The organism is Vibrio orientalis CIP 102891 = ATCC 33934, assembly GCF_000176235.1.
Lineage (GTDB): Bacteria > Pseudomonadota > Gammaproteobacteria > Enterobacterales > Vibrionaceae > Vibrio > Vibrio orientalis.
This window is the reverse complement of the sequence record NZ_ACZV01000005.1, coordinates 1,384,116-1,441,786: the sequence shown is the minus strand read 5'-3', so window position 1 is coordinate 1,441,786 and position 57,671 is coordinate 1,384,116. Positions and strand designations below refer to the sequence as shown.

The window sequence follows — 57,671 nt, the reverse complement described above, 5'->3', positions numbered from 1 at the left end:
TTGGTGGTCAGCGTCGCACTGGAAACCGTCGAGTAAGCATAGTTGGTGGGCTTTGGGGCTTATTTTACCGCTATGGATGGCAGACCTTTCTTACGCAGTGTTAGTTGCCTTAAGCATTACTGGCATCATGGCATCAATGGAAAGTTTGTCTAAATTGAAAACGTTCCGTTGGAGTAAGCTACTTTGTTGGACGCTACCCACGGTTGGGTTCGCTGCATTAGTTGTATCACCAAGCATTGAGGTGCCGAATCCTGTTTTTGTTGTTTGGATTTGCTTGTTGGGTACGGCTTGGATGACCGACTATATTCTGAGAAGTGCTGAAGAAAACCAAGATGCATAATTGCGCCATATGTCACTGAGTTGTTATATAGATTTGGATAACTGGTTAATTTGTGGCAAGGTTGAGCTTAATTTATACAGGCTATCGTGTGCCCACTTTAGCTTCGTATCATAAGTAGCCTAGAAGAGCTACGCATATAAAGACAAAAGGGTTTTCTGTAAATGGCGTGCTTTTGGCGATGGCTTAGCTTTGCTCTAATACTGTTAATTTCATCTACTTTACATGCGCGAACGACTTACAAAGTCGCGATGGAAGAAGATGATGTGGTCACGAGAACATTATTCGACGCTGTCGCAGATAAACTGAATATCAACATACATTATGTTTACTATCCAAGTTTTAATGCCATTCTTAATGCAGTGAAAACAGGCGAAAGCGATTTTGCTGCTAACGTTACCTATACTGAAGCTCGTGCTCAGTCACTCTCCTTCTCTAGCCCGACAAATATTGAATATACTTACCTCTATAGTAACAACAACTCCACTCTTGATTCTGTTAAAACCATAGGAGTACCCAAAGGAACTATATATGGTGCATTAGTACGGGAGCATTATCCTAATATTCGTCAGGTGGAGTATAGAGGACACGAGCATGCCAAGACACTGCTTGAGTCGGGTGAAGTAGAAGGTGTGATTGACGCAATCAATCAGCTTAAGCCAATGTTGCTCGAGGGTTATGACGCTCAACTATTAAACCACCAGATTTCAATTAAACCTGTTTCTATTGTGACGGCGAACGGCAGCAATCAGGTTATGCTAGAGCGTATTGAATCGTTTGTGCGTAGTGCCAGTATTCAAAAGACGTTGAGAGAGTCAGTTAAATCTTATCAATTTGAGATACGCCAACAAGCGCTGAGAAGAGCAGTACTTGATAGTGGCATCGACCTTACTAAGGTTTTCCGGGTAAAACTTGATGGCATAGGCCAGTATTCTACTTATAACAGTGACGGGACGGTGACGGGTATTAGTGCGGACGTTGTCCAACAAGCGTGTACGATATTATTGCTTAAATGCGACATCGTAAGTAAGGCGGACGAAACTTGGGAGAGTATGTATCAAGACCTACTTGATAAGAAAATTGATATCTTAGCGCCATTGGTTGTTTCAGAGCAGCGTAAAGCCACGTTGGAGTTTAGTTCACCTTACTATTTCCCCGAAGTAGTGATGGTTAAGAGGGAAGGGTATAAGCCCAATGTGTATAGCAACGTCTCTGAGTTGATTGTTGAGCAGGTAGGTGTTGTTAAAGGCGATTTCTTTGCCACGCTTTTGTCACAATTATTACCGAATAAACCTCTGCGCTCTTATTCCCATATTGATGAGATCTTCACTGCACTGCTTGAAGGTGAAGTCGACTATATGGCGATAAGTCGAGCAAACTTTAATAAAACCCTACGCGAGTCGAATTCGTTGTTGCCTTTAGAGGAAGATATAGCGATCGGCGGATTTTACCAATCGGCAATCGCAGTGGGATTTGCAAAAAATGAAACGGGTAAGAGAGTTGCGGCTCTATTTAGTCGAGCAATAAAGATGATCGATACACGTAAGATCATCGAAACGTATGACTATCGGCCCAACTGGAAAGCAACATTGCAAGCGGAAAAAGCGTTCGCCAGTAATACCCAAATCTTATTTGGTTTAATGTTGAGTTTTTTAGTCCTTATTGCGTTCTATCTCCATAGTCAGTCAAATACCGACCCGCTTACTCGCTTGAAGAATAGACGCTCACTTCATCGGCGCTACCGCAACGGCCTATACCCAAGTGAAACACTGGTCTATTTAGATATGAACAACTTTAAGCAGATTAATGACAGCTATGGGCATGATATCGGTGACCAAGTGTTAGTGAGTGTTGCACGCCATATTGAACAACTTTGGGGCGGTCGCTGTTACAGAATTGGTGGCGATGAATTTATCTTGGTCGGGAAAATATCAGAGTCGCAGTTGATCAAACTTGCTCATCAGTTGAAAACCGTCGAATTTACTGCTCCGGCGCAACAAATCACTTTTCAAGTTTCATTAGCGGTTGGGTATTCAACGTCTAGGGGTAAAACCACTACATTGCAACGTGTGATAGGAGAGGCTGATAAGGCAATGTACCGTGATAAGCTAGCAGACAAAAACGCTGATTTAGAACAAAAGCAGTGCGACAATGTTGTCCATTACCTCAATTAATGGTCACTCACTAAGCAGTTGAATCGGAAAGATGCTTTTTATTGGTGGTTTCGCTTGAAATCAGCATAAGGATACTTGATAATCCTTACCACTCCTTAGCGATGCTAAGGAAACAGAATCTATGGAGGCCCTGGTCCTCCCGCAACAATAGCTCGTGAACTCGGTCAGGTCCGGAAGGAAGCAGCCGCAGCGAGTGACTTGTGTGCCGGGATGTGGCTGGGGCTTCCACCCATTTAAAACGCCGCTTTTATTAGCGGCGTTTTTCTATCTGCTCTAGAATAAGACTTGTAGCCTAAAGCGATACGAATCAGCGCCTTATTTCTGCCAGACGTTCAATTCCCTATACCTTTTCCGGAATAATTTCTTCGCTCAATGTATCAGTTTTTATGCATGTGAAGAAAAAAACACGACGCAGTGATTAACTTCACATTCCCTCAGTTTAGACAAAGATTAATGTGTTTTAGTGTTAGCTAGATCGCATAACTTTTGTTAATTTTCCGTACAATATCTAGCATAAGATGCTAATTAAAAGTGTCTTATTAGATTAAAAGGCACTTCAATCTACTGAAAATGTAATCTGCAAATATATCAACTAGGAATTTTCTGATTTACAGACTTTTTTACCAATATGTTGATGCTTTTGGCGAATTATACGATTTTTTGCTACATTTTTATGGCAAATTACTTCAATGATTGATAATGTGTGCCGCAATCTTTGTAAGGTTTTAGATTTTTGTGCTTATTTTTTGAGCTAAATAAATCTAAATCACTAGCCGTTCTGGTGTCTTGCAAAGAAGTCATGGATGCAAATGAAAAACTTGGAGTTTTACACATGTATAAGAACAAAATCACTCAAGCCCTTCTTCTAGGTGCTGGTCTAGCAGTGGCCGCTACTTCAACCGCAACTATCGCAGCAGAGGTTCCTGCAGGAACTGATCTAGCAGCAAAACAAGAACTCGTTCGTGGTAACGGTACTGAAGTTGCAACAATCGACCCGCACAAATCTCAAGGTGTTCCTGAATCTCACGTGATTCGCGACCTTCTTGAAGGCTTGGTGAACCAAGACGCGGAAGGTAACACTATCCCTGGTGTTGCAGAATCTTGGGAAACTACAGACAACAAAACATTCACTTTCCACCTACGTAAAGACGCAAAATGGTCTAACGGCGACCCAGTAACTGCTGGCGATTTCGTTTACTCTTTCCAGCGCGCTGTAGATCCAGCGACTGCTTCGCCATACGCTTGGTATATGGAATACACCAAGATGGTTAACGCGAAAGACATCGTAGCAGGCAAAAAAGACAAGTCTGAGCTAGGTGTTAAAGCAGTTGACGATCATACTTTGGTAGTTGAGCTAGACACAGCTGTACCATACTTCGTTATGATGATGGGCCACACAACAGTGAAAGCGGTTCACCAACCTACAGTTGAAAAATTCGGCGACCAGTGGACTAAACCAGAAAACTTCGTTGGTAACGGTGCATACGTAGTAGACAAATGGGTTGTGAACGAGCGTCTAGTTCTTAAACGCAACGAACAATACTGGGATAACGATAAGACTGTTCTTAACAAAGTAACGTTCCTACCTATCGAGAACCAGGTTGCTGAAATGAACCGCTTCCTAGCAGGCGAAATTGATTTCACTAACGAACTTCCAACAGAGCACTTCAAGCGCCTTAAAAAAGAGCACAACGAAGAAGTATCGGTTACTGGTAACCTATGTACTTACTACTACATCTTCAACACTAAGAAAGCGCCATTTGATGATGTACGTGTTCGTCAAGCGATCTCTTACGCGATCGACCGTAACATTGTTACAGACGCTATCCTAGCTCAAGGTCAAAAACCAGCTTACTTCCTAACTCCTGAGATCACAGCAGGCTTCAACCCAGAAATGCCAGCTTACGGTCAAATGAGCCAGAAAGAGCGTAACGCTAAAGCGGCTGAGCTACTAGCAGAAGCTGGCTTCGGTAAAGACAACCCACTTGAATTCAACCTTCTTTACAACACTTCTGAAAACCACAAGAAGATCGCTGTAGCACTAGGTTCAATGTGGAAGAAGACGCTAGGTCTAAAAGTTACGCTTGAAAACCAAGAGTGGAAAACTTACCTATCTTCTAAAGATTCAGGTGACTTCGAAGTTGCACGTGCCGGCTGGTGTGGTGACTACAATGAAGCTTCATCTTTCCTAACGCTGATGAAGAGTAACAACACAACTGGTGGTGTTCACTACGACAGCAAAGCTTACGATGAGATCATGGCTAAAGCTATCGCTGCAACTTCAGCTGAAGAGCGTCAAGCACTTTACCTAGAAGCTGAAAAGCTAATGGCTAAAGACATGCCAATCGCACCTATCTACCAGTACGTGAAATCACGTCTACTGTCTCCAAAAGTTGGCGGCTTCCCAGCTGACAACCCGGAAGAGAAGATCTACTCAAAAGATCTTTACATCATCAAGTAATTCTTGAACTGATAGAACTATAAAAATATGGGCCTGCATGTGATAAATCGCATGCAGAGCCTTTATTCAACCTCAATTCGCAGAAATTGGGTTGATACTTTTCATTATTTAATTGTCACAGACTGAAAGAGTGAGTTTATGCTTAAATTCATCGCTAAAAGGATATTTGAGGCGATCCCAACAATGTTGGTTTTGATCACCGTATCTTTCTTTCTCATGCGTTTCGCACCGGGTAACCCTTTCTCGAGCGAGCGTCCATTACCACCAGAAGTTATGGCTAACATCGAGGCTAAATATGGTCTAGATAAGCCAGTATTCGAACAGTACACAACTTACCTGACAAACGTAATTCAGGGTGATTTTGGTCCTTCATTTAAGTACCTTGATTACACAGTAAATGAGCTGATTTCTGTTGCACTTCCTGTATCGGCGAAAGTGGGCTTTATTGCCTTTATCTTTACGTTAATTATGGGGGTGACTGTCGGGACCATTGCCGCATTGAAGCAGAATACCTGGGTCGACTATACGATTATGTCTACCGCCATGCTTGGTGTCGTAATGCCATCTTTCGTATTAGCACCAGCTCTTATTTACTTATTCTCATTGCACTGGAATCTATTCCCAGCCGGCGGTTGGCATGACGGTGGATTTAAATATCTTGTACTTCCAGTTATTGGTATGTCATTACTTTACGTTGCTACTTTCGCTCGTATTACTCGTGGCTCAATGATTGAAACACTAAACAGTAACTTTATTCGTACTGCTCGTGCGAAAGGTTTGAGTTACCGTTACATCATTATCAAACATGCGCTTAAGCCAGCGCTACTTCCTGTTGTTTCTTACATGGGCCCCGCGTTCGTAGGTATCATCACAGGTTCTGTTGTTATCGAAACTATCTTTGGTCTACCGGGTATCGGTAAGCTATTCGTAAACGCAGCATTCAACCGTGACTACTCGCTAGTAATGGGTGTAACCATTCTAATTGGTTTCCTATTCATTTTATTCAACGCGATTGTAGATATTCTACTTGCAATGATTGACCCGAAAATTCGCTACTAACAGGGACGTTTGGTTATGTTAACGAAAAAAGAAAACCTAGAAGCGATTGAGAAATTCTCTGAGAACTTAGAGATTGAAGGTCGTAGTCTATGGCAAGACGCTCGTATCCGCTTTATGCGTAATAAAGCTGCGATGGTGAGCCTATTTATTCTATTCCTTATGACGCTGGCTGTGATTGTTCTTCCAATGATTGCTCCTTATGCGTTCGATGATACCGATTGGTATGCAATGCACGTTGGCCCAAATGCTGATCACTGGTTTGGTACCGATAGTTTAGGTCGTGACCTTTATGTTCGTACACTCATTGGTGGGCGAATCTCCCTAATGGTCGGTGTGATGGGCGCGTTCGTTGCGGTACTGATTGGTACACTTTACGGTGCAGCTTCTGGCTTTATCGGCGGTAAAGTTGACCGTATTATGATGCGTATTCTAGAGATCCTTTACGCGGTACCGTTCATGTTCCTAGTTATCGTACTAGTAACCTTCTTCGGTCGTAACATCATTCTTATCTTCGTTGCTATCGGTGCAATTGCTTGGCTTGATATGGCGCGTATCGTACGTGGTCAAACACTTAGCCTACGCAGCAAAGAGTTCATCGAAGCGGCACACGTTTGTGGTGTAAGTAACTGGAAGATCATTACTCGCCATATCGTTCCAAACGTATTGGGTATTGTTGCCGTTTACTCAACGCTTCTAATCCCGAGTATGATTCTAACTGAATCATTCCTTTCATTCCTTGGTCTTGGTGTTCAGGAACCAATGACAAGTTGGGGCGCTCTTCTACAAGAAGGTGCACAGACAATGGAAGTAGCAATCTGGCAGCTGGCATTCCCTGCAGCGTTCATGGTTGTGACTCTATTCTGCTTCAACTACGTTGGTGACGGCCTGCGCGATGCGCTGGATCCAAAAGACAGATAACTAGAAAGCAAACAATTACAAAATCTAGAATAAAGATTAAGGAAGCAATGATGAGCTTATTAGATGTCAAAGATCTGCGCGTCGAATTTACCACTCAAGATGGTATTGTTACCGCAGTAAATGATTTAAATTTTTCTCTGAATCAGGGCGAGACTCTAGGTATCGTAGGTGAATCTGGTTCAGGCAAATCGCAAACTGTATTCGCTATTATGGGACTACTGGCAAAGAACGGTATTATCTCTGGTAGCGCAAAATTTGAAGGCAATGAGATCCTCAACCTTCCAGAAAAGGCACTCAACAAAGTTCGTGCAGAACAGATCGCTATGATCTTCCAAGACCCAATGACGTCACTTAACCCATACATGAAGGTAAGTGATCAGTTGATGGAAGTACTGATGCTTCACAAAGGCATGGGCAAAGCGGAAGCATTCGAGGAGTCTGTGCGCATGCTTGAGGCGGTTAAAATCCCTGAAGCTCGTAAGCGTATTACTATGTACCCACACGAGTTCTCAGGCGGTATGCGTCAGCGTGTAATGATCGCGATGGCACTGCTGTGTCGTCCGAAGCTTCTGATTGCTGACGAACCAACAACCGCGCTTGATGTGACGGTTCAGGCTCAGATCATGGATCTTCTCAACGAGCTCAAGTCTGAGTTCAATACTGCGATCATCATGATTACGCATGACCTTGGTGTTGTTGCGGGTTCATGTGACAAAGTATTAGTAATGTATGCAGGTCGTACAATGGAGTACGGCACTGTAGATGAGATCTTCTACAACCCAAGTCACCCATACGCAGAAGGCCTACTTAAGGCGATTCCACGTTTGGATACAGAAGGTGAGATTCTACCGACAATTCCAGGTAACCCACCGAACTTACTGCGTCTACCACCAGGCTGCCCTTACCAAGAGCGCTGCCACCGTGTGATGGATCGTTGTAAGCAAGAAGCACCTATCTTGATGCCATTTGCCGATGGTCGTCAGCGTGCATGTTTTTCTGAATGGGAGGCTTGGAAAAAATGAGTGTAGATAAGAACCTAATCTTAGATGTAAAAGACCTTAAAGTTCACTTTAGCATTGCGTCGAAATCTGCTTGGCCATGGTCTAAGCCTGCTAACCTTAAAGCCGTTGATGGTGTTGATGTTCGTCTATACGAAGGTGAAACACTCGGCGTAGTAGGAGAGTCTGGCTGTGGTAAGTCAACGTTTGCTCGCGCGATCATTGGCTTAGTCGAAGCGACAGACGGCGATGTAATGTGGTTAGGACAAGACCTAACTAAGATGCAAGCGGTTCAGCGCCGTGAAACGCGCAAAGAAATTCAAATGATTTTCCAAGATCCTCTTGCGTCTCTAAACCCACGTATGACAGTGGGCGATATCATCGCTGAGCCTCTAGAGACATTTTACCCAGAGCTTTCAAAGCAAGAAGTCAAAGATCGCGTTAAGGAGATGATGGCAAAAGTAGGTCTACTGCCTAACGTTATCAACCGTTACCCACACGAGTTCTCTGGTGGTCAGTGTCAGCGTATTGGTATCGCACGTGCGCTTATACTTAAGCCTAAGATGATTATTGGTGATGAGCCAGTATCAGCACTTGATGTATCGATTCAGGCTCAGGTAGTTAACTTGCTTAAAGAACTACAAAAAGAGCTTGGTCTTTCGTTGGTGTTTATCGCACACGATCTGTCGGTAGTGAAGCACATTTCTGACCGCGTATTGGTAATGTACTTGGGGAATGCGGTTGAGCTAGGTGAAGCAGAAGCACTATTTGCAGACCCTAAACACCCGTATACACGAGCATTGATGTCTGCCGTTCCGATTCCAGATCCTAAACTTGAGCGAGAGAAAAAGATTGAGATGCTAGAAGGTGATCTACCATCACCAATTAGCCCTCCATCTGGCTGTGTATTCCGTACACGCTGTCCTCAAGCGACAGAGGCTTGTGCTCAGACGAAGCCGCGTATTGAGGGCAATGATGTCCACGCGGTATCTTGTCTGCATGTTAGTGTCTAATCACTAAACCTTAATTCAGCCTGTGACGGGCTTAAGCGCGGCATCTTTCGGGAGTCGCGCTTTTTTTATGCGAGTACAGGCATAGCACTTACCTTCAAAATATTCGAACAACAAAGCCAACCCTATCTACTCATCTTATTGTCTGAGTTTTTTATACTAAACTCATCAGGATAATGGTGTAGGAGATAACTATGGGTAAGCTAGTTGATGGTGTTTGGCACGACGTTTGGTACGACACTAAATCGAATGACGGTAAGTTTGTACGTGAAGATGCCGGGTTCCGTGATTGGATTAAAAATGAACCAGGGGCAAAGTTTGCGCCTGAATCAGGCCGTTACCATCTATACGTGTCACTTGCCTGTCCTTGGGCGCACCGAACATTAATCTTCCGCAAGCTCAAAGGATTGGAGTCTCACATCGGAGTCACAGTTGTATGCCCGGATATGATGGGTGAAGGGTGGCAGATGGGGTTACCAGAGCCACTATTTGGTCATATGCGTCTGCATCAGATTTACAATCAAGCAAAACCTAACTATACAGGGCGGGTAACGGTCCCCGTTTTATGGGATAAAAAGCTTAATACTATCGTGAGTAACGAATCGTCAGAGATCATTCGTATGTTTAACTATGAGTTTAATGAACTTACTGGCAATACCGATGATTATTACCCGCAAGCTGACCGCGAGATGATAGATGAATGGAACGCGTATATTTATCCGCATGTGAACAATGGCGTTTATCGTTGTGGTTTTGCGACGACGCAAGATGCGTATGAAGAGGCCTATCATCAATTGTTCGCATCACTTGATAGATTAGATGAACATCTAGCCAAGCATCGTTATCTAGCGGGTAAAACGATTTCTGAAGCGGATTGGCGTCTGTTTACCACATTGATTCGTTTTGATGCCGTGTACGTTGGTCACTTCAAATGTAATAAAAAACGCATTGCCGACTACAAGCATTTGAATGGTTATATGAAAGAGCTGTATCAAGTGCCGGGAGTGAGTGAAACTACGGACTTCTATCATATTAAACGCCACTACTATTTCAGCCATACGGGAATCAATCCGACCCAAGTGGTACCAGTAGGACCAGATCTCGATTTAGATTCTCCTCATGGGCGAGACAGCCTTTAGCCTTTTTATAGAGCCCAATAAAAGAAAACCCTCGCCGTGGCGAGGGTTTGTCATTTCAGAAAAGGGTTAAATTAGTTAACCACTTTCTCTTCTGCTTGAGCAGCTTGATCTGCCTGAATCGCTGTTAGAGCAACTGTGTACACGATATCGTCTACTAGTGCACCACGAGACAGGTCGTTTACAGGCTTACGCATACCCTGAAGCATTGGACCGATAGACACTAGGTCAGCTGAACGTTGTACCGCTTTGTAAGTCGTGTTACCTGTGTTTAGGTCAGGGAATACGAATACAGTCGCTTTACCTGCTACTGGAGAGTTTGGCGCTTTAGAAGCGGCAACGTTTTCCATGATAGCTGCGTCGTACTGTAGAGGACCGTCGATCACGAGATCAGGACGTTTCTCTTGAGCAAGTTTCGTTGCTTCACGTACTTTATCTACGTCTGCACCTTTACCAGATTCACCAGTAGAGTAAGAGATCATAGCAACGCGAGGTTCGATACCGAATGCTGCAGCAGAATCTGCAGATTGGATAGCGATTTCAGCTAGCTGTTCAGCTGTTGGATCTGGGTTGATCGCACAGTCACCGTAAACCAATACTTGGTCAGGCAATAGCATGAAGAATACAGAAGATACGATAGACGCATCAGGTGCAGTCTTGATGATCTGGAACGGAGGAACGATAGTGTTCGCCGTTGTGTGAACTGCACCAGAAACTAGGCCGTCAACTTCATCGTTCTCAAGCATCATTGTGCCTAGGAATACTGAATCTTGTAGCTTCTCACGAGCAACTACTTCAGTCATACCTTTCGCGCCACGTAGTTCAACTAGGCGAGCAACGTAGTTTTCACGCACTTCATCAGAGTTGATGATCGTTACGCCAGCACCTAGCTCAACACCTTGCTGCGCTGCAACACGTTTGATCTCTTCTGGGTTACCTAGAAGCACACATTCCGCGATACCACGCTCAGCACAGATAGCCGCAGCTTTAACTGTACGAGGTTCGTCACCTTCAGGAAGAACGATACGCTTGCCTGCTTTACGAGCGAACTCAGTTAGCTGGTAACGGAATGCTGGTGGGCTTAGGCGACGAGACTTCTGAGTACCCTCAGTCATAGACTCGATCCAGTTGCCATCGATGTTGCCAGCAACGTGCTCGTTGATGAACTCGATACGCTCTTTATCGTCTGCAGGTACTTCGATAGAGAAGCTCTGTAGGTTTAGAGACGTCTGCCAAGTGTTACCTTGCGCTTTGAAGATCGGTAGACCTGAGTCAAACGCTGGCTTACATAGACCTGCGATTTCCTCTGGGATGTCGTAACCGCCAGTTAGAAGTACAGCACCGATTTCAACACCGTTCATAGCAGCTAGTGCCGCCGCAACGATTACGTCTGGACGGTCTGCTGAAGTCACAAGTAGAGAGCCTGGTTTGAAGTGCTCAATCATGTTTGGCAGAGAACGTGCACAGAATGTGATGCTCTTAATACGACGCGTATTGATGTCACCAGCGTTGATGATATCAGCGCTTAGGTGCTCAGCCATGTCGATTGCACGCGTAGCGATTAGGTCGATGCTCCATGGCACACAACCTAGTACACGAATAGGAGAAGTGTTGAAGATTTCCATCACTTTCATTTCGTTTTGCTTCGCGCTATCTGCATCGTCAAAGATTTCAGATAGGTCAGGGCGAGTACGGCCAGCTTCGTCAACAGGTGCATTTAGCTTGTTGATGATCACGCCAGAGATGTTTTTGTTCTTAGTGCCGCCGAAGTTAGAACATGCTACTTCGATACGCTCTTTAAGCTGCGCAGGGTTATCTGTGCCAGGCGTTGCAACAAGTACAATCTCAGCACCAAGTGTTGCTGCAATTTCAGCGTTCACTTGGTTAGCGAATGGGTGTTTACGAGTAGGTACAAGACCTTCGATTAGCGTTACGTCAGCATCTTTGTTGATCTGGTTGTAACGCTCAACCACTGTTTCTAGCAGCTCATCCATCTTGTCGTTACCGATTAGGCTTTCAGCAACAGACATCGCAAGAGGTTGGCCGATCTTCACATCGCTGTTTGTACCAACGATAGTTGAAGTTAAATCAGGTTGATCGCCACCAGAGCGTGGCTGACAGATTGGCTTGTAAAAAGAAACTTTAACGCCTTTGCGCTCCATTGCGCGAAGAACACCCATGCTTACGCTAGTAAGACCAACACCAGCACTTGCAGGGATAAGCATAATAGTACGAGACATTCGTAGAGTACCTATAGCTATTGGATAAAAGCTTAACTGCGTATTCCTTATCAGTTGGAATAGGAGTTAAGCCCCTTAGTAAGAAAACCGGCTGACGTTAGGTCAGCCGGTCAAGTCAATTAAAGACCTGCTAGACGTGCAGTGTCTTCAGCGATAACTAGCTCTTCATTAGTAGAGATAACCATTGCTGGGATACGGCTGTTTGCTGTAGTGATTGTACCTTCGCCGCCGAAACGTGCTTTAAGGTTAGCTTCACCATCAACTTCGATACCGAAGATACCTAGGCGGTTTAGAACCATTTCGCGGATAGGACCAGAGTTTTCGCCGATACCACCAGTGAAAGTGATTGCGTCTAGACGACCTTCAAGAGTCGCTGTGTAACCTGCAACGTACTTAGCTAGACGGTGACAGAACACGTCCATTGCACGAGTTGCTTCTTCTTTCTCACCGTAGTTGTCTTCAACGAAACGACAATCAGAAGTCACTTCAGTTAGACCAGCAAGACCAGACTCTTTAGTTAGCATGTTGTTGATTTCTTCAACAGAGTAACCTAGAGCGTCATGTAGGTGGAAGATGATTGCAGGATCTAGGTCACCACAACGAGTACCCATTACAAGACCTTCAAGAGGAGTAAGACCCATAGAAGTATCTACAGATTGACCGTTCTTGATTGCACATACAGAAGCACCGTTACCTAGGTGACAGTTGATGATGTTTACTTCTTCAATTGGCTTGTCTAGTAGGTTAGCAACTTCACGAGTGATGAATAGGTGTGAAGTACCGTGCATGCCGTAACGACGGATACCGTGCTCTTTGTACAGGTTGTACGGTAGAGCGTATAGGTACGACTCAGAAGGCATTGTTTGGTGGAATGCAGTGTCAAAAACAGCAACGTTTTGTAGACCAGGGAAGTTTACTTTAGCCGCTTCGATACCAATTAGGTGAGCTGGGTTGTGTAGAGGCGCGAAAGTCGCAGCGTCTTGAATACCCTTAAGTACTTCATCTGTGATTAGTGCAGATTGAGTGAACTGCTCGCCACCGTGTACGATACGGTGACCGATAGCGCCAAGGTTAGCTTTAAGCTCAGGCTTAGAAGCAAGAATAGTTTCTACCATGAAAGATAGTGCTTCTACGTGAGCTGCGCCCGCGCCTAGTTGTGCTTCGTGCTTGCCGTCAAGTTTCCACTTCATACGAGCTTCTGGAAGACCTAGACACTCAGCAAGACCAGTTAGGTGCTCTGCACCTGTTTCTGCATCAACTACAGCGAATTTAAGAGAAGAACTACCGCAGTTTAAAACTAAAACTAGCTTAGACATTAATGACTACCTGTTAATTTTTCTGATCGAAATCAGTAAGGGTGAAAATTAATCTCAAGAATAGACGAAGCAGAAGAAGCTGCGTACTAATCTTGGTCAAAAAAACTTCGAATTCCGTATATAAGACAGTGGCGATCCAGATCACCACCCTTGCATCCGCTGCAGAAAGGTCTCAAGAGTTGCTTAAATTGTAAATAACAGCAACAATGAGATTGTGGGTCCGCAAAGGATAACGATAATAGGCAATGATAACAAAAAAAATTTGAAAGAATATTAACTTTCATCAATTTTTTCTTTGTTTAGTTGAATCTTTCAACTAAATTTTAGCCACTGGCCCTGATGTTGAAGTGAGAGAGCCCTATGAGCAATAAAGTCGGTCTAGTTCACAGCCTACGTGACGGACAAAAATACATGGATATTTGGCCAATGCGAAAAGAGCTGAATATGTTATTTCCTGAACAGCGTATTATCAAAGCTACGCGTTTTGGGGTAAAGGTTATGCCAGCGATCGCCGCTATAAGTGTGTTAACACAAATGGCGTTCAATAATTATCAGTCTATGCCTCAAGCTGTCATCATCGCACTTTTCGCTATCAGCATGCCGATTCAAGGAATGTGGTGGTTAGGAAATCGCGCTAACACTCAGCTACCACCGGCACTTGCAGGTTGGTATCGCGAAATCTATCAGAAAATCGCAGAAAGCGGCTTTGCTTTGGAGCCGATGAAATCGCGCCCACGCTATAAAGAGCTAGCAAAGATTCTTAACCGCGCGTTTCACCAACTTGATAAGAGTGCGTTAGAGCGTTGGTTTTAATCTCTTCATTCCTACTCCTTTGATTTATCGTCATTCCCTATAGCGCAGAAACAGCGCAGTAGGGAATGTCTACCAACTAATATTAGCCTTCAAGAGATCCTCAACTCTCTCGTCCCTCGCTCTCGAGGATGACAGAGAACCTGATCGTGTCCATTATCTCGGCCATTCCGTAGAGTGACAAAAGAGCGAGTGTATATATTGACTCTGTCATTCCATAGAACGACGACGTATGCCTGTCATTCCATAGAGTGACGAAGGAACGAGTAGGGAATCTCTCTAAATTCTCGATGCACTTTAAAAGATCTCCAGCTCAAACAAAAAAACGCCCACCGAAGTGAGCGCTTTCTCTTATATAAGACGATTCAACATTAGTTAAACATTGCAATTGCGTCTGCTGGTGAAACGTATTCAAGATCGAAGCTTTCAGCAACTTCTTTACACGTTACTTTACCGTGGATAACGTTTAGGCCTTCTAGGAAGCCGTTATCTGCTAGTAGAGCTTCGCGGTAACCTTTGTTCGCTAGCTTAACAATGTAAGGAAGTGTTGCATTGTTTAGAGCGAATGTAGAAGTACGAGCAACTGCACCTGGCATGTTTGCAACACAGTAGTGCACTACCTCGTCAACAATATACGTTGGGTCAGCGTGAGTCGTTGCATGCGATGTTTCAAAACAACCGCCTTGGTCGATTGCAACGTCAACAACAGCTGCGCCAGGCTTCATCTTAGCGATGTGCTCTTTTGTTACTAGCTTAGGCGCTGCAGCACCTGGGATTAGTACCGCACCAATCACTAGGTCAGCTTCTAGAACATGCTTCTCAATAGCGTCTTCAGTAGAATAAACCACTTTTGCACGACCTTGGAACTCTTCGTCTAGACGACGTAGTGTATCGACATTGCGATCAAGGATAGTAACGTCTGCGCGAAGGCCAACAGCCATACGAGCTGCGTTAGCACCAACTACACCGCCGCCGACAACGACAACTTTCGCTGGCTCAACGCCTGGAACGCCACCAAGAAGAAGACCACGGCCTCCGTGAGATTTCTCTAAAGTTTGTGCACCTGCTTGAATAGACATGCGACCTGCTACCTCAGACATTGGAGCAAGTAGTGGCAAGCGACCCATATTATCTGTTACAGTCTCATATGCTATACAGACAGCTTTGCTCTTGATTAGCTCATCAGTTTGTGGAAAATCTGGTGCTAGGTGCAAATAAGTAAATAAAATTTGCCCTTCTCGTAGCATAGCGCGCTCGACAGCTTGAGGTTCTTTAACCTTTACAATCATTTCTGCTTTGGCGAAAACGTCAGCAGCGGTAGGAAGAATGGATGCGCCTACAGCGATGTAATCATCGTCTGAAAAACCGATGCCTGAACCGGCATTAGTTTCAACAAAAACTTGGTGACCTTGAGACACTAGCTCGCGAACGCTCGCTGGGATCATGCCAACACGGTATTCGTGGTTTTTGATTTCCTTAGGTACGCCAATAATCATCCTGACTCCTCATTTTATATTGGTTGTATAAACTATAGTAGTTGTATTAACTGTTTGTAGGGTAATTCTGTCGAATTAATATCTAGTATAGATATGATTGAATAAAATTTGATACTGAATATTAAAAAGTTGTAGTATATTTTTTTGCAAGGAAGTAATAAGGTGGAATAAAAAATGGCAGACAACAATAAAAAGCCGTCCAAGGATCTTGACCGTATCGATCGCAACATTCTAAATGAGTTGCAGAAAGACGGTCGCATTTCGAATGTAGAGTTGTCTAAACGTGTGGGGCTTTCTCCTACACCATGTTTAGAACGTGTGCGCCGCTTAGAGCGCCAAGGGTACATTACGGGTTATACAGCATTACTGAACCCTCAGTATCTTGATGCTTCACTACTGGTATTTGTTGAAATTACGTTAAATCGTGGTGCGCCAGATGTATTTGAACAGTTCAATACAGCTGTACAAAAGCTAGACGACATCCAAGAATGTCATCTAGTCTCTGGTGATTTCGACTACTTACTGAAAACTCGTGTATCAGACATGAGTGCTTACCGTAAGCTGCTAGGTGATACGCTGTTACGCTTACCTGGAGTAAACGACACGCGTACCTACGTAGTTATGGAAGAAGTGAAGCAAACTAACCAACTTGTTATCAAAACTCGATAACTTCGAGTAGGCATAGAGTTAAACTCTTAATTGCTTTCTATATTCTGACTTTAAGCAATTGGGTTTTTGCCCTTGATATGGTTAAATCGATAGTCCGAGTAGCAGTGCTGCTCGGACTATTTTATTTTCTGCCGAAGCGAATCTTTCGAGCTCGGTTTTATGCTACGTAGATAAAGTTGGTTATGTTTAAAGAGACCAAAAATAAAGTCCAAACAATTATTAAAACGGGTGATGACTCCTCGCTTTCTCGTCTGAGCGGACCTCAGCGTCTTCAAGAGTGCAGTCTGATTGTTGTAGTTTTAGCATCGATATTGCTTTCAGTTGCACTTATCACTTTTAATGCCGCCGATCCGTCGTGGTCTCAAACTGCGTGGGGTGGGGAGATCAACAACGCTGGTGGCTTAGCAGGAGCTTGGCTAGCAGACACTCTCTTTTTTACCTTTGGCTCTCTTGCTTATGTTTTACCTCTTGTTATTACAGGTACCGCTTGGGTTGTGTTACGTAAACGCAGTGAAGACGAACCTGTCGATCTGATGTTGTGGGGCACGCGACTGCTGGGTCTGACCATAGTGATCTTGACCAGTTGCGGACTGGCAGACATTAACTTTGATGATATTTGGTATTTTTCATCGGGTGGTGTGATTGGTGATGTATTAACAAGCTTAGCGCTGCCAACTTTAAACATTCTCGGAACCACATTGGTATTTCTGTTTTTGTGGGGAGCGGGTTTTACTTTACTGACTGGTATTTCTTGGTTATCAATCGTGGATTGGCTAGGTGAGAAGACCATTAGTCTGTGTACTGGGCTGGTTAATCGCGTCCGTGGTCGAGAAGATGAAACTATAGAAGCTGAGTTAAATGACTACGAACAAGACATTAAGCTAGCTCGTTCAGAATCGTTACGCGAAGAGCCGACTGTATCACTGACTCCAGATTTAGTAGAACCGACACCTGAACCGCGCCGCTTTAATATTCATATTCCTGAATCTCAAGAAGTTGAGCCTAAACCCGTTCAACCTGAGCCAGTGTCCGAAGTTCAGCAACCTGTTCCTGAATACAGTGAACCAGTCGCACCTCAGACCGCTTATTCTCAGGTAGAACAAGCACAGCCAATAGCTCCAGTTCAGCCTGCTGTGAGCAATGAGCCTCAAGTTGAGCGCTCTAAGCAGCTTGGAGCCACTATCGAAGAGTTGGATCAAGCAGCGCAATATGCCGATGACTTTGTTGAACCGGATCAAGCCGTTAGTGTCGCAACTGCAACGATGGCTGCGGCTGCTACGGCTGACGTTCATACGCAGGAAATGGCGACGCCGTATGAGCAAGAAATACCATCGAATGTTGATGTTGAGCCTGTAATAGAGACGGCTCCTGCATATGAAGTGATAGAAGAAGTCCCTAGCTCCGAATTACCGTGGAATGAGAGCGTAGTGGATGAAGATATTGCGCAGCCAACTATTACAACCTCCGAGCTTGATCAGATTTCTACTGAAATTGAGCCATTAGAGCATCACCAAGAACCAATGATTTCATCGTTTGACGTTGTAGAAGAAGCGCAACTTGAACCTGTAGAAGAATATCAGCCTCAGCAAGCAGAACTTCCAGAAGATGACGATGCTGCAGCGCTTCATAATATGGTTGCAGAAGCTCAAGCTAAAGTCGTAGCACAGCAGAATCCATTCCTTGTGCAACATGAGTCAAATCTACCCAAGCCGGTAGAACCGATGCCGACGCTAGAGCTACTTTACCATCCAGAAAAGCGTGACAACTTTATTGACCGTGATGCATTAGAAAATATTGCAAGATTGGTTGAAGCTAAATTAGCTGACTACAAAATTAAAGCTGAAGTGGTCGATATCTTCCCTGGTCCTGTTATTACGCGCTTTGAGCTAGATCTCGCTCCAGGGGTGAAAGTAAGCCGTATCTCTGGCCTTTCTATGGACTTAGCTCGCTCGCTATCGGCAATGGCTGTTCGTGTTGTCGAAGTTATTCCGGGTAAGCCGTATGTGGGCCTAGAATTGCCAAACATGAGTCGTCAAACAGTCTTTTTCTCGGATGTTGTTGGTAGTCAGCAGTTTATTGAGGCTAAATCGCCAACGACGGTTGTGCTTGGTCAAGATATCGCGGGTGAAGCGGTAATCGCTGACCTATCTAAAATGCCACACGTGTTAGTCGCGGGTACGACAGGTTCGGGTAAGTCGGTAGGTGTTAACGTAATGATTCTGAGTATGCTCTACAAAGCGACGCCGGAAGATGTACGTTTCATAATGATCGACCCGAAAATGTTGGAGTTGTCGGTTTATGAAGGTATTCCTCATCTTCTATCCGAAGTTGTAACCGATATGAAAGATGCGTCAAATGCTCTGCGTTGGTGTGTCGGTGAAATGGAACGTCGCTACAAGCTGATGTCGGCATTAGGCGTACGTAACATTAAAGGCTTTAATGACAAGCTTAAGATGGCGGCTGAAGCGGGACACCCTATCCATGACCCATTATGGCAACCAGGTGATAGCATGGACGAGCATCCGCCGTTATTAGAGAAACTGCCTTACATTGTCGTGATTGTCGATGAGTTCGCAGACTTGATGATGGTGGTAGGTAAGAAGGTAGAAGAGCTGATTGCTCGCTTGGCACAAAAAGCGCGTGCGGCTGGTGTTCACTTAATTCTCGCGACTCAGCGTCCTTCTGTAGATGTCATTACCGGTTTGATTAAGGCGAACATTCCGACACGTGTTGCGTTTACTGTTTCGACTAAGACGGACTCGCGTACCATTCTTGATCAGGGCGGTGCAGAGTCGTTACTTGGTATGGGTGATATGCTTTACTTGCCACCGGGTTCAAGCCATACCGTTCGCGTTCATGGTGCCTTTGCATCAGATGATGATGTTCATGCGGTGGTTAATAACTGGAAAGCACGTGGAAAGCCGAACTATATAGAGGAGATCACCAATGGTGATCAAGGCCCTGAAGCGTTACTCCCGGGTGAGAAGCCTGAAGGCGAAGAGGAAATGGATCCACTGTTTGACCAAGTTGTGGAACATGTTGTCCAGTCTCGTCGTGGTTCTGTGTCCGGTGTTCAGCGCCGCTTTAAGATTGGCTACAACCGTGCAGCACGTATCGTTGAGCAGCTAGAAGCGCAAGGTATCGTAAGTGCACCGGGTCATAACGGTAACCGGGAAGTTCTTGCCCCAGCACCTAGCCGTGATATGAACTAGGACTTGCCAATACAAGCATCAAAAAAGGGTTAGCGATCGAGCTAACCCTTTTTTATGTGTAGCTTGAGTGAAGCATCGTCATTGAGAGGCAGTGTCATTCCATAGAGTGACGAAGGAGTGAGTAGGGAATCTCTAAAAATTACCTGCTTGCTTTAAGAGATCCCCAATTCACTCGTGCCTCGTTCTCGAGGATGACAGAAGTCGTCATTGAGAGGCAGTGTCATTCCATAGAATGACGAAGGAGCGAGTAGGGAACCTCCAAAGTTACCTGTTTGCTTTAAGAGATCCCCATGCACTTGTACTTGTTTTCGAGGATGACAGTGGTCGTCATTGAGATACAGTGTCATTCCATAGAGTGACGAAGGCACGAGTAGGGAATCTCTAAAAGTTACCTGCTCGCCTTAAGAGATCCCCAATTCACTCGTGCCTCGTTCTCGAGGATGACAGTAGTCGTCATTGAGAGGCATCGTCATTCCCTAGAGTGACGAAGGAGCGAGTAGGGAATCTCCAAAGTTACCTGTTTGCTTTAAGAACCCCCCAATTCACTCGTGCCTCGTTCTCGAGGATGACAGTAGTCGTCATTGAGAGGCAGTGTCATTCCATAGAATGACGAAGGAGCGAGTAGGGAATCTACAAAGTTACCTGTTTGCTTTAAGAAATCCCCAATTCACTCGTGCCTCGTTCTCGAGAATGACAGTAGTCGTCATTGAGAGAAAGTGTCATTCCATAGAGTGACGAAGGAGCGAGTAGGGAATCTCTAAAAGTTACCTGCTCGCTTTAAGAGATCCCCAATTCACTCGTGCCTCGTTCTCGAGGATGACAGTAGTCGTCATTGAGAGGCAGTGTCATTCCATAGAGTGATGAAGGAGCGAGTAGGGAATCTCCAAAAGTTAACTGCTTGCTTTAAGAGATCCTCGATACATTTTTTCTTCATCGTGAGGATGACTGAGCGCTTAAAGAAAAAGGGCTGATGTCTTCACATCAGCCCTTCGTTGTTCTCTTATCTTGTGCTTATTTGTTCTTAGCAAACTGCGCAATAACAATCACACCAAGTGCAATTAAATTACCCGCAAAAATAACCACTAACCATTGCGGCATTGATAGCGTTAAGAACTGCCAAACCACTTTGCTACAATCACCATACGCTTCAAACATCCAAGGAACCCATTGGTTCAATGGCGCCCAATCAGGGAAGGTGACGAATAGATCACAAGTTGCGAAAGGTGATGGGTTGAACTGGTAATCGACGTGTTGCATGGCAAGAGCTAAACCTTTGTATGCACTTGCACCCCACGCGGCTAAACCTAACCAACGTATCAATGGGTTGTTCGGTGCAATTAAGCCAAGCAGTGCAGCACCACCGACGCCAAGCATTGCGACGCGCTCATAAATACACATCACGCAAGGTGATAGCATCATAACGTGTTGAAAGAACAGTGCACAGGCTTCAAAGAATACGACAAAAAGGAGTAGTAACAACCATGAGAGTCGTCCTTGAGAGAAAGTTTTGATTGCAGAAAGTATATTCACACAGATGTCCTGAAGTAATAAAAAAGCCCTGAGTTATCAGAGCTTTTTATCGTGGAAAAGTTTCAGTATCAACTAAAAAATTTGAATTTGATCTAATTAGTGTCCACTGGATACAGCTTGTACAGCGTCACCAACTTGTGCAGTAATCCAACCTGCATCGTAGAACCATGCTGTCATAGGCTCAACGAAGAATACGATACCAGCCAGACCTACTGTCGCTAGGACAATAGTGTATGGCAGTGCCATGACAACCATGCGACCGTAAGATAATCGGATTAGCGGTGCAAGTGCTGACGTTAGTAGGAACAAGAATGCTGCCTGTCCGTTAGGCGTTGCAACTGACGGTAGGTTAGTACCTGTGTTGATGGCTACAGCAAGAAGGTCAAACTGATCACGAGTAATCACACCTTCAACTAGCGCTGATTTCACTTCATTAATGTATACCGTACCAACAAACACGTTATCCGATACCATTGAAAGAACACCATTTGCTACATAGAACAGAGCAAGCTGGGTGCTTTTATCTTCAACGGCCAGTACTGCGTCGATAACTGGCTTAAATAGCTCTTGGTCGATGATTACTGCCACAACCGCGAAGAATACGGCGAGCAGAGCGGTAAATGGTAGAGCTTCTTCGAACGCCTTACCCATTGAGTGCTCTTCGATCACTCCTGTGAATGCCGTTGCTAGAATAATGACGGACAGACCAATAAGACCAACTGCCGCTAGGTGAAGGGCGAGGCCAACGATTAGCCAAACAGCGATGATACCTTGTACCCACAGTTTTGCGACGTCTTGCTTAGTACGTGTCTTACGTTCTTCACGGTCAAAATCAACAAGGATTTGACGCACGTTATCTGGCAGACGAGCGCCGTAACCAAAGACTTTCAGCTTCTCGACAATTACACAGGTAATTAGGCCACAAACAAATACAGGCGCCGTTACTGGAAGCATACGGATGATGAATTCGCCAAATTGCCAACCAGCTTGGTCGGCAATGATAAGGTTTTGCGGTTCACCCACCATGGTCATTACGCCGCCCAGCGCGGTACCAACACCAGCATGCATTAGCAGCGAGCGCAGAAATGCACGGTAGTTCTCAAGGTCGTCACGAGTTAGCTCTGAAAGATGATCATCTTGGGTATGATCGTGCGATGCATGTGGCCCTTGGCCTGATGCAACCTTGTGATAAATCGCATAGAAGCCAACAGCAACACTGATAACAACAGCGATTACAGTTAGTGCATCAAGGAAGGCTGAAAGGAATGCTGCCGCGAAACAGAAGGCAAGCGAGAGCATACTTTTTGAATGGATACCGAGTAATATCTTTGTGAAGATGAACAGCAATAGCTGTTTCATAAAGTAGATACCCGCCACCATGAAGACCAGAAGTAGCAGTACTTCGATATTGGCCACGAGTTCATGTTTCACTTGATCAGCACTGGTCATACCGATGGCAATTGCTTCGATGGCGAGTAAGCCACCAGGCTGTAGAGGGTAACATTTTAGCGCCATTGCTAGAGTAAAGATAAACTCAGCAACGAGTAGCCAACCTGCTACAAAAGGGTCAACCAAGAAGAAAACAATAGGGTTGATAATTAGAAAAGAAATGATGGCAACTTTATACCAATCTGGAGCTTTACCAAGAAAGTTCTTGATAAATGCATTTCCGAGTGACATCGGCATGATCTAGATACTCTTAATGTTGTTATGAATAGACACTGCGCGTGCTTGAATCCATTAACCGGAAATTGTGGAATTTCCAACATCTGGCTATCGTCTAGCCAGAGGGAAATGAACCCGATTCAACAGTGACTTAGAAAAACAACATTGCTTCTATGATCATGTGGTCTTGCCAAGTCACTCCCTGAGAAAGACAAACACTCCTTACTTTGGCCGCCACTCTACTCTTCAACAGAATTTAGTCAACGATAAACTGGATGTTGTGATTTTATTAAGTGACTTTTGTTGAAAAACGCGATCAAAGTGGCGTAAACATATCATAAGAGTTGTGAAAAACAATGGTTAATGTTGGCTAGCCACTGAAACGTTAGAATAAGAAAGAATATGTAATTATATTGCATGAAAATGGCAGTCTATTTTTGCAATTTTAAAAACTTAACTTTTGCATATAACCCTAAAGGGGGTGGGGTGTGTCGCGTGTTTACATTTTGTTAAACTTTAGATTGGAGGCGTTTCATCCTCCTGCGAGGGTCAGTAAATGTGAAGGTGATTTAGAGTGTTAGCTCTAATGATGCTTTGTGCCATGTTTCCTGTGTGACGGTTTCCGATATAGGATAACTAGTGGTATGATGAGTTAATTAGACCCAAATAATAAAGACTGGATAATACATAAATGGTCATTAAGGCAAAGAGCCCAGCAGGATTCGCAGAAAAATACATTATTGAAAGTATTTGGAAAGGCAGATTCCCACCTGGTTCAATTTTACCAGCAGAACGTGAGCTCTCTGAACTAATTGGCGTTACTCGCACAACACTACGAGAAGTTTTACAGCGTTTAGCCCGTGATGGTTGGCTGACAATTCAACATGGTAAACCAACGCGCGTAAACCAGTTTATGGAAACCTCGGGCCTGCATATCCTTGATACGTTGATGACACTAGATGCCGATAATGCGACGTCTATTGTTGAAGATTTGCTTGCAGCACGTACGAACATCAGCCCAATTTTTATGCGTTATGCATTTAAAGCGAATAAAGAAAACTCTGAGAAAACCATTTCTAACGTTATCAGCTCATGTGAAGCGTTAATTTCAGCAGATTCATGGGATGTGTTTATGGAATCTTCTCCTTATGCAGAGAAGATTCGTCAACACGTAAAAGATGACGGCGAGAAAGATGAGTTGAAACGTCAATCCATCTTGATTGCAAAAACGTTCAATTTCTATGACTACATGCTATTCCAACGTCTTGCGTTTCATTCAGGCAACCAAATCTACGGTTTGATCTTTAATGGCCTGAAAAAGTTATATGATCGAGTGGGAAGTTACTACTTCTCTAACCCAGAGGCTCGTGAGTTAGCACTGCAATTCTACCGTGATTTACTTGAAGTGTGCGAGACCGGAGATCGTGAACAGATCCTAATTGTGGTTCGCCATTACGGTTTGCAAAGTGCACAAATTTGGAACCAAATGAAAACAACGTTGCCAACGAACTTCACTGAAGACGATAGCTAACAAGTAGAACGCTTAAATTGAAAAACCGCCTTTCGGCGGTTTTTTTAGCTTTGTTGATCACGTGTCGGTTAGCAATCGGCTATTTCTTCTTCGCGACCGCCCGCTTCTGCAAACCAGTCCGCTAGATGAGTTCTAAGGTCCTTTAGTTCGTCGGGGCCAATCAGAGCGAGTCCTAGGTCTTCAGCGCGCGTAATATCGTTGTGGCGCAATGGACGGAAGCTAACCAGCATTGCTCGTGCTTGTAGACCACCTAAAAGGTCGCGTAGAGATTCCAACTTGTAGAGCGTATCGTCACCATCATCACGCATCCCTTTCGTCTTACATTCGATGATATGCAGCTTATTGTTCACCACTGAAGCAACGTCAAGCTCATTGCGCACCTCTCTATCACCGAGTTGGCGGTAGACTTGAACGTTGAGCGAGCGATCTTGAATGGTTGGCATATCCTGCTGGATCTGTCTCACAGTGCTGTGCACTAAGGTCTCTAGCCACTCACCGTTAGAAAAACGTCGCGCATCTTCGTTAGCAAATGTCAGTACACCGTTCTCGTACGTTGCGATCTCTGCTTCGACCAAGTCGGTCAATAACATATTCAGCTCGCGATAGCCTTGCTGTTTCTCAGAAAGCTCTACGTCGAGTTTTTGCTCTTTACGGCAGGTCGTCGCAAGATAGTTTAGCGTTGCCAGACCAGGCCCAAGTTCTAGAGCATTACCTGCCCAGCGTTCCCCAAGCTCATACAACTTTTGGTCAAGCTGCGGTGGTAGCTCATGGTCGTTGAATTCGCCACGAGCACCAAACACGGTGAGATAATCGTCAATAGTAATACGGTCTTCGACTTGCGAATCTTCCTTACCATCTGGATACAACCAGCACAAACGGTCACTATTGGGCTCAACAACAAAAATTGGCCAGTGATAAGTACGGAACACTTCGTATACGGACAACAGTCTATGACGCAGACCGCAACTCGCGTTAAGTTTTACTTCCTCTCCTCTAGCGGATAGGTTTTCGGCCAATGTACTGATGGCTTGTTTGATTTTAGAGGTATTCGCGACATTCGGGATTTCGAAGAATTCAGAAGTGATGTTTCTTTTGCTCAATACACTATGAAGGCGAAGGTACATATCTTCTTGCGATGCTACCCCGATGAAAACGATGTGATCGCTAATCGTGCGATTATCCAATAATGGGGTAACTAGGCGTATTGGGTCTTGGTCAATAATGCCAACATGAACGGCCATAACAATTCCTCATGTTCGGCTTGCAAAAAAGAGTAAGAAAAGCGGGGGGCAAGCCTATTAAATCATATAATGACACTGACCCCAAAAAACAAGGGCGACTATAGAAAATAGTCGCCCAAACTCAATTAATTACTGTTTTCTGACTTAACTACAACTTAAAGCGATGCACCAAGTCACCTTGTTGGTTTGCGAGCGAAGAGAGGTTAGAACTGGTTTGCGCTATCTCTGCCATCGCTTGATAACTGGCGTCGGCAATCAGATTGATCTCTTCAATATTGCGCGCAATTTCACTGGTTGTTTCGCTTTGTTCCCCTGCCGCCTGAGAAATGTAGCCACTCATTTGGCTGATTTCCATAATCAGCCCTTGAATTTCTTCCATTGCACTGTTGGCACTTGAAGCTTGTGCAACTGACAGCTCCATATCGTCCTTACAGCTTTGAATGACTTTGTTTGCAGAGCTTGAGCTGCTTTGAAGATTGCTGATCATATTTTCAATTTCTGACGTTGATTCAGTGGTACGCTGCGCGAGCACACGAACTTCATCAGCAACGACAGCGAATCCGCGGCCTTGTTCACCGGCGCGAGCAGCTTCAATTGCAGCGTTAAGTGCCAGCAGATTAGTCTGTTCAGCAATGTTACGGATTACGTCTAAGATGCTGCCGATTTGACTGCTCATTGCTTGCAAATCTTTTACTGCGTCGACCGATTGATTCAAGCGTGTTTCGAGTTGGTTGATGGTCGAGATGTTGGTGCCCATGATTTGTCGACCCGACTCTGACGCAATTTCGACTTTCTCAACCATCGTTTGAGAATTCTGCGCACTTTGCGCGACCTCTTGGACTGAATGCGCCATTTCGGTCATCGCAGTGGCGACGTTAGCGGTTTGCTCACGTTGTTGGCTTAATTGCGATTGAGCCTGTGAAGAGGTGGATTGGTTGGTTGATGCAGTATTGGTCAGGTTATCTGAAGCATCGTTTAGCTCGACCAAAATGCCATGTAAGTTGTCCGCCAGTGAATTGATATGGTGACTAACACGACTGAATTCGTTGTTATAGCGAATATCGATTCTCTGGGTCATATCACCGTCGGTTAGGAACTCCAGTGTACGGAGAATGCGAGTTAAAGGTTCGCGTACACTTTGAGCAATATGATAACCGATAGCAAGCGCCATAAAGATCACGATAGCACCGATAGAAACGGAACGAATCACGCCTTGTTCATAGACTTCACCAGCTTCGCTTAGTGAGGCATTCAGCCCTTGCTGTGCAACTTCGCTAAATGAAGCGAGTAGTTCGCTGGTTGCATCAACTTGTTGGGTTAGATTGGCGATATTGGCATAGAGCGCATCTTTCGCGTGCAGGTAAGTACTATGTTGATCAAGCACCCCACCTTTTTTACCGACATCTAACGTAAACTGCTGAACTGACTCATCGAACGCTTTTTTGATCTCTGGCATCTGGCTGGTTAAGCCACGATAAGCGTAATTGAGGTGGGTGACCGCTTTCTTGTTTTTAGCAACCGCTTTAGCGACGAATTCCGTGTCACTGCTTGCTAGCGCGTCAGAGGTGATCATCTCAGCATCTTTTAACTTGATGAAATAGCTTTTCGCCATCACTTTCACAGAGATGCTGCTTTGATCATCAACATACTCTTTCATGCCCAAGCTCAGTTCTGAGTGCAGTCGCTGGAATTGGCGAGTGGACTTTTGTACCTGAGCTTGCGCTTCAAACATCTCGCGGTAGTTTTGCATCGCTTGAGTTGCTTCAGTGAAATAGTTCACTTCCATCTCTTTAAGCTGAACAATCGACTCGGCTAATTCAGGTTGATTTGTACTGACCTGTTGTAACTTTAATAGCTGTTGATTATAGGCTTGTTTAACCTCTTCAAATTCGCCGGACAGTTGGTCCATGCGCTCGAAGCTCTGCGTGGTCAAAAAGTCTTTGAATAGTTTATCGGCAGAAAGTAGCGCTACACTCGTTTGGTTAGATTGTGAAACCAGTGGTAGTGAAGTGTTAGATACGCCTTCGAAATTTTGGTGTATCTGCTGCATTCCTCGCATCATCATCAACGTAGTGATGACGAACATTATTATGATCAATGCAAAGCCAGCGTACATACGCTTAATCACTGAGCCCTTCATGGATCTCTCCCTTATACTTATCATTTCTTAGAAAATTAACAAAAAGATGACCATTGTATTGACAACGAGACACGCATTTTATGACGCACAATACAAATTTAGCTAACCGCCCGTCACCGTATGCTGTTTAAATCAAATGAACACTGTTTTTTATTGTGATTTTGCGAAGCTTGGCGCATACTCGAATCAATTCAATTAATAAAACCGTACCGATGGAGCGCTTCATGGCTGAAGAAACCATTTTCAGTAAGATCATTCGTAAAGAAATCCCAGCAGATGTTGTTTATCAAGATGACCTAGTCACGGCATTCCGAGACATCAACCCACGCGCGCCAAGTCACATTTTGATCATCCCCAATAAGCTTATCCCGACGGTCAACGAGATCGAAGAAGAGGACGAGCTAGTCATGGGGCGCATGTTTACGGTTGCACGCAAGTTAGCGAAAGAAGAGGGTATCGACGAAGATGGTTACCGTCTGATCGTGAATTGTAACTCTCATGGTGGTCAAGAGGTTTACCATATCCATATGCACCTTGTTGGCGGCCGTCCGTTAGGTCCAATGTTAATGAGCTGATCTTTGACTTTAAGGCATATCGAACAAATTTAATCTCGTGTTGTCTTAAGCAAGGATAAATTTAGAGCGTAGCGAGTGTCGCAACGCTCTTACTGACAACTATGGAATACCAAGTGCATAAACACATTCGACTGGCATTCGTCATCGGCAGCTCACTCGTGCTTTCTGCATGCGCTAACTTATCTGCGGGCAATTTATTTAGCCACTACAGCGCACAAAATAATGAACTGCATCAAAAGGTGAGAAGCGGTGACTATCAACAAGCAGAGTCATTACTCCCAGAGCAAGTTGCAGGCGATATTCTAGATAATTTTGAGAAGGGCCGAGTCTACCTATTGAATCAGCAATATGCTGAGAGTAAGTCGGCGCTTGACGATAGTGATCGAGCCGTGAGAGTTCAGCAGGACCAAGCAACGATCTCACTTTCTGAAAGTGCGATGAGTGTTGGCGCGTTAGCGGTTAACGACAACTTGAAAACCTATCACCCTGCTGACTATGAACTTGGCTTTCTTCATCTTTATCTTGGGCTCAACTATCTTAAGGGAAATGACCTAGAAGGCGCTTTGATTGAGATGCGTCGTGCTAATCAAGTTCAAGAACAAGCTCGTAAAGATAGAGAGAAAGAGCTTGAGTCTGCTCAGAACCAGATGGAACAGCAAGGTCTGACGCCAAATTTAGGCAGTATCTTGTCCAACTACCCAGATGCAGGTCAGAAGTTACAAGCGGTTCAAAATGGTTACTTACTCTACCTGTCGGCACTGCTATATGAAGCGGATAGGGACTTAAACAGTGCTTATGTGGACTATCGACGTGCGCTTGCGGTGATGCCTGACAACCAACAGATCATTGATGGTACCAAGCGTGTTGCGAAGCGTTTAGGGATGCGAGAAGACCTTGCAAAACTGGAAAAACGTTACGGTAAAGCCAACTATCTTGCCCAAGACAAAAGTCGCGTTATTGTGATTGATGAACGTGGTGTTGTTGAAGCGATGCAAGGTTGGAAACAAGCTTTGCCACTATATGACAGTCGCGGAAACGGAGCTTGGTACAGTATTTCTTTGCCGTACTACCCAGATAAGCGTGAGCAGAGCTTTGGGTCATTGTCTCTTAACAATAATACGCTTTCTGCTGATATGTTGAGTGATGTGAATTTGATGGCGAAGCAAGATCTCTCTGAGCGGATGCCAAACATCATCATTAGACAAGGTTTAAGAGTCTGGGCTAAAGATCGATTAAGAAAAGAGGCCGCAAAGGACGATGATGTCGGGAATTTGCTGTTCAACGTATGGAATACATTGACCGAGCAACCTGATACGCGCAGTTGGTTGACGCTTCCTAGCGAAGTTTACAGTTCGAGCGCGATGGTAAAACCCGGAGAGCAGAACATATTGCTCAACGGTCAACCTTACACATTTAACGTGGAACCAGGGCAAACAGCGTTAGTCTGGCTTTCACGTCAAGGAAACAATGCCACGATTTGGCATAAACAGTTAGGAAACATACGATGAAAAAATGGCTTATTTCATTAGTAACAGTATTGGCCATCGTTGGTTGTGCTGACAATACTGCAGGGCTACGTATTGATGGTGCATCTCAAACGGTCATTTTTGGTGACAACGTATTGGCTGGGCGTTTGAAGATCGATGATATTTCAACGACTGAAGTTGATGGTAGAGCGCGCGGTGTAGTACGTCTGATTAGTCAATACACTGGTGACCAGCATGTACAGTATCGCTTCTATTGGTATGACGACCAAGGTCTAGAAGTGAATAACAAGCTAAGCCCGTGGAGACAGGCGATTGTTCGAGGGACTGAAGAAATTTCGATTTCAGAAGTGTCGATCAACCCAAATGGAACTCAGTTCCGTGTTCAGATTCGTCAGCTAGATAACTAATTAAGTAGTAATAAAGGAAATTTTAAGGAACCAACAATGAAAAAAAGTGTAATTGCATTACTTGGTTTAGCGGTTGTATTGGGCGGTTGTTCAAACCAAGTGAGCTACGGGGATGCTCAAGCCGTTGAAACAACCACAATCGACTTTGGTTCAACAGACTTGCAAAAAATTGCTGGTGAAATGGTTGATAGCATGATGATGTCAGGTTCTGTTGCTGCCATCACACGTGACTCGCGTCCGATTGTTTTTGTAGAACGTATCAAGAACAAAACCAGTGAACACATTGATACTGAATCTGTTACAGACAGCATCAGTACCAAGATGCTGAACTCTGGTAAGTTCCGTTTTGTTGATATGGACCGTGTAGAATCGGTTCGCGATCAACTGAACTTCCAAAATAACGATGAACTTGTCAATCAGAGCACAGCGATTCAGTTTGGTAAGATGGTCGGTGCGCAATACATGCTTTACGGTAACCTATCAAGCATTGCTAAAAACGCAGGTAGTGACAAAGACGTGTACTACAAGATGACGATGCGCTTGATGGATCTAGAAACAGGTCTTATCGAGTGGGCCGACGAGACTGAAATTCGTAAGCAAGAGTCTAAGAGCTTCTTAGGCCTATAATGAGTTAGAGAAGGGGTGCGCTATGGCGAGGATGTCTTGGAGCGAAGCTTGTCATCTTGATCGTTCGTTATTGTCGTTAGAGCACTTTTTCTCTATTCCTCCGGATTACGCACAGACGTTGACCGGAGGGCTCACCAATCGTTGCTGGAAAATCGTTACGACAGACAATAAGTCTTTCGTGTGGCGTCCAGCAACGCATATCACCAAAGCGTTTTCAATTTCACGCTTTCAAGAATATCAAATCCTTTCGGCTATTGAATCAAGCCACCTTTCTCCTACTGCTATTCATATCAATGATCAAGGTCTACTTGTCGATTGGATAGAAGGGGAATCGCTGACGGATAGTTTGAGTTTTGATTCGCTGCTTCAAACCATGATTAAAATTCATGATTTAGATACTCAGCGCCTTCCTCTCGCACCATTTAATTACACAGCCAGAGTGGATCATTACTGGATGCTGTTATCCGATGAACACAAAGTGCCGGCGTTTGCTGAAATCTACAATCGATGGCGTACTGCTCCGAACTTGGCTGATGTGGGCTTATCTCTGTGTCACTTTGACTTAGCAGGCTATAACATGGTGAAGACAGAGCAGGGTAATAAAGTTATTGATTGGGAATACGCTGCATTGGCGGATCCGCGTTTAGATCTCACTCTTAGCATCGATGTGATGGATGAGAAACCCTTAGAAGCCGTTTATCGATACTGCCAGTTGCGTGGTATTGAGGGGGTAGATGATTGGGTTGAGGGCGTGTTAGCTTGGAAGCCAAGAGCGACCATGATGGCGATGTTGTGGTACTTGCTTGCCTATCAGTTATGGGGAGATGAACAATATTTAACCCAAGCAGAAAAGCTGCAACAAGCATTTTGTAGCTAAGATCACTGTTTGATGCATCGGTAGAGGTTATCTCTAGCCCGTTGCTTTTAAACCTTATTTTTCGTGGTAGATTAAGCTCACAAGGATCGGGGGATTACACGATGATTATTTATTTACACGGTTTTGATTCAACTAGCCCAGGCAATCACGAGAAAGTGCTTCAACTGCAGTTTATTGATGATGACGTGCGTTTTATCAACTACAGCACACTTCACCCTAAGCACGATATGCAGCACCTACTTAAGGAAGTGCATAAAGTGATTGAGCAATCAGGTGACAAAGCGCCGATCATCTGTGGTGTAGGACTTGGTGGTTACTGGTCCGAAAGAATTGGTTTTTTATGCGGTATTAAACAGGTTATCTTCAACCCTAATTTGCACCCTGCGCGTAATATGGAAGGTCGTATCGATCGTCCAGAAGAGTACGAAGATATCGCGACGAAATGTGTTTCTGAGTTCCGAACAAAGAACAAAGGTCGCTGTTTAGTGATTCTTTCCAAAGACGATGAGATCCACGATAACAGCAAAACTGCTGCTGAATTAGAAGATTACTACGACATCATTTGGGATGAAACTCAGGCTCATAAGTTCAAAAAAATCTCCCAACATCTTCAAACGATGAAGGCGTTTAAAAACGCATAGCGAACGCTTTCTCCGTATCGGCTCATCAAAGCGGCGTTATTTATTAACGTCGCTTTTTTATTGTTCAATCCAGTCAAAATCCTTACAACTTTAAATGAGATTAGCGCATTCTTTAGTTGCGAAGCGCAGTTTGCCCTATATAATGAGTTCACTATAAATTTTTTGATAAATATCAAAAAAAATTGAGAGTGAGTGAAAAAGCTTACCCATTATTAGCTGATCTTGTTGCAGATTAGTGCTTAGCCATAAGGCTTTATTATCCAATAAGCGTGTCGTATATCGAACAACACCTCTACCAGTATGTGCTTTCAGTTGATGAAAGCTGACTGAATAAAAAGAACCAAATTTTATCGATGTGGTTTAGGCCGTGTCGAAACACATTTATTAACTTTTTTGAGGAATGTAGCTGTGACACGAATTATCGTAGTAGGCGGCGGCGCAGGCGGCCTAGAGCTTGTGACTAAACTTGGTCGTACGTTAGGCCGTAAAGGACGTGCAAAGGTGACTTTGGTTGACCGCAAAGCGAGTCACCTTTGGAAGCCACTTTTACACGAAGTTGCAACTGGTTCACTTGATGAAGGTGTGGATGCTTTGAGCTACCGCGCTCATGCTAAAAACCACCACTTCGACTTCCAAATGGGTAGCCTTGAGGACATTGACCGTGAGCGCAAAGTGATTAAGCTGCGTGAACTGACGGACGAAAATGGCGAACTGCTCATGCCAAGTCGTGAGCTTGATTACGACATTCTGGTAATGTCTATCGGTTCAACGTCGAATGACTTTAATACTCCCGGTGTTCGAGACAACTGTATTTTCCTAGATAGCCCTGAACAGGCTCACCGCTTCCGCACTGAAATGAACAATCAGTTCCTAAAGCTACACGCGAAAAATGGTAACGGGACCGTTGATATTGCGATCGTTGGTGCTGGTGCAACAGGTGTCGAGCTTTCAGCGGAGCTGCACAACGCGGTAAAAGAACTGCGTACTTATGGTTTTGGCGATCTTGACTCAAGCAAGCTTAACGTAAACCTTGTTGAAGCGGGTGAGCGTATTCTTCCTGCTCTACCACCGCGTATTTCTGGTGCGGCACATCAAGAGCTGACGAAGCTTGGCGTGAATGTGCGTACAGCAACGATGGTGACACAAGCGGATAAAGATGGCTTGGTGACCAAAGATGGTGAGAAGATCCCAGCACAAATCATGGTGTGGGCTGCGGGTATCAAGGCTCCAGATTTTATTAAAGATATTGCAGGTCTTGAGACCAACCGCATTAACCAGTTAGTGGTTAAAGATACGCTGCAAACCACGCGTGATGACGACATTTTCGTGATTGGTGATTTGGCTCAGTGTACTCAAGCGGATGGTTCATTCGTGCCTCCTCGTGCTCAAGCAGCACACCAGATGTCTAGCTGCGCGTTCTCAAATATCGTTGCTAAGCTAAACGGCCGTGACATGAAACCTTATGTCTACAAAGATAAGGGCTCGTTGGTCTCTCTAAGCCGTTTCTCTACGGTAGGCAGCCTAATGGGTAACCTAACTAAGGGTTCAATGATGGTTGAAGGTCGTATCGCACGCGTGGTGTATATCTCGCTTTACCGCCTACACCAGATGGCTTTGCATGGCATGTTCAAAACCGGCTTGATTATCCTGATGGGGCGCATCAACCGCGTACTTCGCCCTAACTTGAAGTTACATTGATATTTGGTTTGAAATCGAAGACAAAAAAGAGCGCTAAGGCGCTCTTTTTATTATGGTTCTTTTGATTAAGGAATAATGGAGTAAACCAAGCCTGCTTTGGGCTTCCCATTGTAGAGAAAGCGGTTTTCTGCGCGTGATTCGAACTTGCCGCCGCATCTTTCAATCAATTTCTGGCTCGCCTGATTACCGGGGTCGCAGACAATCTCAATACGGGTAAGTTTTAGCACATCAAAGCAAAACTCAACTAAGGCGTTAACAGCTTTACTACCGTGTCCCTGGCCTTGATGCGCATCGCCAATCCAGTAACCGATGCTAGCCATGTTGAAGGTGTGGTATATCTCATTAATCGCAACCATTCCCAGCAACTGATCTGAGTGACGACAAAATACACCGAAACCATACGCTTGTGCTTTGACCCAGTTGAGCCGGGTCGCAAGGATGAATCTCTCTGCATCGTCGGTTGAGAAGTCAGATTGGCACCAATCAATCCATTGATGGAGGTTAGGGGAGTTACACACGCAATCGCGTAAGATCTCCGCCTCTTCGCTATCGATTAAGCGCAAGTTAAGATCTTGTGTGATGATTTGATAACTAGGTGTCATAAAAATTGAGCCCTCGTATGAGGGCTCAGACCTTTACTGATTGACTCGGCGTACTTGAATGATCATGCCAAGAAGTGGGTGATCTAAGTAGTGGGTTTCTGTGCTGCGCATACGACGCTTTTGGTCTAAGCGGTAGCTTTTTAGGAACTCTTCGGTACGCACGGTTGGCGTGACATCTTCCATTAAGCCGACTTGTACCACTTGGTCGTCGCCACTGAGTTCTTGATCAAGTACTTCCGGTTTGTTTTCCTCAATAATCACGTCGCGAACGCTTGGCGCTTTAAGGTCGAGCTCAACGTCTGCATACAAATAATGTTCAACGTAGATCTGCAATTTACCATCTAGCTGATAAAGCGCCTTAGGAATCGTGTCTTCCTGAATCCCCTCAAGTGCTTGAGTGCCACTGTCGCTGCCAATCATAGAGCCGTCTTGATTAAACTTGTTTGAAAAATCTTTGCCAGCTTGGATATGAAACGTTGGCGCACCAAAGCGGCCTTGGTCGCCCTGACGCCAAGCTTTGTGCATCAAAACTTGAAAGCCAGCATGACGTCTTAGTCTCTCGACCTCACCATTTAGCTTGTAAGCAGAATAAGGCAGCATCTGGACTCCCTTCTTCGAGCGATAATTGGTATCGGAGAAAGAACCTGCTCGTTCAAGATCGATTTTAGGTAAGTCATTTGGCCATGACTCAGCTGTTTTCTCTGCGTCGACGGCACGCTTAAAAATGATCACTTCGATATCGAATTGGCGCTGCGCCATAGAGGGCATGGCAACTAACATTAGCAACAGCGGGATCAGTTTTTTCATTACAACTCCATCAAGAGGTACTTAGTACCTCAAATTTAAATATTTTTGGACAATCAGGCTTTTGGTAATAGATTTTGCTGGAACTCGCCCAGTATGTCATTAACAAATTGTATGCGTTTGCGTCTATCAACCAATGGTATCGTAAACTTGAACTTAGTTGGTCCATCCATTGCGAATTTTTGTGGCTGAGATTGCAATAGTTTAACCAAATACATTGGGTTAATGTCAGCATCTGGGTAGAATTCGACAAAGCCCCCCTTGTCATGAGCTTCAATCTTTTTCACTTTCAGTGCAGCGGCTTCTAGTTTTAGCTGCGCAACGGACAGTAAGTTTTTCGTTGCGTCAGGTAATAATCCGAATCGGTCGATAAGTTCAATCTTAAGCTCACCTAACTCTTGTTCACTGCTAACGCTGGCAATTTGTTTGTACATAGATAAGCGCGTGTTGATGTCTGGGATATAGTCATCGGGCAATAGAGCAGGTAGACGCATCTCAACTTCTGTCTGGTCGCGTAGTAGCTCATCCAGTGAAGGCTCTTTACCTTCTTTAAGTGCTTCAACTGCTTGCTCTAACATCTCCATGTAAAGAGTAAAGCCGATCGATTGAATTTGGCCACTCTGCTCGTCACCAAGCAATTCACCCGCACCGCGGATTTCCAAATCATGAGTTGCCAACGTAAAGCCTGCGCCTAAGTCTTCTAATGAAGCGATAGCATCGAGACGTTTAATCGCATCTTTAGTCATCGCCTTAGGGTGTGGTGTTAGCAAGTAAGCGTAGGCTTGGTGGTGCGAACGACCGACACGGCCTCGAAGTTGGTGTAACTGCGCCAGACCCAAATTATCGGCACGATCCATGATGATGGTGTTGGCCGTTGGGACATCGATACCCGTTTCGATAATGGTGGTACATACCAGTAGGTTGAATCGCTGGTGGTAGAAATCGTTCATAATGCGTTCAAGCTCACGCTCGCGCATTTGACCATGTGCGACCGTAACACGTGCTTCAGGAACAAGCTTTTCGAGATCAGCGGCGACCTTTTCGATGGTTTCAACTTGGTTATGCAGGAAGTAGACCTGACCGCCACGCATGATTTCGCGCAATACTGCTTCGCGGACCACGGCATCATCACTTTGTCTGACGAAGGTCTTGATGGCAAGACGTCGAGCAGGCGGCGTGGCAATAATCGATAAGTCGCGCATGCCACTCATCGCCATATTCAAGGTCCTAGGGATTGGTGTTGCAGTCAGAGTTAAGATGTCGACGTCGGCACGCATGGCTTTCATCTTCTCTTTTTGACGAACTCCGAAGCGGTGTTCTTCATCGACAATGAGTAGACCTAAATCTTTAAACTTGATGTCGTTCGACAGGAGTTTATGGGTACCGACCACGAGGTCGACTTTACCTTCTTCGATATCTTGTAAGACTAGCTTTTGTTCCTTGGCGGTTTTAAAGCGAGAAAGTACTTCGACTCGGATAGGTAAGTTAGCAAATCTGTCGCGGAAGTTTTCAAAGTGCTGTTGGGCGAGCAAGGTTGTCGGTACTAGTACAGCAACTTGTTTGCCGTTGTCGGTTGCAACAAACGCAGCGCGCATGGCCACTTCTGTTTTACCAAAGCCCACATCACCACAGACCAGACGATCCATTGCTTTTGCTTGGCACATATCCGACATGACAGCGTTGATTGCCATCGATTGGTCATCGGTCTCTTCAAATGGGAAGCCCGCTTTGAAGGTCGCATATTGACCACGGTCCAACTCAAACTTGTAACCAGGCTTAAGCTCTCGTTTGGCATACACGTCAAGCAGCTCTGCCGCAACATCGCGAACTTTTTCTGCGGCTTTACGGCGCGCCTTAGCCCAAGCTTCACCGCCAAGTTTATGGATAGGAGCACCATCTTCAGCGCCACCAGAGTAACGGCTGATTAGGTTTAAAGAGGCAACAGGTACATACAGTTTGGCCTCATTTTGATACTCCAGAGTCACGTACTCGGTGACCATTCCGCCCGCTTCGAGCGTCTGTAGGCCAATGTAACGACCAATACCGTGGTCGATATGCACGACAGGTTGACCTGGTTGAAGTTCGGCAAGGTTGCGAATGACTGCATCGCTATTGGTTGCTTTGCGATCTTTGCGTCTGCGCTGGATAACGCGGTCACCAAGCAAGTCACTTTCACAAATAAAGGCGACTTGATCGCTGCCGAAAATAAAACCGTGTTCTGCCGCGCCGAGTACAAGACTAAATTTATTAGTGCTACTTATGGCTTGATCCAAACAACCAAATTCTTCTGGACGTAATTTGATTCTTTGCAGTAGTTCAAGAAGTGCTTCACGTCGACCTTCTGACTCTACAGAGAAGACGATCTTTCCAGCAAATGACTCACTGAACTGGCGTAGTGCCGCCATCGGCTCTTTGTTTTGATGCTGTACGGCGAGATCAGGTAGCGGTGATAAGTCAGGGTTACTGCGACCTTGTTTTTCTGTTACTGGTTCAACAAACAGCTGTACTTGAGGTAGATGCTTAAAGTGGCTGAAGAGTTGATCTTTCTTCAGCCATAGCTCTTCCGGCGGTAACAGCGGACGCAAAGGGTCGATTTTTCGCTGGTCGTAGCGGTAGTCGACGTCTGTTAGAAACGTATCAATAGACTCTTCGAGGTTCCCAACCGTTAGCAACTGGCTGTCTTCAGGAATGTAATCAAATAAGGTTTCAGTTTGCTCAAAAAACAAAGGCTGCCAATATTCAATACCTGCCGGCCACGTGCCTTTAGAGACTTGCATGTAAACTGATTCAGGCTCTCGTCGCGCTTCGAAGCGTTGACGCCAGCGGATGCGGAAGTCTTCGATGGCACTTTCTGACGTCGGGAATTCGTGTGCAGGAAGCAGTCGAATTTCTTTGGTGTCCTCAATTGAACGCTGATTCTCAGGGTCAAAAGTGCGGATGGTATCAATCTCGTCATCGAAGAAATCAATACGGAAAGGGTCTTTTGAACCCATTGGGAACAGGTCAAGAATCGAGCCGCGACTTGCATATTCACCTGGGCCAAATACTTGGTCAACGTGGCGGTAGCCTGACTTTTCAAGCTGAATACGCAATTTTTCCAGTGAGAAAAGATCGCCCACTTTGACCATCAGCGTGTGCTGCATTAAGTAGTCACGCGGGGATTGGCGCTGAAGCAGCGTGCCCACAGGGACGATAGTAATGCCACCAGTTTGAGTCGGCAGTTGATACAGGCGCGAAATACGGTCAGAGATAATCTCTTGGTGTGGAGAGAAACTGTCGTAAGGCAGCGTTTCCCAATCGGGGAACAGTGATACTTCTTGGGTTGTGAACTGTTCGATTTCCTGCAGTAGCTTCAAAGCTGTCTGGGGATCGGGTACAGCAAGCAAAGTGTGCTTACCATGCGCTGCCGCTAGCTCCGAAATCGCGATAGCTAAGCTGGCTCCGTGCAGGTTTCCGATCTGTTTCTTATCTCCAGCGCCTTGGGCACCGGCGAGATTAAATAAAGATGTATTAGGCATAGTATTTGATTATTTCTCGCGGTTAAGCGAACGCTGACGTAGTAATTTCTGTTGCTGGAATAGAGCCGCTTTAATGAGCAGGTCTTGATCAAGGTCTCTGAGTAAATCGTATTTGACGGTAACGAGTTTTTTGTCGTCTTGGTCTTCACTGTGAGTAACGTGCCCGTAGCAATAAATTGCAGCGGCAGGGTGCTCTAAAAACAGTTTAACTCGAACTTTTGTCTCAGTAGCGATAGCGTGCTGGCTGTAATAACTGAACTGACTCGCGCCAAACGAATGAGTTTGGTGGCGCACTGAAGCGTCATCTTGCTGCGAAAGCATAAAAGTAAGCAATAGGTTGAGCTTGGAGTTTTGCGTATCAAGCAATTGAATTACGTGCTTGAAGTCGTTGTTTTTCAACTCAGCACGGGCACTATCACTAAGCATGTCTAGGTGGCTAAATTCACTCGCGACGATAAAGGGAGCAGGGATCTCTCCTTCAAAATTATCGTAGCTTGGGAAGTGTTCACCTTCAGCTAATGGCTCCACATTCACTGTCATCGTGTGGTTCACAGTGAAAAATTCTTGGTCTGACATGCTCGATTCCTTCTTTAGATAGTTTTGATTATCGTTATACCTGACAAGGAATCAAGGTATCCCTTTGTTTATTACATAATTTAACGACTAATTGGCAATTAAACACTACACCCAAGGCGATTTAATCGGTAGAGTAACCTCATTAATTAGGTCTCAAGACTCTAACGTTGGTTTCTACTATGTTTCATCCAGTCTCTACCTTTATTGGATTGCGCTACTTGCGAGGGCGATCTGGTGATAGGTTTAGTCGCTTTGTCTCTTATATGTCGACAGCGGGTATCACGATCGGTGTGATGTCATTAGTTACGGTGCTGTCAGTGATGAATGGCTTTGAAGCTCAGCTCAAAGGCCGAATTCTGGGCGTACTTCCTCAGGCGATTGTGTCTCAAACTGATGGTAAGACAGAGCGAACAGAACAAGCCCCTGAGTTTGTTCGTCAACTTTCTGATGCTGCGCATCCTGAGCCAATTGTTCAAAGCGAAGCCGTACTGCAAAGCGCAAGTCAATTAAGCGCTGGGCTACTGATTGGCATTAAACCTTCTGAACATGACCCCATTGAGCAGCACCTTATCGCGGGTAGGTTAGAGAATCTACAAGCAGGTAAATATCAAATTTTTATTGGTCACACCTTGGCGCGTTCTTTAGATGTCTCTATTGGCGATAAAGTTCGTTTAATGGTGACGAGTGCCAGTCAGTTTACGCCTCTTGGTCGTATTCCTAGTCAGCGACTATTTACTGTTGCGGGTATCTACAATACTGGCTCGGATGTCGATGGGCAGTTAATGCTGACTCACATTCAAGATGCTGGAAAATTGATGCGCTTGAAGCCTGACACTATGACAGGTTGGCGACTTTTCTTTAATGACCCATTTGTGGTGGCGGATTTAAGTCAACAACCTTTACCTCAGGGTTGGAAGTGGCAAGACTGGCGCGATCAACGCGGTGAGTTGTTTCAAGCCGTACGAATGGAAAAGAACATGATGGGCCTTATGTTGGGTTTGATCATTGGCGTTGCGGCTTTCAATATTATCTCTGCCTTAATTATGGTGGTGATGGAGAAGCAGTCGGAAGTTGCAATCTTGAAAACTCAAGGTATGAGTGACAGGCAAGTGCTCGCTATTTTTATGGTGCAAGGTGCCAGCAGTGGGGTAATAGGTGCGGTTATTGGTGGCGCTCTTGGTGTCGCGCTCGCGAGTAATTTGAATGCCATCTTAGAAGCGGCCGGTGTCGCGCTGTTTTCTGTGGGCGGAGAACTGCCTGTTTTGATTAACCCAATCCAAATTACGATTGTTGTGGTTATGGCGATTGCGCTGAGCCTGATTGCAACGCTATTCCCGTCTTATCGCGCATCTTCTGTAAAACCAGCCGAGGCTTTGAGATATGAGTAACCTTCTACAGTGTCACAACGTTTGTAAAACGTATCGAGAGGGTGCGTTTGATACTCAAGTATTAAAGGGTGTGAGCTTTGATCTCAAGCGTGCTGAGCTGGCTTCAATTATTGGTAGCTCCGGTTCAGGAAAGAGTACTTTATTACATATTTTGGGTGCGCTTGATGAAGCAACAGAAGGGCATGTGACGTTTCTCGATCAAGACTTATCCAAACTTAGCTCAAACAAACAAGCAAAATTACGCAATCAGCATTTGGGCTTCGTTTATCAATTTCACCATTTGTTATCCGACTTTAGTGCAGTTGAAAACGTTGCGATGCCGCTTCTGATTGGTGGTACCAAAGTCGCCGTTGCGAAACAGGCCGCGCAGGCACTGCTTGATAAAGTAGGGCTCACTCATCGTTTGGACCATCGCCCATCAGAACTGTCTGGCGGTGAACGTCAGCGTGTTGCCATTGCGCGTGCACTGGTGAACAACCCTGCACTCGTATTAGCCGATGAACCGACGGGCAACCTAGACCATAAGACAGCGCTAGCCATTTATGATCTGATGCGTGAATTGAACCAAGAGTCGCAAACTGCTTTTCTTGTTGTCACGCATGATGGCGAGCTAGCGGCGAAAATGGACCGTCAACTGCACATGCAAGATGGTCTACTTCTGAATATTGAGGGGGCATAAGTGTTCTCTTCACTATCTCACTTTATTGCTCGCCGTTTTAGCCGTGGCAAGCAGCGTAACAAAATGGTGTCGTTTATCTCGATGTCATCTACTATCGGTATTGCGGTTGGTGTCGCGGTCATCATCATTGGTTTATCAGCGATGAATGGCTTCGAGCGTGAATTGAATAATCGAGTATTGTCAGTCATATCACATGGTGAGTTCGAAGGTGTGAGAGGGCCACTGGTTGAATGGCAACAGGTCGTCACTCAGGCAGAAAAACACCCGAAGATAGAAGCGGCTGCCCCTTACGTTAAACTCACGGCTTTGGCTGAAAAGGGTACGCAACTTAAAGCGATTGAGGTTAGAGGTATTGACCCTGAGCAAGAAGGGCGCGTATCGAGTTTAAGTGACTTTATCGATCCAAGTGTCTGGGCTTCATTTAAAGCAGGTCAGCAACAAGCCATCTTAGGTAAGGGAGTCGCAGATTTACTCGGCGTTAAAAAAGGGGATTACCTGACGCTGATGATTCCTACCGGAGGAGCGACTACAAAAGTTCAAGCACCTAAGCGTGTACGAGTAAAAGTCGCGGGCCTATTAACATTGAATGGGCAAATAGACCATAACTTAGCGCTGATTCCTCTGGCTGATGCGCAAAGCTACGCTAAGTTAGGTCAAGGTGTGAGTGGCGTTGCTGTTAAGGTCACCGATGTATTAGAAGCAACACAGATTGTAAGAGAAGCTGGCAATACCTTAAGCGTGTATGTCTATTTACGCAGTTGGCAGCAGAAATATGGTTTTCTCTACCGTGATATTCAGCTAGTGAGAACCATTATGTATTTAGTGATGGTTCTGGTGATTGGTGTTGCGAGCTTTAACATCGTCTCTACCTTAATGATGGCGGTAAAAGATCGCGCAGCTGAGATTGCCATCTTGCGTACGATGGGAGCCACTGATGGCCTTGTTAAACGTATTTTTGTCTGGCAAGGCGTTTTCTCTGGTGCTTTTGGTAGCATTGTCGGCAGTATTGTCGGCGTGCTGGTCGCGCTCAATTTGACACCAATGATCTCTGCTTTAGAAAATCTTATCGGGCATAAGTTTTTATCCGGTGATATTTACTTCGTTGACTTTTTGCCATCACAAATTGAGCCGTTAGATGTAGCGGTGGTTTCAATCACAGCCATCGTACTTAGCTTATTGGCAACTTGGTACCCAGCTTCTCGTGCGAGCAAGCTCAATCCAGCCGCGGTGTTAAGCTCAAAATAAAACCGCTATACGAGTACAAAAAAAAGGACCGTTAGGTCCTTTTTTCATTTCTGTCTTACAGCGTTGTTTCATCAAAGCGTTGATTCTGCTGTGACAACGCAAACGTCATTTTACTTCTTCAGTAAGCCTTTTATTCTGATTTTACGTTTTTGCCAGCTGCGCACGACGGAGTAACGCCACAGTGCTTTTATTCCAAAGTATCCAGCCATGGCCGATACCACGCCACAGATTAAACATCCCAATAGGAATGGAGGTCCAATGGCGCTCATCTGATGCAAGATGAATTCCCAAGACAGTTCAAAGTGGAATTCTTGCGGCGGTACATGCATTGCCCAAGCGCCAACCTTGTATGCGAAATAGAAAAGCACAGGCATGGTCACCGGATTGCTAACCCAAACTAAGGCAACAGAAAGCGGTAAGTTGACCCCACAGGCAATCGCAAGCCCTGCGGACATGATCATCTGGCTTGGAAGTGGAACAAAAGCCATGAATAGGCCTACGGCGAAAGCACCCGCAGCGGAGCGTCTGTTAAGACACCACAAGTTAGGGTTGTAAAGCACGTTGCCAAAAATCTTTAGTGCCTTTTGACGCTTAATTACTTCGTGGTCAGGCATAAAGCGTTGGATGAATTTTCTTGGCATAAGGAAATATGACTCTCTACTTAAATTATTGGTCGCTGATTTCGTTTTCGTTGTTGATCGTCACTAGCCCATATTGGCCAATCATGCCCAATTGGAAATATCTAATCATTCCTTGCATCTTGATAGCCGTATCCATCAAGTATAGGCAAGTGAGATATTGTGTTGGAGCAGCATTCGCGTGCATTGTCATATTTGTGCATGGCAACTTGCTGCAACAGCAAACAGAAAAACTTTTTAAAGCAGGTCAGGATATTACCATAATCGCTGACGTTGACAGCCTTTTTAAACCAATAAACCGAGGCTTTCAAGGCAGAGTTATAGTTAGATCAATCAATGGACAATCCTTGAGCACTTTTTATCAACCTAAGATCACGCTCAAAGCGCCATTACCATTTCAACTGGGTGATACCGTAACGGCTAAAGTATCACTCAAACCAATTACAGGGTTACTTAACGAGGTGGGCTTTGATGCCGAAACTTACGCGTTATCTCAATCCATCGTCGGCCATGGAGCAATTCAAAGTCGGCAGAGCTTTTATCTCGTCAGCTCAGGAACCATAAGAGGGGCGGCATTAGAGCAATTTAATCGTCACACATACCTGTTAGCTAACCGAGATATACTACTCGCATTGATGTTTGGTGTACGAGATGAGTTGAAAGCGGATCGTTGGAGACAGTTGCAACAGAGTGGTCTAAGTCATCTGATCGCGATTTCTGGTCTTCATATTGGTATTGCGTTTGGAATTGGCTGGAGTTTGGGGAGAGGGTTACTTCGAGCCCACTGGACGATGACGTTCGCTCCAACGTTATTTGGCTTAGCACTCGCAATGGGCTACGCGTGGCTGGCAGGTTTTTCGATTCCAACTCAAAGAGCCATGTTGATGTGTGTCGTTTTGTGCTTAGTGCAACATTTTCCTGGTCAACTTTCTTATCGCTATAAATGGTTGTTTGTACTTTCTGTACTACTCACCGTTGAGCCTTATTGGGTTGTGAGCAGCAGCTTATGGTTATCAATGGCCGCTGTTGGATTCGTTTTCATCTTTTTATCCGTCACTAAAAGGTCGCAATCGTCATGGGTGAAGGCGATCAAACTTCAGGCCGTCATTGTGTTGCTTATGCTCCCGATAACGGCACTGCTTTTTCATGGCATAAGCTTGAGTGCTTTTGTATATAACCTCATATTCGTACCGTGGTTTACCTTCATAGTTGTCCCGATGCTATTTTTTACCTTCAGCGTCAGCTATCTCGGCATCAATACAGCATCACTTTGGTCTATGGCGGATTTAAGTTTAGCGCCAGTCATTTGGGCAATAGATTATGCACAATGGGGATGGGTTGACCTGTCTTATTCTGAAGTGAAATGGCTTGGAATGTTGGTCGCGTTATTATTGGCTTATCGAGTGTTGAACAAATATGGAGTCATCGCTGTTTTGGCAATTTGTGTCAGCTTAGATACTCGATGGCAGCAACAACCATTGTGGGAGCTGAGCGTATTTGATGTTGGTCATGGGTTAGCAATCGCAGTGAAGCAAAACAATCGCGTTATGCTCTATGACACAGGGGCCGCTTGGGGAACATCAAGTATTGCCGAACAGATAATTTCTCCCTACTTAGTTAAATCTGGTGTGAGTAATCTCGATTACTTAGTGCTTAGCCATATGGACAATGATCATGCGGGTGGCTGGCAGCAAGTCGTTGATAGATGGCAGCCTGAGTCCGTTATCACCAGTCAGAGCAATGTTGGAGAAGTGGGATGCATTAAAGGGCAGACGTTAACTTGGAATCTGCTGACTATAGAAGTGTTATGGCCTGTGACACAGGTAACTCGGGCCTATAATCCCCACTCTTGTGTCCTTAGCGTGACTCATCAATCTACCCAGCAAAAAGTATTACTCACGGGTGATATCGAAACCATTGCCGAGTGGATGTTAATTCGGGATAAAGACACGCTTGATTCTGACGTTGTTATCGTTCCTCATCATGGCAGCAAAACCTCTTCCATTACGAAGTTTATTGAAATCATGAGTCCCTCGTTAGCCATCGCTTCCACTGCCAAAGGTGGTCGGTGGGATTTACCTAATTTAGAGGTGGTCGAGAGATACAAAAATCAAGGTGCTGTGTGGGCAGATACGGGCAGTTCAGGGCAAATATTGGTGAAGTTTTATTCGGACAGTATCGAGATGACCCGCCTGCGAGAAATCAAAGGGGGGAGTTGGTATAGGCATATGCTGCGTAAGGGAGTAGAATAGCCGCAATATTGTAAAAGAAAAATAAGCACTTCTATGTCATTGAATCAAGACGAAACAACTTGGCAAACGTTCAAGCGCCTGTGGACTTATATCCGTTTATACAAAGCAGGTCTGGCGGTTGCAGTTGTTGCACTGATTGTTAACGCGATTGCTGACACTTATATGGTTTCACTACTAAAGCCGCTTCTTGATGAAGGTTTTGGTAACGCGGAATCTAACTTTCTTCGAATTCTTCCTATCATCATTTTTGGTATGATGATAGTCCGCGGTCTGAGCGGATTTGTCTCAACTTACTGCTTAAGTTGGGTATCTGGCAACGTTGTTATGCAGATGAGACGAGCTATCTTCGACCAGTTTATGCATATGCCGGTCTCTTATTTTGATAAAGAGTCTGCTGGTGGTCTTCTTTCTCGAATTACTTACGACTCTGAACAAGTCGCCGGAGCGACTAGTCGTGCGTTAGTGAGTATCGTGCGTGAAGGTGCAAGTATTATCGGTTTGTTGGTGTTGATGTTCTGGAACAGCTGGCAACTATCTATCGTGCTATTTGTTATTGCTCCACTCGTGGCTTGGGGTATCAGCGTTGTTTCTAAGCGATTCCGCAAGATCTCTAAGAATATGCAAGAAGCGATGGGGCATGTGACTTCATCAGCAGAACAAATGCTTAAAGGGCATAAGGTTGTGTTGAGTTACGGCGGTCAAAATGTTGAACGTGCACGCTTTGACAGTGTCAGCAACCAGATGCGTCAGCAATCAATGAAGTTGGTGGCTGCTCAAGCTATTGCTAACCCAGTTATTCAGGTGATTGCCTCTATTGCGCTTGTAGCCGTGCTGTTTTTAGCCAGCGTAGACTCTATTCGCGCCGACCTAACACCGGGTACGTTTACGGTTGTATTCTCAGCAATGTTTGGCTTGATGCGTCCGCTTAAAGCCCTGACTAATGTTACTTCTGACTTCCAACGTGGTATGGCAGCGAGCCAAACGTTGTTTGCACTGATGGATCTTGAAACAGAACAAGACAATGGCAAGCTAGAAGCTGATAAAGTTCGTGGTGAGATTGCAGTTAAGAATGTAACGTTCACTTACGATGGTAAAGAAAAACCAGCATTAAGTGATATCAGCTTTAAGATACCGCAAGGTAAAACCGTGGCACTTGTTGGTCGTTCGGGATCAGGTAAAAGTACTATTGCGAACTTATTTACCCGTTTCTACGATGTGGATTCCGGCTCAATCTGTTTAGATGATGCCGACGTGAGAGATTACACGCTAGGTAACTTGCGTACACACTTTGCGCTTGTTTCGCAAAACGTCCACTTATTTAACGATACCATTGCCAACAACATCGCTTATGCGGCAACAGAGCAGTATAGCCGTGAACAAATTGAACACGCGGCCCGCCTTGCTCATGCTATGGACTTTGTTGAAAATATGGATGACGGCCTAGATACCGTAATTGGTGAAAACGGCGCAAGCCTATCAGGCGGTCAACGTCAGCGTATTGCCATTGCGCGTGCGCTATTGCGTGATGCACCTGTGCTGATTCTAGATGAAGCGACTTCGGCTCTTGATACAGAATCAGAGAAAGCGATTCAAGCCGCACTGGATGAACTGCAAAAAGACAAAACGGTACTGGTTATCGCTCATCGCTTATCGACTATCGAGAATGCCGATGAGATTTTGGTTGTCGATGATGGTGAAATTGTCGAGCGTGGTAATCATGCAGAGCTAATCAAGCAGGATGGCGCTTATGCTCAACTTCACCGAATTCAATTTGGTGCCTAGCCTTGATTGAGAAAATTTGGTTTGAAAACCACCCAGTTAAATATCTACTGTGGCCATTATTATGGCCTCTTAGTGTCCTGTTTGGTTGGATAAGCAAAAACCGTCGCCATCAATATCAAACAGACAAGAAAGCGTCCTATCGTCCGCCTGTACCTGTTATCGTTGTCGGTAACATTACAGCTGGTGGTAATGGCAAAACACCTGTTGTGATCTGGTTGGTTGAGCAGTTGCAACAGCTTGGTTATAAGCCTGGTGTCGTATCGCGTGGCTACGGAGCTAAAGCGCCTTCTTACCCACTAATGGTTGAAGCTGAAACGTCGCCAAAACATTGTGGCGATGAGCCCAAATTGATTTATAAGCGCACAGGTGCGCCAGTTTCGGTCTCTCCTATTCGTAGTGATGCGGTTAAGGCCCTGCTGAAGTACGATGTCGATATCATCATTACCGATGATGGTCTGCAACATTACGCGTTGGAGCGAGATATTGAGATCGTGGTAATCGATGGTAAACGTAGATTCGGTAATGAATGCTTAATTCCTCTGGGCCCGCTTAGAGAGTCGGTAGAACGTCTGTCTGAGGTGGATTTGTTGATTACCAATGGTGGTCAAGCGCTCGGTGGTGAAGCAAGCATGTCATTGGTCCCTACGATGGCTGTGAACTTAATGACTGGAGAGCGTAAAGCAGTCACAGAGTTGAAAGAGGGGTTGGTTGCGATGGCGGGGATTGGCCATCCACCGAGATTCTTCAATACTCTTGCTCAGCTTGGTGCAACTCCAGTTGTCGCACAAGGTTTTGCTGACCATAAAGATTTTGAACCGTCACAGTTAGATGCGTTAGCCGCACAAGGTAAGCACCTAATTATGACTGAAAAAGACGCAGTAAAATGCGCACATTACGCAAAAGAGAATTGGTGGTACCTACCAGTGAATGCTGAGTTTAGTGCGACTGATGAAGTGCGTATTTTAGATAAGATTAAAGAGGTTAAGGAAAAGTATGGATCACCGTCTACTTGAGATTGTTGCCTGTCCGGTATGTAAAGGGAAACTAACCTTTGATAAGGACAAGCAAGAGTTAGTTTGTAAGTTTGATCGTTTGGCTTACCCAATTAAAGAAGGTATCCCTGTATTGTTAGAGCCAGAAGCTCGCAAAATTAGCATGGACGAGGGTAGATAATGTCATTCACTGTTGTTATTCCTGCGCGTTATCAGTCGACTCGACTGCCGGGTAAGCCTCTTGCCGATATTGGTGGTAAGCCAATGATCGAATGGGTTTACGAGCAAGCCATTCAAGCAGGGGCTGATCAAGTTATCGTCGCGACGGATGACAATCGTGTGGAACAAGCCGTTAAAGCATTTGGCGGTCAAGTTTGTATGACTTCTCCTGATCACGAATCAGGTACCGAGCGACTGGCTGAAGTTGTCGAGGAAATGGCCATTGCTGATGATCATATTATCGTTAACGTACAAGGCGATGAGCCGTTAATTCCACCGTCAATCATTACTCAAGTCGCTGACAACTTGGCAAGCAGCCAAGCGCCTATGGCAACATTGGCGGTAGAGATTAGTGATGAAGCAGAAGTCTTTAATCCAAATGCGGTTAAAGTTCTTACGGACAAAGATGGTTACGCGATGTATTTCAGTCGTGCGACCATCCCGTGGGATCGAGACAACTTCGCTAAGCAAGATAAGACGATTGCGCAGCCATTAATGCGCCATATTGGTATTTATGCTTACCGCGCAGGTTTTATTAATACCTACATAAACTGGGAACCGACGGCGCTTGAGAAGATTGAGTGTTTAGAGCAGCTACGTGTGCTTTGGTACGGTGAAAAGATCCATGTAGAAGTCGCGAAACAAGCTCCTGCTGCTGGAGTGGATACGCCGGAAGACTTAGAAGTCGTTCGTAGTATCATCGCAAAGCGATAAACGAGAAAAGGCCCGGTTAGGGCCTTTTTTGTATCATCGAGGGTTAAATTTTTGCGTCATAATCGCCGCGTTTTGGACACGTGGTCAGGATTTCACGTCTTCCGGTATCTTTCACTTCCTCTAAAATAACGTCAAATCCCCATAAGCGATACAAGTGTTTCAATACTTCATCGTAGCTTTCGTCGAGTGGAATTCGATCGTGGGGAACATATTGAAGTGTTAGCGAACGATCACCACGGACATCGACATTAAACACTTGGATATTCGGTTCTAAGTTACTCAGGTTATATTGAGCGGCGAGTTTCTCTCGAATGGCACGATAGCCACTATCATCATGAATAGCACTCACTTCGATATAATTTTTACGATCATCATCGACGATGGCAAACAGTTTAAAATCTCGCATCAATTTTGGTGAAAGGTATTGACTGATGAAGCTCTCGTCTTTGAAGTTTTTCATCGCAAAATGCATAGCTTCTAACCAATCAGAGCCAGCAAGGTCAGGGAACCACTCTCTATCTTCATCAGTCGGTTCTTCACAGATACGTCTGATATCGCGGAACATTGCAAAGCCCAAGGCATAAGGGTTTATGCCGCTGAAGTAAGGGCTGTTATATGCTGGCTGTGCGACGACACCGGTGTGGCTGTGCAGGAACTCAAGAATAAACCTATCGGTAACCAGTCCTTCGTCATATAAGTGGTTAAGAATGGTGTAGTGCCAGTAGGTCGCCCAGCCTTCGTTCATGACCTGCGTCTGTTTTTGTGGATAAAAGTATTGGCTACTTTTACGCACAATACGCACGATTTCACGCTGCCATGACTCTAATAGCGGGGCATGTTTTTCTATGAAATAGAGGATGTTTTCTTGAGGCTCGGATGGAAAGCGCACCTTTTGACTTTCTGGCTCAACTTTAGACTTAGGGACGGTTCGCCATAGGTCGTTTACCTGTGACTGTAAGTAAGCCTCACGCTCTTCTTGTCTTGATTTCTCTTCTGCAATTGAGATTTTCTCTGGTCGCTTGTAGCGGTCGACACCAAAATTCATCAAAGCGTGACAAGAATCGAGTAAGTTTTCGACTTCTTGAACGCCATATTTTTGTTCACACTCAGCGATGTAGTTCTTGGCAAACAATAGATAATCGATAATGGAGCTAGCGTCAGTCCATGTTTGGAATAGGTAATTACCTTTAAAGAAGGAATTATGGCCATAGCAAGCATGTGCCATTACCAATGCTTGCATCGTAACGGTATTCTCTTCCATCAAATAAGCGATACATGGATTGGAGTTAATAACAATCTCATACGCAAGGCCCATTTGGCCGTGTTTGTAGCCCTGTTCAGTTTGAATAAATTTCTTACCAAATGACCAATGGTTGTAGTTAATTGGCATACCTATGCTCGAATAGGCGTCCATCATTTGTTCAGAGGTGATGACTTCTATCTGATTGGGGTAAGCGTCTAATTTATAGTGATCAGCGACCCGTTTAATTTCTACGTGATAGCGCTCTAGCAGATCGAATGTCCAATCTGGCCCGTCAGGTAGTGCTTTGGATTTGGTTGGCTTTTTGGTTTTTGTTGTCATATCGGCCCCCTAAGCGGTTTCCTTTTTGAAAAGCTCTCTGAATACAGGGAAGATATCTTCAACACTGCGGATGTTTTTCATCGCAAAGTTAGGAAATCCCCCCTCTAGCTTTTCATACTCATGCCATAAGGTTTGGTGAGAACGGCGAGTGATCTCTATGTACGAATAGTACTGACAGTTTGGCAGTAGATGCTTGGTTAATAGCTCTCGACAGCGTGGAGAATCATCGGCCCAGTTATCGCCATCCGATGCTTGGGCTGCGTATATATTCCACTCTCCGACAGGGTAGCGGTCAGCGACGATTTCATTCATTAGCTTCAGCGCACTTGAAACAATGGTTCCCCCAGTCTCTTGCGAGTAGAAAAACTCATGTTCGTCGACCTCTTTTGCTTGAGTGTGGTGGCGAATGAAAACCACTTCAACATTTTCATAGGTTCGTGTCAGGAATAAGTAGAGTAAGACGTAGAAACGTTTAGCAATGTCTTTCGTTGCTTGGTCCATTGAACCAGAGACATCCATCAAACAGAACATCACGGCTTGGCTAGATGGAATAGGACGTCGTTCATAGTTTTTAAAGCGCAAATCGAAGGTATCGATGAATGGGACACACTCTATTTTTCTGCGCAAGTTCTTAATTTCGTCTTGTAAGCGTTTCTCCTCCAGCATCTGTGCAGGTTCGCTCATTTTTACCTGGTCGAGTTCCTCTTCGAGTTCTCGAAGCATGCGCTTTTTACCCGCAGTCATCGCTGTGCGGCGCGCTAAAGATTGTTGTAATGATTTGACGATGGCAATGTTGGCAGGTACACCAGCGGTTTGGTAACCGGCTCTGTGCGTTTTCCATTCGGTGATTTTGTTAATTTGGTTCTTTTCCAGATTAGGAAGTTCTAGGTCTTCAAACAGAATATCTAGATACTCATCTTTGGAGATCTGAAATACAAAATCATCTTCTCCTTCTCCGTCGGCACTGGCATCACCTTGACCAGAACCACCGCCTTGGCCGCCACCTTTAGGCCGTTCGATTTTATCGCCAGTGATAAATTGGTCGTTACCCGGGTGAACACGTTCTTTGAGTCCCCCTTTACCTTGGTGGAACACTGGTTCTTTTATGTCTTTATGAGGAATAGAGACATCTTCGCCCGTTTCAGTATTGGTTATTGAACGGCGATTCACCGCATCAGCAACAGATTCTTTGATCTGCTCTTTATGGCGGCGTAAAAAGCGCTGGCGGTTTACAGCACTCTTATTTTTGCCGTTCAGTCGTCGGTCAATAAATTGCGCCATGAGTCACCCCTTATCTCATACATGCCCCACATAAAGGGGCAGGCCATTCTTGCATCCTGTCTCCTACCAGAGCGTTCAACTCTGGTAGGTTAGTCATGGGCTAAAACACTGCTATTACGAGGATTTACGTACGCGTAGATACCATTCTGAAAGTAGGCGAACTTGTTTCTCTGTGTAGCCCTTTTCCATCATGCGTGCGACAAAATCGTCGTGTTTCTTCTGATCTTCAGAAGAGGTTTTAGTGTTAAATGAGATAACAGGTAGCAACTCTTCTGTATTTGAGAACATTTTCTTCTCAATCACAGTGCGTAATTTCTCGTAACTGGTCCATACCGGGTTGGTACCGTTATTGTTTGCTCGTGCACGGAGTACAAAGTTAACGATCTCGTTACGGAAGTCTTTCGGGTTGCTAATTCCCGCCGTTTTTTCGATTTTTTCTAGTTCATTATTGAGTGCAGAGCGGTCAAACAGTTGGCCTGTTTCCGGATCGCGGTATTCTTGATCTTGAATCCAGAAGTCCGCGTAGGTTACATAGCGATCAAAGATGTTTTGCCCGTACTCTGAGTAAGACTCTAAGTAAGCCGTCTGAATTTCTTTACCAATGAACTCTACGTAGCGAGGTACTAGGTAACCTTTAAGAAACTCTAGGTATTTCTCAGCGGTTTCTTGCGGGAATTGTTCGCGCTCGATTTGTTGCTCAATGACATAGAATAAATGCACTGGGTTAGCGGCGACTTCGGTTTGGTCAAAGTTAAACACTCGAGATAGGATCTTAAATGCAAAACGAGTAGACAGACCTGACATACCTTCATCAACACCCGCAAAGTCACGGTACTCTTGATAGCTTTTCGCTTTCGGGTCGGTATCTTTTAATGTTTCGCCATCGTAGACGCGCATTTTAGAGAAAATCGACGAGTTTTCCGGTTCTTTCAGACGAGAAAGAATACTGAACTGAGAGAGCAGTTCTAATGTACTTGGCGAACAAGGCGCTTTTGATAGCTCTGAGTGATCAAGTAACTTCTGATAGATCTTCACTTCTTCCGCGACACGGAGACAATAAGGCACTTTAACGATGTATACACGGTCAAGGAACGCTTCATTGTTCTTATTGTTGCGGAAGGTCTGCCATTCTGATTCATTGGAGTGAGCGAGGATCATGCCGTCAAATGGTAAAGCGGATAGACCTTCTGTGCCGTTATAGTTACCTTCTTGGGTTGCCGTTAGTAGTGGGTGGAGCACTTTAATAGGTGCTTTAAACATCTCCACGAACTCCATCAAGCCTTGGTTCGCGCGGCACAGGGCCCCAGAGTAGCTGTAGGCATCAGGGTCGTCCTGAGAGAAATGTTCGAGTTGACGAATATCGACTTTACCTACCAATGATGAGATATCTTGGTTATTTTCGTCACCTGGTTCTGTTTTCGCGATCGCCAGTTGGTCAAGAATCGAAGGGCGAACCTTAACCACCTTAAACTTGGATATATCACCACCAAACTCGTGCAATCGTTTCGCAGCCCAAGGCGACATAATTGAGCGTAAGTAACGTTTTTCGATACCATACTCTTGCTTCAACAAATCGCCGTCTTCAGTTACATCAAATAAACAGAAAGGGTGATCATTGACAGGGCTACGTTCACCGTTTGCAGACAGAACGTATACAGGAACTTGCTGCATCAGCGCTTTTAATTTTTCAGCTAAAGAAGATTTACCACCACCCACTGGGCCTAACAAGTAGAGGATTTGTTTACGTTCTTCTAAACCTTGAGCGGCGTGTTTTAAGTATGAAACGATCTGCTCGATGGCATCTTCCATACCATAAAAGTCTTTGAATGTGTCGTAACGAGAAATAACACGATTGGAGAAAATACGACTTAGTTGTGGATCTTGTGCAGTATCAATAACTTCAGGCTCACCGATAGCCATCAGTAATCGCTCTGCTGCATTGGCGTATGCACTTTTGTCATCTTTACATAAGCCAAGGAAGTCCTGTAGGGATAGTTCCTCATCCTTTGAGGCTTCGTAGCGTGCTTGGAAATGGTCGAAAATACTCATAATGAATTCCCCTCTGAACCTGTCAAACTGACAATAAACCCGCATAGAAAAGCTAATCCTTTCTTATTTAAGCCTAGTTGGTTTTTAGAATTCTGCTTAAAAAATATGTGTTTAATTGCAATGTGTGATGAAACACTACATATCGGACCACTCGTTGGCTAACGGTTGGGAATCTCGTATTTATATGCCAAATAAAATCAAAAGATTGGATTGATATTTTCATGCCACTTATTGCAATTATGCTGCCGTCTAGTGTTGGTAAAGGTGTATTGGTTGCTGATTATCAGTACAAAAAGAGCGCATATTGACCATTGAAAATTGGAATGACGTACTATATAGTTGCGACGTCTATTTATAATATTAATAATCTCGGCAGGAATTATGTTGAAATCTTTTGGTTTGAAAGGCGTATTGATGGTTGCGTTGTTATTGGCGCCACTCGCGAATGCGACAGTTTCTCAGTGGTCACTGGGTGTTGCGGCGTCCTATTCGCCCGCAGTATATAAAGATACGCCTTCAAACAAGACCGTCATCCCAGTGATTGGCTATGAAGGCGAACATCTCTTCCTAAGAGGTTTTAGTGCGGGTTATCGTCTTTTTCCAATTGGTTCACCGCAAAATATTGTATTTCGTGCGGTCTATGATCCACGTACGTTGAAACCAGAAGATTCAGATAACCTAGCGATTCAGCAGATGGATGAACGTAAATCGACGATTCTTGGTGGTGTCAGTTATCAGCTGATTACCTTAGTTGGTATGTTTGAAGCGACAGCAGGCACTGATTTGGGACGAACCCACAATGGTATTTATGCCGAAGCGGCATGGCGCCTTCCAATTCGTAGAAATGGTTGGGGAATTACACCGTCGATGGGCTATGCATACAATAGTGAAAGGTTAAATAACCATCTGTATGGTATTAGTGCAGAGGAAGCGGCAAGAGCTGGAGACCCTAGCTTGGAGTTTGATGCGGATTGGGATGGTCAGTTTTTTCTAGGTGCATCAGCGTATATGCACTTAACTCCGAGTATCCGTCTAACTGGTGGCATCCGTTATACGAATCTTGAAGGAGATATTGAAGCCAGTCCACTGATTGAAAGTGGTGTGTACACTTCAGCGAATATTGGCGTTGCATACGTCTTCTAACATATTGCTTTGAATAGCTTAAACTAAAAAGGGGTGGCTAACAAAGCCACCCCTTTTTTGACTGGAGAATCTTAAGCGTTGAAGATTTGCTTTAATTCATTGGCACATAAATGGTACTGACGTGGACAGTTTTTCCATGTAGCCAGCATGCGACGGTATTTGTCTAGCATTGGCATTTGGGCATTAAAGTGATGTTCACCTTTATCGAATTGAGGGTAAAGACCTTCAGAACCGGTGAGGAAGCGTACGTAGTTAACCAGTTGAGCTTCAGTAGCGATATCAAAACCAAGGAAGGTTAGGCGGCGCTGATCAACGTCTTTTTGCTCGCTGTCAGAGAGCATGTTATTTGACTCTTGCATCGCATGGTACATTTCCATGATATCGATAACTTCACGACATTCGGCCTCAACCAAGCAACCAAAGTCTTTGTTTAGTTCACTCATTTGGAGCTCATAACCACGTTCAACAATTGTTTGTAGACGTTGATATTTTGCCGCATTTTCTGGGTTCATTTGCGACATTAAGTAATATTGATTCGATAGGATCAAACGTTGAGCGTTTGTCATTTCCATGGTGGCCTCACTAAATAATCTAATACATTTTTAATGTGCTTAGGTTATCTTTTCCTAGGTGGGTGAAACATGATCTCAACACATATTTAATATGAAAAGTACAAAGAATCTGTGACAAATTTCTTCACAATTTATGGCGGTGATTATAGAGCTCACCTCAAAAAAAAAGCCAACCTTTAAAGGTTGGCATTTCTGAAGAATAATTCAGCTCTTGGTATCAGTATTTTACATTAGAGTGATACTGCTCAAGAATGGAAACGATCGAATCCATCACTTCTTTGGAAGGAGGATTGGTACCCTCTAATGGATATTCAAGACCTAACGCTTCCCATTTGTGGGCACCTAACTTGTGGTATGGAAGCAGTTCTATTTTTTCAATGTTGTCCATATCCTTAATGAATTCACCAAGCATATGCGCAGCTTCCGGGTCGTCTGTGTAACCAGGCACGACAACGTAACGAATCCAAGTTTTCTGGCCAATCTTGTGTAAGTAACGAGCGAAATCGAGAGTACGTTTGTTAGAGACGCCGATAAAATCATGGTGGACCTCATCTTTCATATGCTTGAGATCTAGCATCACAAGATCGGTTGCTTCTAGAACTTCATCGATAACCTCAGTGTGCTTACGAATGTAGCCGTTGGTGTCTAAACAGGTATGGATACCTTCGTTGTGTGCAGCACGGAAGAAATCACGCACAAATTCAGGTTGAAGCATGGCCTCACCACCGGAACATGTCACGCCACCACCTGAAGCATTCATAAAGTGACGGTATGATTTGGCTTCGCTGATGATCTCTTCAACAGTAACCTCTTTTCCATCGTGAGTGTCCCAAGTGTCGCGGTTGTGGCAATACTTACAACGCATTAGACAGCCTTGCAAAAAGACAATAAAACGGATACCAGGACCGTCTACGGTTCCACACGACTCAAAAGAATGAATACGACCAGTAGTTGACATGAGCTCATCTCGTATTAGTTATTTGCGCGTTATTTTATTACAAATTGTGGGGACAAAATAGGGTTTCTCTGTGTTCTCATCGAGAAAAGCCCAATTAAGAAAAAATGCGCATATTTGCTAAGATTTATGTTATAAAATTGTTTCATTGATATAAAAAACAATAACAATAAACCACAACGGTATGGCAAGGTTTTTTACATCTACTTGATGCAAAGGAACTCTTTATGGATATGCTTGCGCTCTCTCAAAAGCAAAAAGTGACACTGTTTTTGATTGTACTGACGATAGGATTTGTTTCTCTCGCCAGTTTCACTTCTAGTCGATTGTCACATATGGAAGAGCAATATCACAGTAGTGCTGATATTGCTAAAGGCTCTTTGTCGATCTATCAAACTCAAAGTCAGATCTTGACTCTAGGGGGA

Annotated in this window: 46 protein-coding genes and 1 other RNA gene (2 of these 47 cut by a window edge); 30 read left to right on the top strand and 17 right to left on the bottom strand. The window is 44.8% G+C overall.

From position 1 onward, the window contains the following. From VIA_RS17200 to VIA_RS17165, 9 genes are all read left to right on the top strand, one after another. Positions 1-340 carry the 3' end of a VP0952 family biofilm-associated protein gene (locus VIA_RS17200; RefSeq protein WP_004414515.1) on the top strand. Its footprint begins 401 nt before the window's first position, so 340 of the gene's 741 nt are visible here — the last part of the coding sequence; its start codon lies beyond the left edge, outside the window; the stop codon is at positions 338-340. 161 nt (positions 341-501) lie between these two features. After that, entirely contained in the window at positions 502-2,511 is a 2,010-nt protein-coding gene (locus tag VIA_RS17195) for a GGDEF domain-containing protein (RefSeq protein WP_004414514.1), read from the top strand. Between the two features lie 128 nt (positions 2,512-2,639). Beyond that, positions 2,640-2,736: signal recognition particle sRNA small type (gene ffs / locus VIA_RS21950), an RNA gene on the top strand. Positions 2,737-3,343: 607 nt separating this feature from the next. Continuing rightward, positions 3,344-4,972: an ABC transporter substrate-binding protein gene (locus VIA_RS17190; protein ID WP_004414512.1), complete on the top strand. Its 1,629-nt coding sequence runs from the start codon at positions 3,344-3,346 to the stop codon at positions 4,970-4,972. A gap of 138 nt (positions 4,973-5,110) precedes the next feature. Continuing rightward, positions 5,111-6,031 carry an oligopeptide ABC transporter permease OppB gene (oppB, locus tag VIA_RS17185; RefSeq protein WP_004416645.1) on the top strand — a complete coding sequence of 307 codons (921 nt, stop codon included), beginning with the start codon at positions 5,111-5,113 and terminating at the stop codon, positions 6,029-6,031. A gap of 15 nt (positions 6,032-6,046) precedes the next feature. Then, the gene (oppC, locus tag VIA_RS17180; protein ID WP_004414506.1) at positions 6,047-6,949 is read left to right on the top strand and encodes an oligopeptide ABC transporter permease OppC; all 903 of its coding nucleotides are present in this window, start codon (positions 6,047-6,049) and stop codon (positions 6,947-6,949) included. Positions 6,950-6,999: 50 nt separating this feature from the next. Continuing rightward, on the top strand, positions 7,000-7,971 hold the full coding sequence (oppD, locus tag VIA_RS17175) for an ABC transporter ATP-binding protein (protein WP_004414505.1): 972 nt from the start codon (positions 7,000-7,002) through the stop codon (positions 7,969-7,971). Beyond that, positions 7,968-8,960, top strand: coding sequence for a murein tripeptide/oligopeptide ABC transporter ATP binding protein OppF (oppF, locus tag VIA_RS17170; protein WP_004414504.1), 993 nt, complete (start codon positions 7,968-7,970; stop codon positions 8,958-8,960). The genes oppD and oppF overlap by 4 nt, the downstream gene beginning before the upstream one ends. A 191-nt stretch (positions 8,961-9,151) precedes the next feature. Continuing rightward, complete coding sequence (locus tag VIA_RS17165; protein WP_004414501.1) at positions 9,152-10,096, top strand: glutathione S-transferase family protein; 945 nt, start codon at positions 9,152-9,154, stop codon at positions 10,094-10,096. A gap of 71 nt (positions 10,097-10,167) precedes the next feature. Here VIA_RS17165 and pta read toward each other — a convergent pair whose 3' ends face one another. Together pta and VIA_RS17155 are read right to left on the bottom strand one after the other, a co-directional pair. Further along, on the bottom strand, positions 10,168-12,333 hold the full coding sequence (pta, locus tag VIA_RS17160; protein ID WP_004414499.1) for a phosphate acetyltransferase: 2,166 nt from the start codon (positions 12,331-12,333) through the stop codon (positions 10,168-10,170). A 119-nt stretch (positions 12,334-12,452) separates the two neighbouring features. Beyond that, positions 12,453-13,649 carry an acetate kinase gene (locus VIA_RS17155; protein ID WP_004414498.1) on the bottom strand — a complete coding sequence of 399 codons (1,197 nt, stop codon included), beginning with the start codon at positions 13,647-13,649 and terminating at the stop codon, positions 12,453-12,455. Between the two features lie 360 nt (positions 13,650-14,009). On the opposite strand from VIA_RS17155, the gene yfbV reads away from it, so the two are divergent. Next, positions 14,010-14,462, top strand: a complete 453-nt coding sequence (gene yfbV, locus VIA_RS17150; RefSeq protein ID WP_004414497.1) for a terminus macrodomain insulation protein YfbV — start codon at positions 14,010-14,012, stop codon at positions 14,460-14,462. A gap of 368 nt (positions 14,463-14,830) precedes the next feature. Here the strand turns inward: yfbV and ald are convergent, their stop codons facing one another. Next, entirely contained in the window at positions 14,831-15,955 is a 1,125-nt protein-coding gene (ald, locus tag VIA_RS17145; RefSeq protein ID WP_004414495.1) for an alanine dehydrogenase, read from the bottom strand. Between the two features lie 174 nt (positions 15,956-16,129). Here ald and lrp point away from each other — a divergent pair, with 174 nt between their 5' ends. Both lrp and VIA_RS17135 read left to right on the top strand, forming a co-directional pair. Continuing rightward, complete coding sequence (lrp, locus tag VIA_RS17140; RefSeq protein WP_004414493.1) at positions 16,130-16,624, top strand: leucine-responsive transcriptional regulator Lrp; 495 nt, start codon at positions 16,130-16,132, stop codon at positions 16,622-16,624. A gap of 182 nt (positions 16,625-16,806) precedes the next feature. Beyond that, complete coding sequence (locus VIA_RS17135; RefSeq protein ID WP_004414487.1) at positions 16,807-19,836, top strand: DNA translocase FtsK 4TM domain-containing protein; 3,030 nt, start codon at positions 16,807-16,809, stop codon at positions 19,834-19,836. Between the two features lie 1,011 nt (positions 19,837-20,847). Here the strand turns inward: VIA_RS17135 and dsbB are convergent. Both dsbB and nhaB read right to left on the bottom strand, forming a co-directional pair. Next, on the bottom strand, positions 20,848-21,366 hold the full coding sequence (dsbB, locus tag VIA_RS17130; protein ID WP_004414486.1) for a disulfide bond formation protein DsbB: 519 nt from the start codon (positions 21,364-21,366) through the stop codon (positions 20,848-20,850). Positions 21,367-21,462: 96 nt separating this feature from the next. Then, positions 21,463-23,052: a Na(+)/H(+) antiporter NhaB gene (gene nhaB / locus VIA_RS17125; protein WP_004414484.1), complete on the bottom strand. Its 1,590-nt coding sequence runs from the start codon at positions 23,050-23,052 to the stop codon at positions 21,463-21,465. Positions 23,053-23,722: 670 nt separating this feature from the next. Between nhaB and fadR the strand changes: the two genes are divergently transcribed. Next, entirely contained in the window at positions 23,723-24,562 is an 840-nt protein-coding gene (gene fadR, locus VIA_RS17120) for a fatty acid metabolism transcriptional regulator FadR (RefSeq protein WP_004414483.1), read from the top strand. A gap of 68 nt (positions 24,563-24,630) precedes the next feature. Here the strand turns inward: fadR and VIA_RS17115 are convergent, their stop codons facing one another. Both VIA_RS17115 and VIA_RS17110 read right to left on the bottom strand, forming a co-directional pair. Then, on the bottom strand, positions 24,631-25,803 hold the full coding sequence (locus VIA_RS17115; protein WP_004414481.1) for a DUF1887 family protein: 1,173 nt from the start codon (positions 25,801-25,803) through the stop codon (positions 24,631-24,633). A gap of 148 nt (positions 25,804-25,951) precedes the next feature. Then, the gene (locus tag VIA_RS17110; protein ID WP_004414478.1) at positions 25,952-27,943 is read right to left on the bottom strand and encodes a methyl-accepting chemotaxis protein; all 1,992 of its coding nucleotides are present in this window, start codon (positions 27,941-27,943) and stop codon (positions 25,952-25,954) included. Between the two features lie 224 nt (positions 27,944-28,167). On the opposite strand from VIA_RS17110, the gene hinT reads away from it, so the two are divergent. The 7 genes from hinT to VIA_RS17075 all read left to right on the top strand — a co-directional run bounded on the left by hinT (position 28,168) and on the right by VIA_RS17075 (position 34,255). After that, positions 28,168-28,518, top strand: a complete 351-nt coding sequence (gene hinT / locus VIA_RS17105) for a purine nucleoside phosphoramidase (RefSeq protein WP_004414476.1) — start codon at positions 28,168-28,170, stop codon at positions 28,516-28,518. A gap of 113 nt (positions 28,519-28,631) precedes the next feature. Continuing rightward, entirely contained in the window at positions 28,632-30,026 is a 1,395-nt protein-coding gene (locus VIA_RS17100; RefSeq protein WP_004414474.1) for a COG3014 family protein, read from the top strand. Continuing rightward, complete coding sequence (locus VIA_RS17095) at positions 30,023-30,412, top strand: YcfL family putative periplasmic lipoprotein (RefSeq protein WP_004414472.1); 390 nt, start codon at positions 30,023-30,025, stop codon at positions 30,410-30,412. The genes VIA_RS17100 and VIA_RS17095 overlap by 4 nt, the downstream gene beginning before the upstream one ends. Before the next feature lie 36 nt (positions 30,413-30,448). Further along, the gene (gene lpoB, locus VIA_RS17090; protein ID WP_004414470.1) at positions 30,449-31,039 is read left to right on the top strand and encodes a penicillin-binding protein activator LpoB; all 591 of its coding nucleotides are present in this window, start codon (positions 30,449-30,451) and stop codon (positions 31,037-31,039) included. Positions 31,040-31,061: 22 nt separating this feature from the next. Next, a complete protein-coding gene (locus VIA_RS17085; RefSeq protein WP_004417418.1) occupies positions 31,062-31,916 on the top strand; it encodes a phosphotransferase in 855 nt (284 codons plus the stop codon). A 101-nt stretch (positions 31,917-32,017) separates the two neighbouring features. Next, on the top strand, positions 32,018-32,557 hold the full coding sequence (gene ycfP, locus VIA_RS17080) for an alpha/beta hydrolase YcfP (protein ID WP_004414467.1): 540 nt from the start codon (positions 32,018-32,020) through the stop codon (positions 32,555-32,557). A 408-nt stretch (positions 32,558-32,965) separates the two neighbouring features. Beyond that, positions 32,966-34,255 (top strand): NAD(P)/FAD-dependent oxidoreductase, encoded by a 1,290-nt coding sequence (locus VIA_RS17075; RefSeq protein ID WP_004414466.1) that lies wholly within the window; start codon positions 32,966-32,968, stop codon positions 34,253-34,255. A 65-nt stretch (positions 34,256-34,320) separates the two neighbouring features. Here the strand turns inward: VIA_RS17075 and VIA_RS17070 are convergent, their stop codons facing one another. From VIA_RS17070 to VIA_RS17055, 4 genes are read right to left on the bottom strand one after another with little or no spacing between them, the layout of a single operon-like run. After that, entirely contained in the window at positions 34,321-34,857 is a 537-nt protein-coding gene (locus VIA_RS17070; protein ID WP_004414463.1) for a GNAT family N-acetyltransferase, read from the bottom strand. A gap of 33 nt (positions 34,858-34,890) precedes the next feature. After that, complete coding sequence (locus tag VIA_RS17065; RefSeq protein ID WP_004414461.1) at positions 34,891-35,664, bottom strand: peptidoglycan binding protein CsiV; 774 nt, start codon at positions 35,662-35,664, stop codon at positions 34,891-34,893. Positions 35,665-35,717: 53 nt separating this feature from the next. Beyond that, positions 35,718-39,179 carry a transcription-repair coupling factor gene (gene mfd / locus VIA_RS17060; protein WP_004414459.1) on the bottom strand — a complete coding sequence of 1,154 codons (3,462 nt, stop codon included), beginning with the start codon at positions 39,177-39,179 and terminating at the stop codon, positions 35,718-35,720. A gap of 9 nt (positions 39,180-39,188) precedes the next feature. After that, positions 39,189-39,755 carry a hypothetical protein gene (locus VIA_RS17055; RefSeq protein WP_004414457.1) on the bottom strand — a complete coding sequence of 189 codons (567 nt, stop codon included), beginning with the start codon at positions 39,753-39,755 and terminating at the stop codon, positions 39,189-39,191. A gap of 179 nt (positions 39,756-39,934) precedes the next feature. Between VIA_RS17055 and lolC the strand changes: the two genes are divergently transcribed. Genes lolC through lolE form a run of 3 tightly spaced genes read left to right on the top strand, consistent with a single transcriptional unit; the run spans position 39,935 to position 43,067 of the window. Next, positions 39,935-41,143: a lipoprotein-releasing ABC transporter permease subunit LolC gene (lolC, locus tag VIA_RS17050; RefSeq protein ID WP_004414455.1), complete on the top strand. Its 1,209-nt coding sequence runs from the start codon at positions 39,935-39,937 to the stop codon at positions 41,141-41,143. Next, complete coding sequence (gene lolD / locus VIA_RS17045; RefSeq protein ID WP_004414453.1) at positions 41,136-41,822, top strand: lipoprotein-releasing ABC transporter ATP-binding protein LolD; 687 nt, start codon at positions 41,136-41,138, stop codon at positions 41,820-41,822. Before lolC ends, lolD begins: the two co-directional genes overlap by 8 nt. Next, positions 41,823-43,067 (top strand): lipoprotein-releasing ABC transporter permease subunit LolE, encoded by a 1,245-nt coding sequence (gene lolE, locus VIA_RS17040; RefSeq protein ID WP_004414451.1) that lies wholly within the window; start codon positions 41,823-41,825, stop codon positions 43,065-43,067. A 110-nt stretch (positions 43,068-43,177) separates the two neighbouring features. Here lolE and VIA_RS17035 read toward each other — a convergent pair whose 3' ends face one another. Then, positions 43,178-43,708 carry a DUF2062 domain-containing protein gene (locus tag VIA_RS17035; protein ID WP_004414450.1) on the bottom strand — a complete coding sequence of 177 codons (531 nt, stop codon included), beginning with the start codon at positions 43,706-43,708 and terminating at the stop codon, positions 43,178-43,180. 8 nt (positions 43,709-43,716) lie between these two features. Here VIA_RS17035 and VIA_RS17030 point away from each other — a divergent pair, with 8 nt between their 5' ends. The 5 genes from VIA_RS17030 to kdsB are packed head-to-tail and all read left to right on the top strand — an operon-like array spanning position 43,717 to position 49,664. Further along, on the top strand, positions 43,717-45,957 hold the full coding sequence (locus VIA_RS17030; protein WP_004417423.1) for a DNA internalization-related competence protein ComEC/Rec2: 2,241 nt from the start codon (positions 43,717-43,719) through the stop codon (positions 45,955-45,957). A 33-nt stretch (positions 45,958-45,990) separates the two neighbouring features. Further along, a complete protein-coding gene (gene msbA / locus VIA_RS17025) occupies positions 45,991-47,739 on the top strand; it encodes a lipid A ABC transporter ATP-binding protein/permease MsbA (RefSeq protein WP_004414447.1) in 1,749 nt (582 codons plus the stop codon). A gap of 2 nt (positions 47,740-47,741) precedes the next feature. Continuing rightward, positions 47,742-48,752: a tetraacyldisaccharide 4'-kinase gene (lpxK, locus tag VIA_RS17020; protein WP_004414445.1), complete on the top strand. Its 1,011-nt coding sequence runs from the start codon at positions 47,742-47,744 to the stop codon at positions 48,750-48,752. Next, positions 48,733-48,912, top strand: coding sequence for a Trm112 family protein (locus tag VIA_RS17015; RefSeq protein ID WP_004414444.1), 180 nt, complete (start codon positions 48,733-48,735; stop codon positions 48,910-48,912). Before lpxK ends, VIA_RS17015 begins: the two co-directional genes overlap by 20 nt. Next, on the top strand, positions 48,912-49,664 hold the full coding sequence (gene kdsB / locus VIA_RS17010) for a 3-deoxy-manno-octulosonate cytidylyltransferase (protein ID WP_004414443.1): 753 nt from the start codon (positions 48,912-48,914) through the stop codon (positions 49,662-49,664). Before VIA_RS17015 ends, kdsB begins: the two co-directional genes overlap by 1 nt. Positions 49,665-49,707: 43 nt before the next feature. Here the strand turns inward: kdsB and VIA_RS17005 are convergent, their stop codons facing one another. The 3 genes from VIA_RS17005 to VIA_RS16995 all read right to left on the bottom strand — a co-directional run bounded on the left by VIA_RS17005 (position 49,708) and on the right by VIA_RS16995 (position 54,576). Further along, positions 49,708-51,246, bottom strand: a complete 1,539-nt coding sequence (locus VIA_RS17005) for a SpoVR family protein (RefSeq protein ID WP_004414442.1) — start codon at positions 51,244-51,246, stop codon at positions 49,708-49,710. A gap of 9 nt (positions 51,247-51,255) precedes the next feature. Further along, positions 51,256-52,527: a YeaH/YhbH family protein gene (locus tag VIA_RS17000; RefSeq protein WP_004414441.1), complete on the bottom strand. Its 1,272-nt coding sequence runs from the start codon at positions 52,525-52,527 to the stop codon at positions 51,256-51,258. A gap of 114 nt (positions 52,528-52,641) precedes the next feature. Continuing rightward, entirely contained in the window at positions 52,642-54,576 is a 1,935-nt protein-coding gene (locus VIA_RS16995; RefSeq protein WP_004414440.1) for a PrkA family serine protein kinase, read from the bottom strand. 384 nt (positions 54,577-54,960) lie between these two features. Between VIA_RS16995 and VIA_RS16990 the strand changes: the two genes are divergently transcribed. Next, positions 54,961-55,719 carry a MipA/OmpV family protein gene (locus VIA_RS16990; protein ID WP_038211203.1) on the top strand — a complete coding sequence of 253 codons (759 nt, stop codon included), beginning with the start codon at positions 54,961-54,963 and terminating at the stop codon, positions 55,717-55,719. 71 nt (positions 55,720-55,790) lie between these two features. On the opposite strand, the gene VIA_RS16985 is transcribed toward VIA_RS16990, so the two are convergent. Continuing rightward, the gene (locus VIA_RS16985) at positions 55,791-56,291 is read right to left on the bottom strand and encodes a YfbU family protein (protein ID WP_004414438.1); all 501 of its coding nucleotides are present in this window, start codon (positions 56,289-56,291) and stop codon (positions 55,791-55,793) included. Positions 56,292-56,508: 217 nt separating this feature from the next. After that, complete coding sequence (gene pflA / locus VIA_RS16980; protein ID WP_004417428.1) at positions 56,509-57,249, bottom strand: pyruvate formate lyase 1-activating protein; 741 nt, start codon at positions 57,247-57,249, stop codon at positions 56,509-56,511. A 224-nt stretch (positions 57,250-57,473) separates the two neighbouring features. On the opposite strand from pflA, the gene VIA_RS16975 reads away from it, so the two are divergent. Next, positions 57,474-57,671, top strand: partial view of a methyl-accepting chemotaxis protein gene (locus VIA_RS16975; protein WP_004414436.1) — the 5' portion only. 1,683 nt of this gene lie beyond the right edge of the window; the window shows 198 of its 1,881 coding nt (coding positions 1-198); the start codon lies at positions 57,474-57,476; its stop codon lies beyond the right edge, outside the window.

Excerpts from the sequence above, each read along its gene's own strand:
- VIA_RS17195 (WP_004414514.1), top strand. The coding sequence starts at position 502 with ATGGCGTGCTTTTGGCGATGGCTTAGCTTTGCTCTAATACTGTTAATT.
- VIA_RS17190 (WP_004414512.1), top strand. The coding sequence starts at position 3,344 with ATGTATAAGAACAAAATCACTCAAGCCCTTCTTCTAGGTGCTGGTCTA.
- oppB (WP_004416645.1), top strand. The coding sequence starts at position 5,111 with ATGCTTAAATTCATCGCTAAAAGGATATTTGAGGCGATCCCAACAATG.
- oppC (WP_004414506.1), top strand. The coding sequence starts at position 6,047 with ATGTTAACGAAAAAAGAAAACCTAGAAGCGATTGAGAAATTCTCTGAG.
- oppD (WP_004414505.1), top strand. The coding sequence starts at position 7,000 with ATGAGCTTATTAGATGTCAAAGATCTGCGCGTCGAATTTACCACTCAA.
- oppF (WP_004414504.1), top strand. The coding sequence starts at position 7,968 with ATGAGTGTAGATAAGAACCTAATCTTAGATGTAAAAGACCTTAAAGTT.
- VIA_RS17165 (WP_004414501.1), top strand. The coding sequence starts at position 9,152 with ATGGGTAAGCTAGTTGATGGTGTTTGGCACGACGTTTGGTACGACACT.
- pta (WP_004414499.1), bottom strand. The coding sequence starts at position 12,333 with ATGTCTCGTACTATTATGCTTATCCCTGCAAGTGCTGGTGTTGGTCTT.
- VIA_RS17155 (WP_004414498.1), bottom strand. The coding sequence starts at position 13,649 with ATGTCTAAGCTAGTTTTAGTTTTAAACTGCGGTAGTTCTTCTCTTAAA.
- yfbV (WP_004414497.1), top strand. The coding sequence starts at position 14,010 with ATGAGCAATAAAGTCGGTCTAGTTCACAGCCTACGTGACGGACAAAAA.
- ald (WP_004414495.1), bottom strand. The coding sequence starts at position 15,955 with ATGATTATTGGCGTACCTAAGGAAATCAAAAACCACGAATACCGTGTT.
- lrp (WP_004414493.1), top strand. The coding sequence starts at position 16,130 with ATGGCAGACAACAATAAAAAGCCGTCCAAGGATCTTGACCGTATCGAT.
- VIA_RS17135 (WP_004414487.1), top strand. The coding sequence starts at position 16,807 with ATGTTTAAAGAGACCAAAAATAAAGTCCAAACAATTATTAAAACGGGT.
- nhaB (WP_004414484.1), bottom strand. The coding sequence starts at position 23,052 with ATGCCGATGTCACTCGGAAATGCATTTATCAAGAACTTTCTTGGTAAA.
- fadR (WP_004414483.1), top strand. The coding sequence starts at position 23,723 with ATGGTCATTAAGGCAAAGAGCCCAGCAGGATTCGCAGAAAAATACATT.
- VIA_RS17115 (WP_004414481.1), bottom strand. The coding sequence starts at position 25,803 with ATGGCCGTTCATGTTGGCATTATTGACCAAGACCCAATACGCCTAGTT.
- VIA_RS17110 (WP_004414478.1), bottom strand. The coding sequence starts at position 27,943 with ATGAAGGGCTCAGTGATTAAGCGTATGTACGCTGGCTTTGCATTGATC.
- hinT (WP_004414476.1), top strand. The coding sequence starts at position 28,168 with ATGGCTGAAGAAACCATTTTCAGTAAGATCATTCGTAAAGAAATCCCA.
- VIA_RS17095 (WP_004414472.1), top strand. The coding sequence starts at position 30,023 with ATGAAAAAATGGCTTATTTCATTAGTAACAGTATTGGCCATCGTTGGT.
- lpoB (WP_004414470.1), top strand. The coding sequence starts at position 30,449 with ATGAAAAAAAGTGTAATTGCATTACTTGGTTTAGCGGTTGTATTGGGC.
- VIA_RS17085 (WP_004417418.1), top strand. The coding sequence starts at position 31,062 with ATGGCGAGGATGTCTTGGAGCGAAGCTTGTCATCTTGATCGTTCGTTA.
- ycfP (WP_004414467.1), top strand. The coding sequence starts at position 32,018 with ATGATTATTTATTTACACGGTTTTGATTCAACTAGCCCAGGCAATCAC.
- VIA_RS17070 (WP_004414463.1), bottom strand. The coding sequence starts at position 34,857 with ATGACACCTAGTTATCAAATCATCACACAAGATCTTAACTTGCGCTTA.
- VIA_RS17065 (WP_004414461.1), bottom strand. The coding sequence starts at position 35,664 with ATGAAAAAACTGATCCCGCTGTTGCTAATGTTAGTTGCCATGCCCTCT.
- mfd (WP_004414459.1), bottom strand. The coding sequence starts at position 39,179 with ATGCCTAATACATCTTTATTTAATCTCGCCGGTGCCCAAGGCGCTGGA.
- VIA_RS17055 (WP_004414457.1), bottom strand. The coding sequence starts at position 39,755 with ATGTCAGACCAAGAATTTTTCACTGTGAACCACACGATGACAGTGAAT.
- lolC (WP_004414455.1), top strand. The coding sequence starts at position 39,935 with ATGTTTCATCCAGTCTCTACCTTTATTGGATTGCGCTACTTGCGAGGG.
- lolD (WP_004414453.1), top strand. The coding sequence starts at position 41,136 with ATGAGTAACCTTCTACAGTGTCACAACGTTTGTAAAACGTATCGAGAG.
- VIA_RS17035 (WP_004414450.1), bottom strand. The coding sequence starts at position 43,708 with ATGCCAAGAAAATTCATCCAACGCTTTATGCCTGACCACGAAGTAATT.
- VIA_RS17030 (WP_004417423.1), top strand. The coding sequence starts at position 43,717 with ATGACTCTCTACTTAAATTATTGGTCGCTGATTTCGTTTTCGTTGTTG.
- msbA (WP_004414447.1), top strand. The coding sequence starts at position 45,991 with ATGTCATTGAATCAAGACGAAACAACTTGGCAAACGTTCAAGCGCCTG.
- VIA_RS17015 (WP_004414444.1), top strand. The coding sequence starts at position 48,733 with ATGGATCACCGTCTACTTGAGATTGTTGCCTGTCCGGTATGTAAAGGG.
- kdsB (WP_004414443.1), top strand. The coding sequence starts at position 48,912 with ATGTCATTCACTGTTGTTATTCCTGCGCGTTATCAGTCGACTCGACTG.
- VIA_RS17005 (WP_004414442.1), bottom strand. The coding sequence starts at position 51,246 with ATGACAACAAAAACCAAAAAGCCAACCAAATCCAAAGCACTACCTGAC.
- VIA_RS17000 (WP_004414441.1), bottom strand. The coding sequence starts at position 52,527 with ATGGCGCAATTTATTGACCGACGACTGAACGGCAAAAATAAGAGTGCT.
- VIA_RS16995 (WP_004414440.1), bottom strand. The coding sequence starts at position 54,576 with ATGAGTATTTTCGACCATTTCCAAGCACGCTACGAAGCCTCAAAGGAT.
- VIA_RS16985 (WP_004414438.1), bottom strand. The coding sequence starts at position 56,291 with ATGGAAATGACAAACGCTCAACGTTTGATCCTATCGAATCAATATTAC.
- pflA (WP_004417428.1), bottom strand. The coding sequence starts at position 57,249 with ATGTCAACTACTGGTCGTATTCATTCTTTTGAGTCGTGTGGAACCGTA.